Below are 57,671 nucleotides of genomic sequence, written 5' to 3' on the forward strand. Positions count from 1 at the left end.
ATCTCGGAGAGTGTGGGCAAAGACGCCAGGGGGAAGATCAGGTGTGGATGATGCAGGCATCCGCCTTTAGTTAACCATGCAGTTCATTTGTACAGCGCTCTTTTTCCGGCACCAACCAGCTTTTGCTTAGCGGCATTAGGCCTAGACCAACTCTCAAAAATCTTGTCACATTGCCCGGACGGCGGAGCGGCCCCATTGGCTGCGTTAGTTGCTTGCCTGTTACTTTCAAATAGCAGGCGGTGCTCCCGCCTTGCCACTGGGACCGCTGCGCTCGCCGGTCAAAATGACAATCTTTTCGAGAACTGGTCTAGCTAGCCTGCCGCCGCGAGCTTGGCATCGCGGTAGCTGCATTTCCCCAGACGCTGAAGCTGCTCGCAGTGCGCTTCGATGCGCATGCTCTTCAGGCTGGGCTGGAAACCCAGCCGACGGGTGATGCAGTCGTGCAGCAGGGCGGTATGGTCATCTTCAAACTCAACGACTCGATCGCAGTCCAGGCAGATCAAATGATTGTGCTGGGGTTTGTCGAGGAAATTGGGGTCGTAGTAGGTCTGGTCCCGGCCGAGGTCCACTTCACGCAGGAGGCCGCACTCGACCAGCAGTGTCAGAGTACGATAAACGGTGGCGCGTGAGACGGTGCTGTCGAGCTTGCGCGCCTTTTCCAGCAGCTCTTCTGCTTTAAAATGGTCATCGGTGGCAAATGCAGCCTCAACGATGACATCCCGCTGCTTGGTGCGGCGCAGCCCCTGGCTGGCCAGATGTTTTTCCAAGCGTTGAGTAATACGTTCGTCCATGTCTAGAGAGGGTAGCCACGGCGGTTCATCGCGCAAGGAGGGGGTTTTTTTGAAGAAGACAGAACCGTTATGGATTTTTTAGCAGCACAGAGTGGGGGAAAACCGCATAAGACGATTCTTTATTCTGATGTAATGTATTGAAAATAAAGGGTCTGAGTGGTGAGTCCGTTCAGAGAATGAAGCCCTAGTCTAAGGGGAAATTTAGAAGATAAACAAGCGCGGCTTTCGAATTAGTTTAAAATAATTATGGATTTTATTGTTAATATTGATAGAATTACTCGGACTGCCTGATTCCAAGCATGCCTTTACCATTTTCATTCTCTACTCAACGCCAAAGTTCTGAGGTCGAAAGCACCTCAGAAACTCAGGGGGCATCTGTTTCTGAGAAGGTCATGAACCACGCGCCAGGGGTGGTCAGCACGGAGCCTCTGCCCGGCACGCTGGGAAGCCCGTTTTCGCCTGCTCCATTGGATCGGGTGCCGCGTGCGGTTGCTGGAAATGGCCGCCATTCCCCGATTTCCACTCCTAATCCGTATTTCAACAGCGAGCAGGAAGCGGATCTCCAGGCGACGGTGCTGCACCCGGCCCCCTCTGCTTCCCAGCCATCTCCCAAGGGGACAGCCACGGGGCTCGATCTGCCGGCTCAGATCGAGCAGCTGCGGAACGACATTTTTGGGATCGCCATGAATGTTAGCGCGTTGAGTGACCGGCTGGAACGTCTGGAGCAACGCGTTCCTCCGGCCGGACAGTCAATGCAGGCTAGTGTCGCCACACTGCGTGGGGAGATCGAAGTCTGGCTGGAAAAACACCTCAATGCGGCCGTCGAGCATTGCATGCACCAGATCATCAGCCGCCAGAACTCTGCCAATTCCCAATCCGCCAACTGACCGCCGCATCCCAACCACCTGATCTCACTCCCATGAACTCACTGAGACTCCGCATCCTGTTCCCGCTATGGTTGTTTGGCTTTTTGCCGGCCATGGGAGCCACCCGCATGATGGGACAGCCGCTCGAATGGTTTTTCGGCATTACCGGCGTGCTCCTCGGCGGTGGTGTGTTCCTGGCGGCTTACCTGATTTCCGGCTGGCTGCTCAAGCCAACGACGGCGGTCATGAAGGGCACCACGGCGGTGCTGCGCGGCGTGCCGCCTGATGCTCAGTCCGCCGAATGGCTGCCGGCTGATTTCTGGAAACTGCGCTGCGACATCAACATGATCTTTGCCAAGCAGCGCCAGGCGCTCAATGCAGCGGAGCAGCATGCCTGCCAGACCGCCCAGCGCCTGCTCAATGCGGAGCGCCTGCTGCGCGAGGCCTTCACCGCATTGCAGGGTCTCTTTGCCGCCAGCGATGAGGGCGTGCTGGTGGTGGATGCCCAGGGCTCCATCATCGCCTCGAACGTGAAGCTCGATGATTTCCTCGGCAAGCCTGTCGAAGAAATCGCCGGACGCGATGCCTCACGCATTCTGAATGCGCTGGTCGAACGCTTCCAGGAAAAGGCCGTCATTTCAGCGTGGATCGAAAAGAGCGCCTCGTGCCTCGAAGGCCAGAACGAAACGCCGCCGCTCGTCTCCAATGACAACCGCGTTTTCTCCCTGCGCTCCAGCCCGATGCGCACGGATGCCGGCGAAGTGATCGGCCGCATCTGGATCGTCAAAGACCGCTCCGAAATGCGGGTGCTGGAAAATCAGCTGCGTGAGTCGCAGAAGATGGGCACCATCGGCCAGCTGGCAGGGGGCATCGCCCATGACTTCAACAACCTTCTGACCGCCATCCGTGGCAATCTCACGCTCGCAGAGCTGACACCTGCATCCAATCAGGCTGGTGTGCGCGACAAGCTGCAGAATGCGAACCACGCCACCACGCGTGCTGCGGAACTCGTGAAATCGCTCCTCGGCTACTCGCGCCGCAGCAGCGGAGTCACTGTGCGCAAGGCCACCAATCTCAAGCGCCTCCTGGCAGACGTGCAGAACCTCCTCAAGCACAGCGTGGACCCGCGCGTCACCATTCAGATGCGCGGCGGCATGGATGCCTCCTACGCCACCGGGGACGCCACGCAGATCGAGCAGGTCATGCTCAATCTCTGCCTCAATGCCCGTGACGCTCTGCCTGCGGACAAAGGCGTCATCGAGATCGCCGTCGAAAACGTCACCCATCGCATGCCGGGGAAACCGGGCGACGCCGATGCCGGAGACTTCGTCATGCTGGTGGTGCGTGACAATGGGCATGGCATTTCCGAAGAGCACCGTCATCGCATCTTTGAACCCTTCTTCACCACCAAGGCCGGCAGCAAAGGCACCGGGCTTGGACTTTCCACGGCACAGGACATCGTGCGTGAGCATGGCGGCTGGATCGAGTTTGACAGCGAGGTCGGGCGAGGCAGCGAGTTCCGTGTGTTCCTGCCAAGGCTGCACAATCCTGAGCAGATCGAGGAGGAGACGCCGATCGACAATGGTCCCGCCATCAATGCGCCGGTGGGTGCGCAGACCACCATTCTCGTGGTGGATGACGAAGCGCCGGTGCGCTCAATTGCCACCAACATGCTTGGCTTCCTGGGCTATCGCGTGATGGAAGCCTGCGACGGCCAGCAGGCGCTGGACATCCTGCTGCGGACCAAGGAGAAGGTGGACGCCGTCCTGCTGGACATCTACATGCCGAAACTTTCCGGCCGCGACACCTTCAAGGAGCTGCGTGCCGTGGGCAACGACGTGCCCGTGGTCGTCTGCAGCGGCTTCGTCATTGATCCGGATGAATTCACCCTCCTCAGCCAGGGCCGCACACCACCGGTGGACATCATGCTCAAGCCTTACTCGCTTGATGGATTGAGCAAGGCGCTGGCCAAAGCCGTGCAGAAACCAAAGGGCGAAGAGCGCCCGTTTGACCTGACGACCAGCCGCACGCCCCAGCAGATGCCGGTGCTGGTTTCCTGAGAGCAAGCAGAATCTGGGGAAAGAACCGTCGTTTGTCGGTCATCTTTCCCCTTTTCGATTGCCGCAAAGGAGCTAAGATGCGCGCCCCCATGATCAAAGTCGGCCTCGTCTCTCTCGGTTGCGCGAAGAATCTCATCGACTCGGAAATCATGATCGGCCACCTCCAGCAGGCTGGCATGGTCATGACGCCCGAGGCTGAGCTCGCGGATGTGCTCATCGTGAACACCTGCTCGTTCATCGACATGGCCAAGAAGGAGAGCGTGGGCGCAGTGCATGATGCCGTGGACGGCCGAGCCGGATCGAAGAAGCGTGCGCGCCAGAAGATCATCGTCGCAGGCTGCCTTTCGCAGCGCTTTTCCACGGAACTGCCCGGCCTCATGCCCGAGGTGGACGCCTTCATCGGACTGGACCAGATCACTCAGGTGGCGCCGATCATTCAGAAGCTCGTCGGCACCAAGGAGCACGAGCAGGAGAATCTGGTGACCCGCCAGCCGCAGTACATTCCGGACTATGACACGCCGCGCTTCCGCCTGACGCCGCAGCACATGGCCTACATCAAGATCGCCGAAGGCTGCAATCATCCATGCTCCTTCTGCATCATCCCGCGCATCCGTGGCCGCCACCGCAGCCGCACGCAGGAGAGCATCATCAAAGAGGCGAGGGATCTCATCGCCAGTGGCGTGAAGGAGATCAATCTCATCTCGCAGGACACGACCTACTTTGGCATGGACAAGTGGACGGAAGAGCGTCCAAAGCCACGCAGCGGCGTGGACTCCACCAAGGGCGAATCCCTTTCCTCACTCATCCGTGAGCTGAACAAGATCGAGGGCGACTTCTGGATCCGCCTGCTCTACACCCATCCCGCGCATTGGAGCGACGACCTCATCCAGGCCATCGCCGAAAGCCCCAAGGTGGCGCGGTACATTGACATGCCGCTCCAGCACATCAGCGATCGCATGTTGGGCCTCATGAAGCGCGAGACGGACGGCGCTTACATTCGGGATCTCATCAAGCGCATCCGCGCCGGCATCCCCGGCATCGCCATTCGCACCACCTTCATTGTGGGATTCCCCGGTGAGACCGAGGCGGACTTCAACGAACTGCTGCAGTTCATCCAGGACACGAAGTTTGAACGAGCCGGCGTCTTCAACTACTCCCGCGAGGAAGACACGCGCGCCGCGAAGATGGAAGACCAGATCCATCACATGACCCGCAAGGCCCGCTGGAACGAAGCCATGCGCGCGATCCAGCGCAGCATCGAAGGCTTCAACACCACGCAGGTAGGCCGCAAAATGCGTGTGCTCGTTGAGGAGCCCGGCGTGGCCCGCAGCGAAATGGACGCGCCAGACATCGACACCACCGTTTTCGTGAACAAGAAACTGCCTGTGGGCAGCTTTGCGGATGTCACGGTGAAGGAGTGGCGTGGGTATGATTTGGTGGCGGCGTGAGAATCGGATGACGGTCTAGTGATCGTCAAGGAGTGGTCAAGAGGTCAGGACCCGATTCTTGACTGCTTGACCAGCCTTGACCGTTGACCTCACTCAGCCGCCTTCGGCCTGAACTTCTCAGCTACGCGCTCCACTCCACCACGCGGTCCGCTTACCGCCTTAAAGGCTCCCGCTTCCCAGACCGTTTTTTCCGGGTAGGGATAGAGAGGAAAGTCGAGTTCGGTTTTGCCCTCCACCACGCGTTTGGCTTTGAGGGTGTGGGGAGCTTCGCCTTTCTCACGCCACGTCATCACGAGGCCGAGCATGTCGGGCAGATTATTGATGCCGGGACCGGGTCCATGGCTCATGCCGGGGACAACGTAGAATTTGCAGAACGCGGCGGCTTTTTCGAGAGAGCCGAAATGCTGGATGACGCGCTCGTAGTAGTCGAGCGTGGCGTGGTAGGGCACACATGAGTCGGCTGATCCGGAGATCATGATGAGCTTGCCACCGCGCTTTTCGAAGGCTGTGAGATCCGCGTTTTCTGCGTTGAGATAAGGACCGAGTTTCTCCGTGTAGGTGTCGATGTCCTTGCCAAAGTCGAGGCTCATGAGGTCCTTGTCTTTGCCGAAGACCCACTGAAAAAGATAGAGGTGACCGTGGGCGATTTTGAAGCTGCTGCCAAAGGGGATGCCGTCAAAGATGCGTTCGCCAGTGATGGCGTGTTTCGGACCTTCGAAGAGTTTTCGCAGAGCGGCGGCGTGATTGTCGGTAAGCGTGGGATCTTTTTTGCGTGCCAGCGCGATCACTGCCGCGATATCTTTTTCGTTGCAGCGTGGATCCGAGACGAGCTTGCCGGCGGTCTGGGGCATTTCTTGAGAGGCCATGTATTCGTTACCGGCGGCGATGATGCTTTCTTCCTGTGCAGCGGTGAAGGGGCAGTTGTGAAAGATCTGTTCGTTCCACAGGAAATAGGCGTGCAGCGGAGTTCGGCAATGAGCAGGGACATTCGCCACGATGCCATCATAGTCTTCGGGATAGCGCTGCGCCTCCTGCATGGCCTGCTGGCCGCCGGTCGAACCGCCATTGAAATAGCAAAACTCGGGAGCCTGGCCGTAATAAGCCTGGATGACCTGCTTTGAAACAGTGGTCATGAGGTGGGTGGCGCGGTAGCCAAAGTCTTTCCAGACATCCGGTTTGCCGATGCCTGAATCCGAGTTCGGCGCCGTGCCCATGTCCGTCGTGGCGACGGCATAACCGCGCGCAGTGTAGCCCACCAGACTTCCCGAACTGATGCGACCGGCTGAACCCCCATTGCCGAGTCCAATGAAGCGCTTGTTCCATTTTTCCGCTTCCGGCAGGGAGATTTCCACATTGATGTTGGAGTCCTTGCCCGGATTGAGAACGATCTTCACAACCGTGCGCGGTACTTCATTCCTGCCCGCGGCATCCTTGGCGGATGCATAATAAGAGTTCACCTCCACGACTTTCCCCGCATCAATGGGCAGCTGTTTGAGCGCCTCCGGAGAAGCGGCCAGCGCTGTGATGGATGCGATTGCCGAGAGTAAAAAGTGTCTGCCGAGATGCCAGGGAAGCCCTGCGGAATAATGTTTCATAAAGCAGGCACTAAACGGGCCTCGCAGACTGGAATTACAGCGCGTCTCGCCGCGATGCTTCTCCTGACGTCAGCGCCGGTCGGGCTTATTCGTCGATGATTTCGCCTGTTGAAGGAGGGACTGTTGAATCTCCTCATCCGTCGGAACGATCGCGGGGCGAATCGTGACGGCATCCGCGGCCGGGGCCGGAGCTTCTGCGGGAGGCGGCGGTGTTTTCTGCGGCGCTGCCACCACCGCTGGGGCGGGCGCCGCCGGTGGGGGACTGACCTTCGGCATCTCCGCCTCATGGGTCAGAGGGATCGGTGCGTTGGCGCGGAGCAATCCATGCATCGGTTTGGCCGCTGCTTTTTTGGTTCCTTTCGAGACTGGCTTGGCGCTCGGTGGTGTTGAAGCAATGGCACGGCGAACGACGACGGGTTCAGTCTCCTGGGTGGCGATGCTGCTCAGAGGGCCGACCGAAGCCACGAACTGCGGCTTCGGCAGTTCGAGCGCAGGCATCTTTTGAACAAGATGATCTTCCGGCGTCCCTTCTTTTGCAACAACAGGCGGCGGTGCAGGGACTGCGGCAACGATCGCAGCCGGAGCCGGAGGGACGACGTTCTGGGGAAGAGGAGGGGAAGGCTCGATGACCTTGGGCTGCGGAGCGGCCTCTTCGACTGCCTGCGGGCGGATGGATTCTTTCGGCGGTGAAGACACAGCCGCTGTGGGTTTTTCAGGGTGGTGAGAAGGCAGGTCGCCCAAAATCATCCAAGCGGTCACACCCAGAATGGCGAACGTCGCCGCAAGAGCCAGCCATGAAAAGCGTGGGCTCTGCGGGATCGCCTGATTAAAATCAACGGTCTTGAGGCAGTCACCGACTGGAGCGAGCAGTTCTGTTTTATTGCGTTCTGGGAGAGACGAATCAGCTGAGACCCAGTCCTCCTCAAAATCAGAGACAAAGCCGGCGCTCTCCATCTGGCTGGGATCGAGGGGTGGAGCCTCTTCATCAAATACATCACCGCTGGTTGAGACCAGGAACTGGCTGAGCTTCTCCGTGAAGTCGGCTGGAGAAGGAACCATGCTGCCACTCATCACCGCTTGCAGGCACTCGAGCAGATAACCTGCCGCCGCCTCTGGAACACTGGCGGGAAATTCTGCAATCTCCCGAATCTGCCCTTCTCCCGTCAGCAAATAAGCTGCCAGGCCGATGAAGGTGCGGTGGCGTTCATCCCGGGCGGTAAAACTATCGCCCGCTTCCGGCGGGGGACTTTTCCAGGGGCTGAGATCGATCTGCCGGGCTTTGCACAGGCTGCGCATGGTCTTGTGGAGGCGCAGCTTCACCACAAACTTCGGCCAGGCATCCAGGCGTTTTTGATGCAGCCTTTCGAGATCGCGTTGCAAAACGGGGCCGTCATAGCCCACGCAAAGGTGGATGCTGGCGGGATCCAGATCCGCCCGATGCACGCCGGTTTCCACCGCTTGCTCCAGGCCCGCCTGAATCTGGCGCAGCAGCGTCGCGACTTCTCCTGGATTGAGGGTCCCACGTCTTGCCATGAGGCCGCCGAGCGTCATGCCCGGCTCGCGCACTTCGGAGACGAACGACCAGTCCGGCCCGTTCCACAGGCTCAGCATGTTCAGGATGTTCGTCTGTCTGGCCGGATCATAGCGCCAGGCCTGGGGAGGCAGCGCCATGAAATCGGGCTCATTGACGATGCGTTCCGGTGGCAGCAGATGCAGCGTGACGGGCTGGTCAGTGGATACGACGAAGGCAGGGATGGCAAAGGGGCGGCAGCCTGCCACGGCGGGATTTTCGATCCGGAAACTTGCTCCAAACAGAGTCTTCAGCGGAATCTCTCCCAGAAGCAGTTTTTGCAGGTGTGAGAGGGGCAGTGTGGAGCTGTCTGCTCCCAGAAGCATCTTGGGATTTCGAGCCTGCACGAGATTGACGTTCAGGCAGAGCGCCTCGCGAACTTCGTCTCGCAGATTCTTGATGGAGATGGAATGAGTTTTCGGGCTGGCGAGAACTGACTTGATGATGAAGCGCAGGTTTGCAGGCAGTTCTGCAATGGCGGTGAAGGACTCGGGATTTCCCCCGGTAAAGACCTGCCCGGTCAGTAGAAGAAACAGCAGACGGCAGGCATTTTCCACAAGGCGGCCGCTGCCGTTCTCTCCGGAAAAACTGCTTCTCTTCTGGGACAGGCCGTAGTCAAAAACTCGCAGCTGCAGATGTTCATCGTCCGGAGAGGCGACGAGCACCCGATCCAACCGCATGCCGGGAACCACCCTCGCCTGATCTCCAGCTTTTCCCACGTCCTGCAGAAGCTGTTTGACGAGCGCAAGGGATGTCACGGTGGGCACTGCTCCGCGCCGCCGAACGTAATCCTGAACAAACTCTCCGTCATTGAGACTGGTGACGTAGTAGGCCATGCCATCATCGATGCCTGCTTCATGGATGGTCATGAAAGACTGCCCACGGATGCCGGCCGCCTCTCGGAGCAGTTCACAATGGATCTCCCGCATTTCTTCCGGCGCAGCCTCGGGAATCACCTCTGGCTGTGCCGCAACGTGGTTCACCGCATAGAATCTCTGCAGGCTGCTTCTCCTTGGCGCAGCGTTTCGGGCCGGCTTGCGACGATGGGAGCCGGGTTTGCGGCGCTCCTGTTTTAAGACGCTAGATTTGCGCCGTGGCAGGAGGCTCGCGGGAATGACCTTGAAAAGGCGAGAAGGCTGGTCTGCACGCTCTTCAGCTTCGGTTTCTCCGGTAAGGATATGGAGCTCCACGAGACGACTCTGACGCCGATCAAAGGCAAGCATGACCACCTCGCCCCGGGAACGGGGAAGCTTGATCGGGGAGCCATTGCGGTGGCTTGCAAAGGCCAGGGCTTCGAAAGGCTGAGTGCTGTCTGTCATGACTCAATGGGGCTATATAGAAAATGCAGTGGCCATATGAATCGGGTGGCGCGTTTTATCGAATATGATCATTGCGACTCAATACCGCAATAGAAATTATGTCTCGTTAAGGTAAATTTGATAAACGTCAGTGACTATGACTAAAGCTGATTTCGAATAAACCTAAAGCTGTTGATGGGTACGCACTGTTCGCGCCAAGTTCCCTTCCATGTCGTTTCAGGTCCGAGGACTTCGTGGGTGGAGGCATGGGGGATTGCAGCTTGCTCTAATCGAGGCTCCTTGGCATGCTTGACGCATGACTCGCACCATTCTGGCCATCGGCGCGCACTATGACGACTGTCCCTTTGGCATCCCCGGCACGCTGTTACGAGCGGTTCAAAAGCATCAGCGCGTGGTGATTCTCAGCCTCATCGGAGACTACACGAACTGGCCGCCGGTCAAGGGCCGGGAGCAGGGACTGCTGGAGCTCTCGAAGCAGCTCGCGGCGGAGCGGGGCATCGAGATGCGTTTTCTTCCTTACAAGAGCCTGGGCTTTGAACCAACGCTGGAAACCAAGCGCGCTGTGGCGGAAGTGGTGGCCGACGTAAAGCCGGACACCGCTTTCATGCTCTGGCCACGCGACCGGCATCCGGATCACGAGGCCGCCAGTGCCATCTGCCATGCCGCGCTGTACCAGCCCGCACGCTTGCTAGGACGGGACGAAGTGAAGTCTCCCTCACGCGTTTATTGGTATGACAACGGTCCCGGACACACCATCGGCTACGAGCCGGACACTTATGTGGACGTTACCGCCGAATGGCCCGCTGCCAGCGAGTGGCTGGGCCGTCTGATGGCCTACATACGCAAGGAAGAGTATGACCCCGCCAAGACGGATGCCGCCATGGAGACCAAGAGCGTGCTGTCCCGTTATCGAGGTCTGGCCTGCGGGGCGAAGTATGCAGAAGCACTCAAAAGCGTGCGCCCGGTGGTGAATGCCGAACTGTGAAAACCACTCTTTAGAGTGGTACCCCCGGTAGGATTCGAACCTACGACAAATTGATTAAGAGTCAACTGCTCTACCAACTGAGCTACGGAGGCATGTTTGAAACCAAACAGCGTTGGAGGGAGGTGAGTTTTAGTCACGTCTGCGCCGAGTGCAAGTGAGTTTTGGCATCAACTGGAAACTTTCGGGCGAAATCTGATGGAATTGCGGATGCCCTCTGCCGGGTCTGGTGGTAATTCGGCCGCATGCGCATTCTGGCTTTGACGGTGGTGTTCTCGTTTCAGGCTGCTTCAGCGGCAGATCTGCCGCTGAACGTCACTCTGGCCTGGCCGCCTGGGCCGTACACCGTTCAGCGATGGAAAGGCGACTGGCCGGGCTGTGAATTTGAAGGCGGCATCGCGCAGGGGCGCGTGACCGTGGTCGATAGCGATGCGTTTAAATGGCTGCGGGTGAATTTCGCCGTAGGGCAGATCGGGCCAGAGCAGGGTGGAGCGGGCTGGCGCATGCCGTTTGGGAAGCATGAGGCGGCGGACCTGACCTACAACCTGCGTTTCAGCCAGGACTTCGATTTCGTCAAAGGCGGCAAGCTGCCCGGACTTTGTGGCGGGCCGGACAACGTCAGCGGTGGTCGCCGCGCCAATGGCACGAACGGCTTTTCAGCACGCCTCATGTGGCGCAAGGACGGCCGCGGGGAGGCCTACGTGTACCACAAGAACCAAAAAGGGGACTATGGCGACAGCTTTGCCTTTCCGGCAGACTTCCGCTTTCCTACAGGTACGAAGGTCAAAGTCCGCATCGCTGTCACGATGAACGCCCCGGGCAAACGTGATGGCACGCTGCGGGTGTGGATCGATGAAAAGGCCGTGGTGGAACGCACGGACATGGAGTGGCGCACGGTGGGCAGCTTCGGCGTGGACGGCCTCTACTTTGAAACTTTCCATGGCGGCGGAGATGCTTCATGGGCGCCCACGCGCGCCTGCTGGGCGGAGTTCGCGGAGATGAAGGTCACGGGGCAGTGATCTTTCAAAAGCGGGTAAATTGGGGATTGACCCCGTTCCCGCCTTTCCAGACACTCCTGGCAATCCCAACCCGGAGGTCATCATGAATGAACCGCAATCCCGCCGTGCGTTCCTTGCCGATGTGAGCAAGGGAACGCTTCTCGCCACCATCGGTCCCGCGCTCGCAGCTGAGTTCGGCATCTCTTCCGCCTCCGCTGCGGAACCCTCCGCCGTCCTGAACTTTGGAGACATGGAGGCCCTCGTTTGCTTCATGCAGGAGACGCCCGTGTCGAAGCTGCAGCCTGCGCTGGCGGCAAAGCTCAGGGAAGGAGTGCCTCTAAAAAAACTCGTGGCCGCAGGCGTGCTGGCAAACGCGCGAACCTTTGGCGGCGAGGACTACATCGGCTTTCACACGCTGATGGCGCTGGGGCCCGCGCTGAAGATGTCTGGCTCCATGCCGGAAAGGCAGCAGGCGCTGCCCGTTTTCAAAGTGCTCTATCGCAACACCAATCGCATGCAGGAGAACGGCGGGCGCAGGGAGGAGGTGCTGCATCCCGTGGCTGCAGGCGCGGATCGTCCAAATTCTCAGCAGCTTCACGAGGCCGTGAAGCGCAAGGACACCGCGGGCGCGGAAGGCATCTTTGCCACCATGATGCAAAACAGCGCGGACGACGGCTTCAATGCGCTGCTCGAATGTGTGCAGGACAATCCGGAAGTGCACCGCACTGTGCTGCCGTATCGCGCCTGGGACCTGCGGGACATCGTGGGGCATGAGCACGCCACGACGCTGCTGCGCATGTCTTTGCGCTACTGCCTGAACTCGGAGAAATATCGCCGCCCTGAATGGGATGAGAACAGCAGGGCGCTGACAAAACTGATGGATGAACACAAGCTCATGGGGCGCGATCCTGGCACCCGATCGATGGAGGATCGTGCGGTGGAAAAACTCAGCATGACCATCTTTGGTGGCAGCCCGGAAGATGCCGCAGGCGCGGTGGCCGCGGCGCTGGCAGAGGGATTTGACCCGCATGAAATCGGCGAGGCGATCTCGCTGGCAGCCAATCAGATCGTGCTGCGGGATCATGGTCGCCCGCCTGACTGGGAGTCTCCCGGAAAACCGCCTGGCAGCGTGCATGGAGACTCCGTGGGTGTACATGCAAGCGACTCCGTGCATGCCTGGCGCAATCTCTCCCAAGTGAGTCGGGGACGAAATGTTTTCGCCTGCCTGATCCTGGGAGCATGGCAGGTGGCACATGATCGCGGCCTGGCGACCGTTCAGCGTTTTCTGGAGTGGGAGCCAATGCCGCTGAAGCGCCACATCAGCCAGAGCACGGATGAGGCAAAACTGCTCTCCGAATTGGATGACAGCATTCGCCAAAATCTCCAAGGCCATGCCGCAGGAGTGGTGCATCGCTGCGGCGTGGAAGGCATGGATCCGGAGATCGTATTTAAAACCTTGCTGCGTTATGCCGTCAGCGAAGACGGTGCGCTGCATGCGGAAAAGTATTTCCAAACCACCTGGGACGAGTTTCATCGCACCCGTCCCGCATTCCGCTGGCGCCATCTGACGTCTCTTGCCCGTGTGACGGCGAGTGAATTTGGACGGCCTGCTCCCGGGCAGGCAGAGGCGCGTGAACTGCTGGGCGTGTAAAAAAATTGCGCCCGGTTAAGAGAGTACGTGGCGGATGATGAATCATCATCCGCCACGGTTCCAGGGAGGAACGCTGCAAATCCTTTTTTAGAACAGGCCGAGACGAGTGTTGCTGTTCACATTCAGCGGCAGCACACGGGCATTCACGTTGGCGTTGACGCCAGCGGGACGATAGCCGGGCCTGGAGTAGTAGGAATGGTTGTGGCCATAGTGGCCGTTGTGATATCCGTTATTATACCCCGGATGGTAGTAGGGACGAGGGGCAGGACCACGATTGTAGTAGCCAGGGCGTGCTCCTGCATAGCCGCCAGCACCGACGTATGTGTCGCAGCTGGACAAGGTCATCATGAACAAACCAAGGCCGAGAAGTTGAAGTGTTGTTTTCATAAGATCAGTTCGATTCACCTAACACTTCGTTTCAATGGTGTTTCGCGGTTGTGCGGCTGGCAGAAAAACCTCGCAAAAAGGAATGACGTCTTGGTCAGACTTCTGCTCGCCACGATGCTTTGGAAGATCACTTCTCCTTGATCAACTGCACGGCGTCGGCGCCCACGATGCCATCTGTATCCTTGTTGCTGATGATGATCACCGCCGGCTTCTCCGGCGTGAAGGTGTAAGCACCAAGGCTGATGAAAAGCTTGTCGATGGGAGGTGCCTTGCGCTGATCCACGATCACAGTTCGCGTGCCCTCCGCATGCTCGATGCTCACCGGCACATTGCTCGCCCGGTTTGGAGCGGAGGCATAGGACACGCGCACCTCGTATCTGCCGGCAGCCGGGACTTTCAGGCGATAGGTGATGCTTTTGGCACCCTTTTCCGAGTTCGCGTCATGGATGCTCGCGCCATCCACCGGGCTGCCGTAGGAGCTTCCGGTCCAGTGCCCCGTCTGCTCGGCTTCCTGCTCGCTCATGACAATGCCTGGCAGCTTGGCGGAGCGAACCATGTTTGCGAGAGAGGGGAGCTCGAGCACTGCTTTTTGTTCGAGGAGTTTTTTCCGCAGTGCCGCCACATCGATGGATTGCACCGGCGTGGCGTCTTTCAGGGACATGACTGCCGCGAGACCTGAAGCCTGGCCGAGTGCCATGTACACCGGCTCCATGCGCAGCGAGCAGTAGGCGATGTGGCTGGCCGAGAGGCACACCGGCACCAGCAGGTTTTCGCATTCCGCACGTTTGGGAGTCAGACTACGATAAGGAATCTGATAGGGCAGTGCCGGAGTGTCCTGAAAGCTGCCTTCATCCCGCACGGTGCCGTCTTCCGCGAGAATGCGCTGCACGATGTGGCAGTCGATGAGGAAGCTGCCCATGCCGACCGAGTCGTCCTTGAAGATGTCCGTCTGCAAATCTTTCTGCACCATGACATACTCGCCGATCATGCGGCGGCCTTCGCGTACATAAAGGGCGTAGGGCCAGTGGTTGTTGTCTGCAAACTCGTCTTTGCACAGGCCCCATGAGTTTGTCTGGTCGCGCAAGCTCTGAGGCACGCGTTCATCATGGCCGAGAAACCACAGCATGCCCTGGATGAAATCGGTGTGGTCCCGCCAGATGCGCGCGCGCGTGGCGGCATCGCCATCAGGGTAATTGAAGTTGGCGCCGGGATAGTCGGTTGAGAAAAGCCCCTGCGCGTTGAGGTCGTATTTGCCCGCGGCCACGTTGCCAAGGTGAAACAGACGGCCAAAGCGGATGCCGGGGAAGGCTTGGATCAAACGCAGCAGCAGCTCGTATTTGGCGGGATCGTAGTTCGCGGGCTTGGGGAAGGGGATCAGGATGTCTTTGCGCTGAGTGACGCAGACGCGGAAGTTGTAGCTCTGGGTGCGTGTGTCCGCGCTGCCCGGAGCAAGCTTGGGATCCGGAAAGACGCCGAAGATCGGTCTGCCCTGGGCATCCACGCCAGAGATGCTGCTGGGCGTGCCGTGGATGTAGGCCGGCCCTTTGCCGCCGAGGCTGGGACAGTCGTTCTCCATGACTTCGACGGTGCGCGGCCGAATGGGCATGGGGTGGTAGCCCGCCAGCGGCTCGCCATACTGAGCCGTGCTCTCACGGCCGACGATGTAGCTCACCTTTGCCAGGGCCATGAGATCCCCCTCATAGGAGGCATCGATGAATGCCTTTCCAGTGTAGGTGGTGCCGTCGGCCGTCGTCAGGCTGGTGATGCGTGCGCCTTCTTTGGCGACGGATTTGAGTGTCTGTGCGGTGACTACTTTGACGCCCGCTCGCTTCAGCATGCCATTGAAGGCGGCCATGTTCGTACTCGGCGCCTCATACCACAGGCTGGGCGTCATTGTCTGACGGGCGGCTTCGGCGAAAAAGGCGCGCGGAAATCCTCCGATGGTTTCCTCCTTGCCCACATCCGTGCGGCAGAGGCCGCCGGTGACCATGCCGCCAATCCACTTCGTGGGCTCGATGACCACAACCGATGCACCTTCACGCGCTGCCACGATGCCAGCGCTCAATCCAGCCGGCGTCCCGCCATAGATGACGAGGTCGGCTTCCGCCGAATGAAGGGATGAAGTGAGTCCGAGAAGCAGCAGGAGGCGGTAAAAAGACATGGGGCGAAAAAAAGAGCAGGCGTCAGCGCCATGCATCTCTTTTCGCCCCGGCTTTTCGGTCAAAGTGCTTATTCCTTGGCAAAGGCCTCATAGGCCTCGGCCACCTTGCCTTCCTTCTCATCTCCCTTGTGGAAGTAGAAGAGGTGGCGCAGCAGGGTGTGCTCGCCTTTTTTCAGATCGTAAGTGCCATCGGGCGCTTCTTTGTCGAGCGCCTTGGTGCCGAAGGGATTGGCGGTGAAGAGGCCGTAGGTGCGCACATGCCATGGCGTGGGGAAGCGGAAGCTGGAGGGATGGTTCAGCATGGCCACGCCGAGCTTCTCACCGCCCACGGTGCCGTAGTAGTCGCACCACTTGGCGCGTTTGCCCCAGGCGTTGGCATCGGTGAGGCCTTCGCTGTTGATGATGTGGCCGCTGCCTTTTTTGTTCTTTTCAATTTCCACCGCCATCTCGGTGGGGACGCGGATGCTGAGTCCGGCGTCCTTTTTGTCTTCAAAGGTGGCCGTGCCGTCGGTGGCCAGCAGGATCTGTTTCAGCTCGATGCTGCGGGTGCCGTCGCCGGCACGGAAGATCATGGTGCGCTCTTCTTCGAGGTATTTTTTGCCGTCGTGGTCGAGGTAGTCGATGATGGAGACAAGAGTCGCGGAGTCCGCTTTGGCTTCCAAAGTTTTGAACTCACGGTGTTTCTCGCTGCCCAGGCTGGCAATGCGCGCCGCGGATTTGACGGGGTCCCCGAAGGTGCTCGCCTCAGCCCATGACTGCACGCCATTGATGCCTTCAAGCCCGAAGCAGATGCCGCGGTGGTGCGGGTGGTCATGCTGCTCGCCTTCGACGGTTTTCATCGGATAGTTGCGGGTCATCTGCTTGCCCGTGGGGCCGAAGACAGGTGCGAGGTAGGGCTTGTTTGCCTGATCCACGACGTATTCGGCGAAGACCTGCCCATCGACTTTGACGATGGCCCCGCCCGTGGCGGTTTTTTCGACTTTGAATTCGGCGGCGCTGGCAAGCGAAGCGAGGAGGAACGAGGCAAGGAGGAGTTTCATGGTGGTGGCAGTGAACGTAGGAGAAATAAGAATGCTTTCGGCGGAGATCAATCCCAGCCGCGGAAGAATTGGAGTGCGGTTTGGGTGGTGTCTGCGGCGACTTTTTCCACCGTCTCGCCACGCAGGCCGGCGATGGCGCGCGCGGTGTCTGCCACATAGGCAGGTTCGCAGCGTTTGCCACGATTTGGCACGGGCGCCAGGTAGGGAGCGTCGGTTTCGATCATGTAACCGCCCGCCGGCACCGAGCGGGCCGTTTCAGCGATGAGACCGGCGTTTTTAAAGCTGACGATGCCTGTGAATGAAATGAGGTGGCCGTGCTCCAGCAGCGGCTTCGCCTGCTCCAGAGTGCCGGTAAAGCAGTGGAACACACCGCGCAGGCGGTCACTGTACGGCAGCACCAGCGCGGTGAGATCCTCCCAGCTTTCGCGATTGTGCAGGATCACATTCAGCTTCAGCTCCGCTGCGAGATCGAGCTGTGCAGTGAGCACCCGCGCCTGATGAGAGCGCCATTCCGCGAGGGTGAAGCCCTCTGCCGGCGCGTGGAAATAGTCGAGACCGATCTCGCCGAGAGCGCACACTTTGGGATGCAGCGCTAGTTCGCGCAGTTCGCTGATCCAGCCCTCTCCGCTCACAGAGTCCACATCAGTGGGATGGATGCCCACGGCCACACGCACATCCGGTTCGTGCTCGGCGAGCGCGAGCAGTTTGCGGGCGTTTGCGAGATCCGTGGCCGGCGCCACCATGCGCGTGACGCCGGCTGCGCGTGCACGAGTCAGCACGGCGGGCAGATCGCCGTCGAACTGTTTGCTGCCGAGGTGGGTGTGTGTGTCGAAAAACATTTCCTGCGCCTTCGCATCTGGAAACCGGGTGTCAAGAGCGGCGAATTAGTCCTTTTCCCCTGCTGCGAAATCATGCTAAAGCATCGCCATGCTTTTCTCCCGATTGCTTCTGGTGCTGCTCTGCCTGCCACCGTTTTTGAGCGCTGCTCCGGAGGACTATTTCGGCATCCGTGTGATCGATGAGAACACCGGGCGCGGAGTGCCCCTGATCACGCTCAAAACCACGAACCACATTGCGCTGACGTCTGACAGCGCGGGCTGGATCGCCTTCAATGAGCCGGGGCTGATGAACCGGCCGGTGTATTTCAACATCGAAGGCCCGGGCTATGCGCTGCCAAAGGACGGCTTTGGCTTTGTGGGCGTTCGCCTCACGCCTGTGGCGGGAAAAACCGCCGAGGTAAAAGTGCTGCGCACTAATGTGGCCGAACGCATGTGCCGCCTCACGGGGCAGGGGATTTACCGGGACAGCACTCTGCTGGGCCATGAGCCGCCGTTGCCCAGCCCCAATTTGTTTGCAGATGTGATGGGACAGGACTCGGTGCAGGTGGTGTCATGGAAAGGTCGCTATTTCTGGATCTTTGGTGACACCAATCGCCCGAACTATCCGCTGGGAAATTACCACTCCACCGCCGCGTGGAGCGATGCGCCGGACAAAGGCGGTCTCGATCCCGAGCACGGCATTCACTTTGAATACATCACGGATGAAAACAACGCGGTGGCCAAAATGCTGCCCGTTGAGGAGGCCGGTGCGGTCTGGATCTTCGGCATGCACACTGTGATGGATTCGCAAAACAAGGAGCATCTCATGGCGCACTACTCACGCTGGAAGGACGTGGGCACACGTCTGGAGCACGGCCTGACAGAGCTTGATGAGTCAAGCGAGCGCTTCCGTCGTATCGCGGTGCTCGGTGATGAATTTACCTGGCAGCATCCTCAGGGCAATGCCGTGCGCGCCAAAGGGGAAGGCGGAGACTGGATTTACTTTTCCACGCCTTTCTGCCGGACTCGCGTCAAAGCGGATTATGACTCCGTCCAGAACACTTCGGCCTACGAGTCGCTGGCATGGTCCGCTGAGTATGGCGACTATGTTTGGCAGAAGGCACAGGCTCCGATGACGCAGAAAGACGAAGAAAAACTCATCGCAGAAAAAAAGATACCTCAAGAAAAGGCTCGCATGCAGGTGGTGGACGCGCAGACGGGCAAGCCGGTGCGTCTGCATGCCGGCAGCGTGCACTGGAACAAACACCGCGAGCGCTGGGTCATGATCGCGGTTCAGGAAAGCGGCGGCGTTTCCTATCTCGGCGAAGTCTGGTATGCGGAGGCAAAGCAGATTGAGGGACCGTGGCGCAAGGCGGTGAAAGTGGCCACGCATCCGAAGTACAGCTTCTACAATCCCAGCCATCACGCTTTTTTTGATCAGCTAGGCGGCCGGGTGATCTTCTTTCAGGGCACCTACACCGAAACCTTTTCCGGAAATCCCATCGCGACGCCGCGTTACGATTACAACCAGCTCATGTACCGCCTCGATCTGGATGACGAACGGCTCAAAGCCGCGCGGGTGGACTGATGGTGCGTGACGAAAAAGGCACAGCTCCAGGCCTGCATGTCGCGTGAGTATTCTGCATGCGTGGAGGCATGGGAGCATTGCAACGCATGGAGTGGCTGGCCTTCGCTGGCAGGGTGGTTCTTGCTCTGCTGTCGTCGCTTGGGCAGATCGCCGCATTGATGGGCGAACTGATGATCGGCTTGCGGAGCGGCAGGTGGCGGCTTGGGCTGGTGGCGCATCAGATCGTAACGATCGGGTATGGATCGCAGCTCGTCGTGGTGGTCACAGGAGCCTTTACGGGCGCGGTGTTCGCCTTCCAGTCCTACGCGAAGTTCAAGGAGTTTGGCATCGAATCCACGGTGGGAGCCATCGTCTCGGTGGCGCTTTGCCGTGAACTGGGGCCGGTGCTTGCAGGGCTCATGGTCTCCGGGCGTGTGGGAGCCGCGATGGCTGCGGACATCGGCACCATGAAAGTGACAGAGCAGATCGATGCCCTGCGCGTGATGGGCGTGCATCCGGTGGACTATCTGGTGCTGCCACGCTTTCTGGCCATGTGCATCTCCATGCCGCTGCTGGTGGCTGAAAGCATCGCCTTCGGGTTGATGGCGTCGTATGTGCTCATTGTTTATGGATTTGATGTGCCGGGCGGGTGGTTCTGGCAGCACACCCTGGATCACACGGAGGGCATGGATGTGGGCATTGGCATGATCAAAGGACTGGTGTTTGGCATCATCATCACGCTGGTCAGTTGTCATCAGGGACTCAAGGCGGAGAACGGTGCCGTGGGAGTCGGTCTCGGCACCACGCGTGCCGTGGTGTTCTCCTCGCTGACGATGTTGATCTCCAATTTCTTTCTGACCATCGCATTGAATTATATATCGCCCATGGGGTCGGCTCCCTAAATCTCCATGCTTGCTCTTTTTCGCGCAGCCCGATAGCCTGCGCGGAAATTCAACCAAATTCAGCGTCACCATGTCCGCAACTCTCGCAGAACTCTTCGGCACCATGATCCTGGTTCTCCTCGGCGACGGAGTCGTTGCCAATGTGCTTCTGAAACAAACCAAGGGCAACAATTCCGGCTGGATTGTAATCACTGCAGGCTGGGGCCTTGCCGTGGCCATTGCGGTCTATTGCACCAACGCCATCAGCGGCGCGCATTTGAATCCCGCCGTGACACTGGGCCTGGCGGCCATTGGCAAATTCGACTGGGCTCTCGTTCCCGGTTATATCGGCGCACAGGTGGCGGGAGGATTTCTCGGCGGCATTCTGGTCTGGCTGGCCTACCTGCCACACTGGTCTGTGACCACGGATCAAGGCGCAAAACTCGGCGTCTTCAGCACCGGGCCGGCGATCCGCCACACCGTGGGTAATTTGATCTGCGAGATCATCGGCACGGCGATGCTGATGTTTGGTTTGCTGGCCATTTTGTCTCCTGCCAATCTGGTTCCTAACTCTGGCTGGGACAAAGGTTTTGCCCCCGCCATCGTCGGCATGCTCGTAGGTTCCATCGGTCTCTCCCTCGGCGGCCCAACGGGTTACTCTCTCAATCCTGCCCGCGACCTTGGCCCACGCCTCGCCCATTTTGTTCTGCCCATCCCCGGGAAAGGCGGCTCCGACTGGGGCTATTCATGGATCCCCGTCATCGGTCCGATCATCGGCGCTGTCGTCGGGGCTATGATTTACAAGGCTGTGTGGTGATCACTTCGGCGTATGCGGCACCAGCACATCAGGTGACTCATTCGCCTGACGCGCGCGCTTGGCCATTTCTCGTGCGAACTGCTCCTGGGAGCGGACCTTCTTTGCCGCGGTGACTTGCGGAAGCTGCCACGTGCCGTCGGATTTCAGCACGCGGCCGCGGGCTGTGTCGGCGAAATGGATTTCCATGATGCGCAGCAGCCGTTTGCGCGCCTCCTTGTCTTCGACGGGCGTGAGGAGCTCCACGCGCTTCGAGAGATTGCGGTTCATGAAGTCAGCGCTGGCGATGAAGACGGCAGGCTTGCCCCCCTGGCGGAACCAGAAAATGCGGGCGTGCTCCAGATAGCGGTCGATGATGCTGACCACGCTGATGTTCTCACTGATGCCTTTGATGCCGGGACGCAGGCAGCAGATGCCGCGCACGTTGAGGCGTATCTTCACGCCCGCCTGGGACGCTTCGTACAGCGCCTCGATCATCTGGCGGTCTTCGAGGGCGTTCATCTTCAGCATGATTTCGGCGCCCTCTCCCTGGCGCGCGCGTGCGGTTTCGCTGTGAATAAGGGACACCAGGCGCTCGCGCAGGCCGTAGGGGGCCATGCTGAGCTTGGTGAAATGCACGAAGCGTGAGCGGCCGGTGACGGTGTTGAAAAACGCGGAGGCATCCGCGCCAAAATCAGCGCGGCAGGTCAGCAGGCTGATGTCCGTGTAGAGCTTCGAGGTGGCCTCGTTGTAGTTTCCGGTGCCAAAGTGCATGTAGCGCGTCATGTGCCCTGACTCGCGGCGCATCACCAGGCAGACCTTGGCATGCGTCTTCAATCCGGCGACGCCGTAGATGATCTGCGCACCCGCGTTGATGAGGTCGTTCGCACGTTCGAGGTTGCGGGCTTCATCAAATCTGGCCTTCAGCTCCACCAGCACGGTCACGTGCTTGCCAGCCTGCGCGGCACGAATGAGCGCGGAAATGATGCGGCTGTTTTTCGCCGTGCGGTAGAGGATCTGTTTGATCGCGATGACGTTCGGGTCCGCAGCAGCCTCTTCGACGAGGGCGAGAACCGGGTCGAAGCTTTCATACGGATGATGCAGCAGGATGTCGCCGCGCTTGATCGCGTCAAAAATGCTTTCGCCCGGTGTGATCGAGGTGCTGGCATGGCTGTCCCAGGGATCGACCTTGAGCTCGTCAAAACCGGAGATGCCGGCGATCTGAAAGAAGGCGCGCAGGTCGAGCTCTCCGGGAATATCATAGATCTGGGCTGTGCGTGCTCCGCAAAGATCACGGATGATGCGGGTGTGCTCGCGCGAGGCGCCTGCTTCGATTTCGATGCGGATGGCCGGGCTCTGCAGGCGCTTTTCCAGCACTTCTTCCATCTCGCTGGCCAGATCGAAGGCGCTCTCATCATCCACGGTGATGTCCGTGTTGCGGCTCACGCGGAAGCGCGCGGGGGCGGAGACCTTTTCAGCCGGAAAAAACTCACCGATGAACAGCGCCACGACGTCCTCGAGGTTCACGTAGAAGTACTGGCCGCCGTCAGGATCTGGCACCAGCACATGCCGCGGAAGGTTTGCGGGCAGCGGCAGCAGCACATGCCGCTTCTCTGCCTGTCCGGTGTCATCACTGCTCACCGTGCAGAGCAGCACGATGTTCAGCGCCGGGATGGCGGCGCGTGCTCCAGTGTCGTCCACGGCCACCGGCGAGAGCACGGGGAAGATGTGCTCGTCAAAATACTCGCGCAGCAGCGTGCGCTGCGCCGGAGTGAGCTCCGCGTTCAGCAGGCGGCGGATGCCTTTTTCATTCATCAGCGGCACAAGCTGCTGCTGCAGAATGTCATACTGCCGCGCCACAAAGGCGGCAGTCTGGTGGTGCACCTGCTCCCACTGCTGCGTGGGAGTGAGCCCGGCGTTGTCCCGCACCCGCCGCCCCTGCTCGCGCAGCAGCTGCAGTCCGCCGATGCGCACCATGAAGAATTCATCCAGGTTTGAAGCGGTGATGGCGAGAAACTTCACGCGCTCCAGCACCGGCAGGTCAGGGCGCGCCGCTTCATCCAGCACGCGCGAGTTGAAGGCCAGCCAGCTCAGCTCGCGGTTGATGAAATGCTCCTCGGTCAGGCGCAGCTTGGGCGGTGCGGTTTGGGCTTCAGGATTTGGCGAGGAGGATGTCATAACCGTAAATTTCGCGGAAGAGTCCGCACTTCAGATCGATGGCTATCTGTTCAATCGTGGTGTCATCCGCGCCCTGCGTCAGAACGGTCAGGCGCGTGCCTTCGGGGCGCAGCTGGATGGTTTTGATCCGCTGCGCATGGCTTCGGTCCAACGAGTCCGCCAGCCGCAGTAGGGCGGCAAGCTTGAGCACGATCATCCGTTCTTCCCGCGAGAGGTCGGAGAAGTAGGGGTGGTTCGGCTCCGGATCGTATCGGCGGTGGTAGCGCGCCAGCAGCGCCACCATCACACGGTCGTTCGAGCTCAGGCCGAAGATCTCCGTGTTCATCAGAATGTAGAGGCTGTGCTTGTGGTGCTCACGCGGGCTGATGAACATGCCCACCTCGTGCAGTGTGGCCGCCACGCGCAGCACGAGTTCATATTTGGCCTCCAGCCCGTGCAGATGCTGCAGCTCCCGGAAAAGCTGGCGGGAAAAATTCGCCACATGCTCCGCGTGCTTGCGGTCGGTCTTGTAGCGCAGGCCGATTTCGCCCGCCGTCTGCATGACCTCCTCCTGGAAGATCGCCGTTCGCGATCCTGACGTCATCAGATCAAGCATGAGCTCCAGCTGGAAGTCACCCTCGGGCACCCAGAGCGAATCATCGCCAAAGCGCCGTGCAAGCGCGAGATTGGTCTGCAGCGCAGGCACGATGCCCTCGCCACCGGTATAGTGCACGTGCAGCTCGCGCACCAGATCATCGGGGCTCAGGCGCGCCAGTTTGTCAGTCAGCCGGGCGAGATCATTCTCCAGCACCCGGTGTGCGCCCAGGCGCGCCTTGCCCAGCAGCGGCGCGACGCTCTGAATCTCCGCGCCGATGGCCACGTGATGGTCGATCTTCACATCCGAGTAATCCTGCGCGAGGTGGTCCACCACGCCGCGGATGTGCTCCTCCAGATGCGCCATCTGCTGGTGTGCCTCGTCTTCGTCCTGGGAGGCCACGGCTTCGCGCGCACGGAAGATGCCCAGACGGTAGTTCGTGTACACCGCGAGCCGGCCTTCCTTGAAATAAATGGCGCGCGTGTTCCCCGGGCCGATGTGGGAGACGATGGTGTTCCCCTTGGCCAGCAGCGGATTTTTCAGCAGCATGCGCTGGGCGATCTGGTAAACGAGGCGCGTCATGTTGCCGTCATCGATCAGGCTTGGCACCACGCCGCTGTGCACCTGCAGGCGGTTCAGGAAAATCTCATGGTTCACCGCCTCCGCGAGGATGTTGGAGGTGAACAGGCGCAGCTGCGCAGCGGGGATGCCGTATTCCCGAATGGTCTGCAGGAAATTGCGCAGGATGGCCGCGGCCTGGTCCACCGTGTTGCGCGAGATGCTGCGGGCACGGAAAATGTCACGAGCCACGGGCAGCGGCCGGTCCAGGCTCTCCACCCGTGTGAACTGCCCCTTGTCATCCTTGCGGCCGATGACAAGTGAAAGGGACGCCGCACCCACGTAGATGACCGCATGCTCCGGCGGCGCCTTCATGACAGCGAGTTCTGCCAAAGGCTTGAACGAGACAGGTGGGGTCACGTCACTCATGAGATGGATTCGCGATGCGGAGACATGCAGGATGGGTCATTTCGCTGCGTTCCGAAGCCACGCCACCGCACCGGCAGCCACAGCCTGGCCGCCCAGCTTGGCCAGCGAATACCGGATCCCACGGGCAAGTTCCGGAATGGCGTAGCGTTCGACCTCCTCCTTGAGCAGGTTCAGGTAAAGGTCTGGCAATTCTTCCACCAGCCCGCCGCCGAGCGTGATGCGGTCCGGAGCCAGCAGGTTGACGACGACGGCCACTCCCATGCCAAGGTAGCGGATGGAGTTGCGGAACATGATCATGGCGGCGTCCTCACCGCTGCGGAATGCATTTGCCAGCGCCTTGCTGCGGATGTTGCGCAGCGCCCCCTCCGTCTTTTTGTCGAGGTCGGGAAGCTGGCCACGGTAACAGGCCAGCCCCGCCTGGGAGGCGAGCGCGAGGCGGCTGGTGAGGTCCTCCAGGATGACGCTGCCAAACACCGGACTGCCAATATGTGTGCCGGGCAGCGTCAGATTTCCCAGCTCCATGGCGGAAATGGCGCGGCCCATGACGAGCTGGCCGTTGTAGACGAAGCCCGCACCCACACCCGTTCCGGGAAACACTCCCAGCAGCGATCTCGCGCCTTTGCCTGCGCCCAGCATGTACTCGCCATAGGTTCCGGCATCAACGTCGTTCAGCACCATGATCGGACACTTGAACTGGTTTTGCAGCAGCTTGCGCAGCGCCATGTTCGTCCATCCCAGATTCGGTGCGAATATGAGGATGCCTCTGTCAGGATTCACCAGGCCAGGGCAGCCGATGCCAATGCCCTGAATGCCTTTCGGGTCCACGCCGGCTTCTTCGATCGCCTCCTGAATCGCTTTGACGATCTTGTTGCGTCCTTTGGCCGCGCCATCGGAGCCGTTGGTCGATTTGCGTGCGGAACCCAGCACGGTGTAATTCGCATCGAGCACCGAAGCCAGCATCTTCGTGCCCCCGAGATCAAAGCCGATCCAAAAAGGCACGTTGCGGAGTTTTTTGGCAGACTTCTTGGCGGGCTTCTTGGCGGAAGATTTGGATTTCGCTTTTTTTGCAGGCATGGCGGGAGAAGATCTGCCTCAAGACACACGGGCTTTCGTATGCGGGCAAGTGACAATGTGAATTGCTGCCTTCTTACTTGGCCCAATGCCGTGCCGCAAAGTTCAGGTACTGTGTCCAGTCGAAATCGGTCACGTCATGCTTCCCGGTGCGGTTGTGGTAGCCGATGAAATCCCCCACGGGCTGGTCGATCGCCGGCGGTTCATCCACCCCGACACCTTTTTTGCCAAAAAGCGCATAGACCGGCCCGGCGTATTTGCCGGAGAGGAACTCGCCTTTTTGATCAGCCCAGTGATCCTCTGCTGCACTGGCGATGTAGGCAGGACGTGGAGCCATCAGGGCGATGAGCATGTGCGCATCCACCGGGCATGCGGCGGCATGGCCCGCATAGCTAGTGTATTTGCGGGTAAACCAGTGCGGAAACGCCTTGGTGATGATGGCGGTGGTTTCACCAAAGTCGCGCCGCATCAGCGCAGCGCCGCCCTCGCCGGAATCATTGGAAATGACGATGCCAAAGCGCGTGTCCTGCGCTCCCGCCCAGAGGGAGGTCTTGCCCAGTCGCGAATGCCCGATGACCGCGAGGTGTTGGCCATCCACCTGTGCATCCGTTTGCAGATAATCGGCGATGCGGCTGAGCCCCCAGGACCACGCGCCGATCGCCCCCCACTCGCCATCTTTCCACACAGTGTCCGCTCCATCCTTGCTCACTGCGGCGCGCAGTCCTGTCTTCCAGCCTTCGGCACTGTCCGGTTCGATGTCGCCATAGTAGGCGGTGGCCACCGCGAAACCGCGTTTGAGGATCATCTCCAGCGGCCAGCGGCTGCTCTCGGTACCGCGCGTGGCCTCGGTCGCGCGATGATCGACGATGCCCTTTTCCTTGCTGTCCCGCATCCATCGGGTGCTCAGCGGCACGTCAGCCTCGGGGCTCACGGCATGATTGCCGCCGAAGCTCAGGCCCACAAAGCAGGGGGCATTCTTGGTGCCGTTCGGGGTATAAAGCATCACATCCATGCCGGGCCATGCCGGACGGCCTGGCACCGAGATGTGGATGAACTTTCGTGTGGCGAGTCCGCCGAGAGCGTCTGCCTTCGTCGCCGTCACTTCAAACTTGGCCGCGCCCACGTCCGCGGGCGTCCTGCCATAGACGTTTTCCTCGAAAAGCTTGAAGATCTCCGGGCGGCGTTTGCTCGTCCATTCCTCGGCGGTGGTCAGTTTCAGCTCGGGCAGCGGATCGTTGCCGACTTTGGTCTCGTCATAGTTCACGCCCGGACGTGGAGTCTGAGCCAAAGCGGAGGCCGCAAAAAGGAAAAAGAGAGAGGTGCGCATGGTGGGTGGTGCTGAATGAACGCGGATGGAAAGCAGAATTGTGCGTGCCTTTGGCGGGAAGGGGATGTTTGATCCGTGCACCTATGAATGACGCCGCCGTTCCACCGCCACTGCCTCCCACCGCTCCTGCGTCTCCGCGATTTTCGCGGCTGGGTGCCGCTCTGGCGCTGTGCGTCACAGCCGCGTGCGTCGTCTTTGCAGTTAAATCGCATTCGGCGCGTCATCCAAATGAGGGCGCCGGCGGCATTCACCCAAACCGCACTCTGGAGTTGATGGCTCGTTACGTCGTGGGAGCCAAGGAAATGATCGGAAGCAATCCCGCCTTGGGTATGATGCAGGAAAACTTCGACGACGCACTGGTCCAGAACGTCAGACAGGTCTCTCGCGGTCCGGCGGACAAGTTGCGGGTGCAGATCGCGGAAGGCTGGCTGAAAGGCCGATGGCCCGCGCCAGCAGAACTGAATGCCGTGGCTGCTCAAAACGATGTGCTGCAGGCAGATGTAGCAATATTTCAGCAAATGCAGGCGGACCACGGTTCTGTGGCGGACGCGGACTGGAAAAAACTGCAGGCGCATCATGGCTGGTTCGCGGATCTGGCCCGTGCGCAGGTACTGCCAAAGACGGATGCCGCAAGGCAGGCGGTGGTGCAGCAGAGCATGCAGACGTCGCTGGTTTTGATCTCCTTCAGCATGATCGGCATGCTCCTGGCGGTGGGCGGCTTGGTGGTGATGATTCTGGCCATCATCCAATGGCGTGGCGGAAAGCTGAAACTGACGCTGTCGTTCCGCAATCGTGGGCACGGTGGGTTGCTGCTGGAGGGCTTTGCCCTTTATCTGGCGCTGTTTATGTTTGTGCCCATGCTCCTGCGGCAGATGTCCGTGGACTTGCCGCCTTGGGCATCCTACGGGCCTGCCGTTCTGAGTTTGATCCTTGGCATGGCGTGGCCGCTTTTTCGTGGAATGTCCCGTGTGGACTGGCGTGAGGCCCTGGGCCTGCACTGTGGGCAGGGCTTTTTGCGGGAGGTGGGGGCGGGCCTTCTGGGCTGGGTTGCCGCGCTGCCGTTGATGGTGGCGGGAATGATCGCCTCCTCATGGATCATGCGGCTCACGGGAGACGTCCCCACGCATCCCATTGTCGATTATTTTGCAGGTGGGGGCTGGCAAAAGCTGGCTGCGTTCGTGCTCGCTGTGGTGTGGGCGCCGGTTTCGGAGGAGATCATGTTTCGCGGGATGCTCTTTCCTGCCTTGTCATCTTGGCTGCGCTGGCTGGGCGGCATGCTGCTCGGAGCTTTTGTTTTTGCGGCCATTCATCCTCAGGGCTGGGCGGGCGTGCCACCGATCATGGCGCTGGCGGGAGGTTTTTCACTTCTGCGCATGTGGCGGCAGAGCTTGATTGCACCCATGACGGCGCACGCTTTGAACAACGGCATCATGTGCTTGGTCATGATGTTCTTGTGGCGGTAGGCCGGTTCGCGAACAGGAGCCCGGTTGATGTGTCAGGCGGACCGTTATTTGGACAAGGAGCATTGTTGTGCCGACCGTCTTCTAGACCGGTCCAGAGTTTTCAGGCAGCCTGAAGGGGCACGCGAGCGCTCTCTTTGCTGTCAGGAAGGTGCACCACCCCGACGAGGGAAGGCGGAGGGAAGGCTCTTTTCCGTGAATGCCGCGTATTGATTCGCTCGCGCACACTCCTCGGGCTCCTTTCACTCGTCTGTCTCGCTGCTGCCCCGCTCCGCAGGCCATCCATTTGATGGTTTGGGCAAGCAGTGGCATCAAGGCACAAAAAAGCCGGGCTGATTTCTCAGCCCGGCTTTGGAGTTTGCAGGGGGTTTTAGGCCCTGAGAGGATTAGTGTTCGTAACCAGCCTCGCCGTGGTCGGTGAGGTCGAGACCGATGGACTCTTCTTCTGGAGTCGGACGGAGACCCACGAGGATCTTCACCACCAGGGTGATCACCACCGTGGCCACGATGGAGAGAGCGATTGTGATGCCGCAGGCTTTGAGCTGAGCAGCGAGGACGCCGCCCTGACCGCCAGCGTCTGCGACGAGCTTGGCAAGACCGTTGTCCTTGGCAAATGTGTTCACGTCCGTGAGATTGCCGTTCACCGTGCTGTTGCAGTAGATGCCGGTCACGATGGCACCGAGGGTGCCGCCGATGCCGTGCACGCCGAAGGTGTCCAGAGCGTCGTCATACTTCAGGAGAGGCTTGAGCACCATCACACCGATGTAGGGAACGATACCGGCGAGAACGCCGATGATCATGGCAGACTTCGCTGTGACGAAGCCGGCAGCAGGAGTAATGACGACCAGGCCGGCCACAGCGCCCGAGCAGAAGCCAAGGATGGAGGGCTTGCCTTTGTGGATCTTTTCCACCAGTGCCCACACGAAGCAGGCGGTGGCGGCGGCGAGGGTGGTGGTCATGAACGCAGAAGCAGCGATGCCGTCAGCGGAGAGGGCGGAACCCGCATTGAAACCATACCAGCCGACCCAGAGCATGCCCGTGCCAACCATCACCAGCACCATGCTGTGCGGAGCCATCTTTTCCTTGCCGTAGCCTGAGCGCTTGCCCAGCAGGATGCAAAGCACCAGCGCAGACCAGCCGGAGGACATGTGAACCACCGTGCCGCCAGCGAAGTCGATGGCAGGGATCGAAGCACCGCCGTTCCAAACACCGTTCATGTAACCGTCGAAGCCCCACACCATGTGAGCCAGCGGGAAGTAAACCACGAACATCCAGAGGGTGATGAACAGCATGATCGCGGAGAATTTCATGCGCTCGGCGATGGCACCCACGATCAGGCCGGGGGTGATGATGGCGAACATCAGCTGATACATGCTGAACACGGAGAAGGAAGGCCAGGCGGTGTAGTTCGTGTTCGGCGCGCCGGTGACTCCTTCAAGGAAGAAGTACTTGAAGCTGCCAAGGTAGGGGGCCCATGTCGGGGCAACCCAGTCCTTCGCACCTTCAGGAGCGACGTGCTCACCAAAGATCAGCGAGAAGCCGACGAAGTACCACAGGATCGTCACAAGGCCCGCGCAGCCAAGGCACTGTGCAAGAACGGAAAGAACGTTCTTGGAGCGCACCAGACCACCATAGAACAGAGCCAGGCCAGGAAGAGTCATGAACAGCACCAAGGCCGCACAGACCATCATGAAGGCATTGTGGCCGGGACCGGCGAGGCCTTTCAACGAACCAGCAGGCGCCAGATTGTTAAAGTATTGCTTAATATCAGCAACGTCCGCTGCCACAGCATCAAGCGACGGAGCTGCGGCCGCCGGAGCAGCTGCTGGTTCCGGTGCCGGAGTGGGGGCTGGTGCGGGGGCAGGAGCCGGAGCAGGTGCTGCAGCCGGAGCCGGAGCTGGAGCCGCAGCAGGTGCTGGTTCTGCAGTCTGGCCTCGGGCGGCGCCGGGGTTGATTGCGATGGTGGTGAGGGCAACTACCGCAGCAATTGCCATGCTGCGCCAGGTTCGTGTGTGGTTGAGTTTCAGCATAAGTCAGGGTGTGGAATTTAACTCCAAAACAAGCTTTAGCACGGGCCGTGCCAAGTCTTCTTTTCATTTTGAACCCCCGCTTTTTTAAAACCACTGCACGAATCGGCGCCGATTTAGTCTGATATATACAAAAAAGGCGGGTGGAGAACCACCCGCCTAAGAAAAAAGAACCTTCGGTTTCAGGCTTCGCTTATTTGGCGAAGGCGCTCAGAATGATCTTTTTGTACCCTTCCGTCACCTTGGCAACGGCTTCCTTCGGACCCGTAAGCTTGACGAAGATGTTCGATTCTCCGGCTGGCACGATGGCAGCCACCAGCGTGTAGTTTTCACGCGGCGTCTTGGCGCCCATGGGTGGGCCGTCATTGTAGGTGCCGGTCGCCGTCACCAGCGTGATCTTGGTGCCGTTGGCATCAAGTTCTTCGCGCTTCGACTCAGGGGTGCCGTTGAACTGTCCCAGCCAGCGTTTCACGTTGGCCTCCACATCCCCGCCGCCGCCTGCGCCTGGAAAGCTGTAAAACACTGCTTCCAGTGGCTTTTCAGCACCTTCCACTTTAGCCGCCAGGGTGCCGGCACGGAACATGCCAGTGCTCTGCACTTCGGCCCAGGGGGACTCGAATTTGAAGTTGAGACCGTTGACGGTGAGCTTGCCTTCCTCGCCACGAACGACGGAGGTCAGTGAGATCAGGGCGATGAACGTGGAGATAAGAAGGTATTTCATGGAGTGGGTTGGTTGGGTGGAGTGAGATTACTTGGTGACGTGCATGATGCCCTTCATCAGAATCCAGTGGCCTGGGAAGGTGCACATGTAGGGGTAGTCGCCGGGTTCGGCAGGAGCGGTGAATTCAATGGTTTCGGTCTGGTTAGGCTGCACCAGCTTGGTGTTGGCGATGATGTCAGGCTTCGCAGCGTCGGGAATGTAGCTCTTGGCCATGCCCTGGGGGTCAGCCAGCATGGCGTTGGCCAGTGCGCCCACGGCTTCCAGCTTGCCGGGCTTCAGCAGGAGGAAATTGTGCGGCTGCGGCGCGATGCTGCCAGTGTTGCTCAGCGTCAGCTTGACCTTCTGCCCCGCTTGCACGCTGAGTTCGGTCTTGTCGTATCCCAGGGGATTTTTGGCGTCTGGCTTGAGTTCGATGGTGGCTACGCTGGCGTCCTGGGCAAAGCCGGAGAGAGCCAAAGATGCGAGTGTGGTGATGAGAAGGCAGGTATGCTTCATGTGTTTGTATAAGGGGTTTTTGACGGGGAGTCTTAATCGGGCCGCGTCCCCCCGGAATTTCAACTACTTTCGTGGCGCCAAAGTCTGGAATGCGGCTGGCTGGCACGAAAGTTTCTCTTCGCCCCCTGCGTAGTCCTGCCGTATTCACCTTGTATGAACGAGTTTCGCGAAACCTCCCTCGCCGCCCATTCACTCAGCCGCCGCCATGTACTGCGTGGGCTGGGTTCCCTCATTTCCCTGCCATTCCTGGAATCCTTCGGCGTGCGTGCGTTTGCCGCGACCAAACCGGCGCCCAAGCCCATGCGTGCGGCATGGATGTACATTCCCAACGGTGTGAACGTGAACGAGTGGATGTCCACCGGCGAAGGCACCGGCTATCAGCTGTCCAATTCGCTCAAGCAGATCGAAAAACACCGCGATGATTTCATGGTGGTCTCGGGCCTGAGGCAGGATTTCGCGTACAGTCATGGCAATGGTGGCGGCGACCATGCCCGTGCCACGGCCACCTTCCTCACCGGCTGCATGCCCAAGAAAACGGCGGGCGCGGACATCCACCTCGGCATTTCGGTGGACCAGATCGCCGCGCAGAAGATCGGCCATCTCACCCGGCTTCCCTCTCTGGAACTTAGCACCGACGGCCAGCGCAGCTCCGGCAAGTGTGACTCCGGCTACTCCTGCGCCTACCAGTTCAATCTGGCCTGGAAAAACGAAACCATGCCCATGGCTCCTGAAATGGATCCGCGTCTGGTCTTCGAACGCATGTTCGGCATCGGTGCCACAGCTGGCAAAGGGCCTGAGGCAGCGCGTGCCAAGCGCATGCAGAAAAGCATTCTCGACACCGTGCTGGACGAAGCGAAGAGCCTGCAAGGCAAGGTGAATGCCGGCGATCGCCGCAAGCTGGACGAATACTTCTCCTCCGTGCGGGACATCGAACTGCGCATTGAGCGGGCCGAAAAATTCGCCGCGCAGATTCCGGATGTGAAAATTCCAGATGGCATCCCGGATTCCTACGAAGAGCACATCCGCACCATGTTTGACCTCATGGTTCTTGCCTTCCAGACGGACACCACCCGTCTCTCCACCTTCATGCTCGCGCATGACGGCAGCAACCGCAGCTTCCCTGAGCTGGGTGTGCCGGATGCCCACCACTCGCTCTCACATCACCAGAACGATCCGCAGAAGCTGGAGAAGATCGCGAAGATCGACCAGTTCTACCTGCGTCAGTTCGGCTACTTCCTCGACAAGATGAAGTCGGTCAGAGAAGGGGACAGCACCCTCTTGGACAATTCCATGATCGTCTTCGGCGGCGGCATCGGCGATGGCAACCGCCACAATCATGACAACCTTCCGATCCTCCTCGCTGGACGAGCCGGCGGTACTCTGACCCCAGGCAAGCGCGTCCTCCTGCCGGGCGAAACTCCGATGACCAATCTCTACCTCTCCATGCTGGATCGTCTGGGCGTCCCTGCTGAGAAGGTGGGAGACAGCACCGGCAAACTGGAAGTGAGCTGAGACGTTTTCAGCTCAGCGCCATTTCGGTATTCCTAACGCTTCAGCGACCTGCGGGCAGGGGACGCTTGATGGTGGTCGGCAGTTCCGGCGTCGGCGTGGACTTGCGAATGCCAGGAGGTGCCATGCTGTTGTTAGGCTGACTGGTGGATTTGCCACGCACACCGTTTTTAGAAATGCCCGGTGGCATGTCGGGAGGTGGCGTGGTTTGCGCTGTGGAGAGCGATTTTGCTTTGGGTGCCGTCGCCGTCGTGGGCAGGGAATACCAGTGCATTTGCGGGACGGAGCTGAGCTCCACCCACTGCTGGGAGCCGAGCTTTTTCCACTGCAATCCCACCACCGCCCACACATGCGTCTCCCAAGGAAGCTGGACGCGCAGCTTTTCCGCGAGCTCCGAATTCTTGTCCAGGAAGGCGCATTCCTGAAAGGAGTTTGGCGGGGCTGGGCTCACTCGAAACACGTCCTTGCGCTCCAGATTGGGGACATCGTCCTTGAAGTAATGATGGCGGATGATGCCGACATGGAAGTAGCACGGCTCGCCTTCCTGATAGGTCTTGAAAAACTTCTCAAGCAGCCTGTCTTTGAACTCCACAAAGGCGACCCAGTCCACCTTGAAGCCGTCTTCTTTCTCCTCCAGCATCACTGGCACGGCGAACTCCCATGTCTTGTTCTCCAAGCTGAAGATGCAGTGCTTTCCAGAACCCAGTTCTGGATTCGGGTCCATGCGGACAAACTGGATGCGATCCACGGAAATCGGGCCATCCGGGGACAGTCCATAGTAGCGCTCCATCAGCGGTTTGATCACGTCAGCTCCCAGAGTGTGGGGCAGACGTTCCGCGAGCGATTTGGCGAAAAGAAATTTTTTGAGCGCCTCGACGGCTGGCTTGGCTCCCGCTGGCATGCTTTCATCCTCTTCTGGTGGATGCGGCTGGCTGAGACCTGCCGGGGTGGCCGTAGGACTGCCTGCGGATTCCGCAGCCATGGACGGTTTCGGAGGCACCTCAAGAAGATTGCCCGAGGTTGGGGGCGCGGGCTGGGCAGGGGGGACAACTTCCTGATTGGTGGCTCCAGGAGGAGAAGAAATACTCGCGGTGCGCATGTCACTAGACTCCGCACCCAAGGGGGGCTTGGCTTTTTGGGCCACCGTTTCCTGCGGATCAAAACCGACCAAGGCTGTGCCTGGCTTGTTATCAGGTGGCGTTCCAGCCGGCTTTTCAGCTTCTGAAATGGAGGGGGCCGATGGGGCTTGCACGGTGGCAAGGTCAGCCTGCGGCTTTGCGCCTGCCTCTCCCTTGGTGGTTTCTTCCGCCGTTTCATGCCCCGCCAGGCTGGGGAAAATGCCCGGCAGATAGTCCTTCAGAAGGTAGCCAACGAGTCCCAGAAACCCGATGAGGAAGATCGCCGCGAAGGCAAGCCGGATAAAATTCGTCCCGCGCGGTGCCCGCAGGCTTGCAATGTTTCTTGCTCCCGGAGCCATCCCAACATGAGAGGACGCGCCCAGGTCCTGTCCACGCGCTGACCCCAGGCTCAGGGGAGGAGCCCCCCCTGCCTGCAGAGGCTGGGTCATGGAAGGCATGGGCGCGGGAGAGACTTCCCTGCCGAGCAGAGACGACCCTGGCAGCGAGTTTGGCATGCCCATCATGCCGCCTCCGGCATTCCCGCCAGGCATCATGTTTGGCAGCGCAGGGCCGCCCGGAATCAGGCGTGATTGATTGGGCATTCCCGAGCCAGAAAATCCGGCCTGCGCGTCGGGGCCACCAAAGGATGGCATGGCAGCAGGCGCTGCGGGCGTGGATGACCATGGCATCTGACCGCCGGAGCCTCCGAGCGTTGAGGTGAGTGGCGGCTGCCCGGGGGCGCGCTTCGGCGGCAGTCCAGTCAGCCCGGTGCTTTGCTGCAGCACGGGATTCGGCTGCGGTGTTCCCTGCTGTGGCAACTGCATTCCGCCCATTCCCGGGATCTCACCCATCAGCGGAGAGGCTGGTGCGGGGGGCCAGAACGGCGCGGGAGCTTGAGAAACCTGTGGCGCGGGCGGCCACTGAGGCTGCTGCGGCATCTGAGGCTGCTGCGGCATCTGAGGCTGCTGCGGCACTTGGACTGCCATGGGTGCCGGAGTGGGGGAGGTCACCGTCTGCCCGCAACTTGGGCATGGACCCGTCACACCTGCCATTTGAGCAGGCACTGTCAGTGTCGTGCGGCAAAATCCGCATTGGAACTGAATCGTGTCCGGGTTCATCTCATTAGAAAATTATGGGCAATCTTATTAATTATCATTCAAGGAATGATTTTGACAAATTGAAGTTGCAAAAGTCTCCCAAATCGATCGCGCTGTGGTCCGAAATTCAAGCATATCGGATCACAGCGCCCCCGCCACCCGTAAATGCCCCCCCCAATCGTGGGATGGTTTCTGGCTCTGGCAGCATCCAGACCCTGCGCTGTCTCCGGAGCCGTAACACTTGACGAAGCCGGCGGAATAGTACACCCACCCCGCAAAGCGTAACCAAAATCACCGAAGCCCGGACGACCTCCGGCATGCCGATGCCTCCGCTTCCCGCAACCGAGGTTTTTACCATGGGGCTGAATTCATCCAGCGGCTGTCCCTTGCCGTCCCCGGCGGAAGCCTCCGGACCGAGTGCCTTTTGCAGCCAGAAAAGCCGGGTGGAAAGCTGCACCGTATAGCTGCGCAGCTGGTCATGGGCGTTGCTGCTCTGGAGGGCTTCACGCAGGCAGGCTTGGATCGTGTCACTCAAAAAGCCGGTCGAAATCTGATTGTGGATGGACCGGCTCACAAACAGCCTCGTGCGCCACGGCTCTCCCAGCGGATAGACCGCCAGGCAGGCATCGGTCTGCATCAGGCCGCCAGAGGCAAGTTTCTCCAGTTGTGCTCCTTCCGGCAGCGCCTGGTCATGCTTTAAGATCAAAACGAACAGCTTGATGCGTGCATCATGCGCATGAAACTCCAGCAGGCGCATCATGTCATGATTCTGGATCTCCGGTATGAGCTGGTTGGGGTCGATGAGGTATTCTTTCGCCAGGCTCTGGTAGCTGGCCGCCAGAAATTCAGAAGACACCTCCCGCAGAGACGCCAGTGGCGTGGGTAGTTGCACGTTGCTCGGTTCGGCCTGCGAAGGCTGGCCTAGAACGGACTGGGGTAGAAAAAAGCGCATGTCCTCGGCGCTCAATCGTGCGGAGAGCGCCCCGTCCTGACCATCAAAGAAATGATCCAGCCTTGGGCTGCTGGGCAGCGGCGTGCGGATGAGTTCGTTGATGTCAGTGGTGGACTGGCCGTTGGCGGGCAGCAGCACCTCCGGGTTGTTCATTTCCGGGAGGCTCTCGCGGAATGTCTTGAGCTCCTGCTCCGTCCAGCGTGGCAGGGGCAGGCCATGCTCCCCGGCTTTTTCAGCCGCCTGCGGAATTTCAGCATGGCTGGCGGCACACATCAGCAGGCAGCAAAGCAGCAACCGTGCCGGACCTCCTGGTGGCCTGAGTGTATCCTTGCTGGAGGAGGCCGCGCTCATGTTCTCGCAGGGAAGGACTCGGTCAGGGGGCGTGAAGCCGGGCGGTGCCCGCCGCGCAGCGGCTGCAGGCCCATGTCTGGTATGCTGTCGGCCACGGCTGCCGTTTCGGGCTTCCAATGCAGGGCTTGAGCGTGCTTTCTCAGCACTTCTCCCGCCCGAATGCACGAGGACTGGATGGCCATGCCGAAAGCTCCCTGGCTCAAATGGCCGCCGATGATTTGCATCATCTGCTGGAGGATTTTTGGTTTGAAATAGGGCTCGATCGCATACCCCAGGGAGATGCAGGCCGTTTTGGCGGAGGGATCCACCACCAGAACCAGTCCGTAGTCATTTCGGCGGCTCACAGAGTGAGTGTTGAACGCTCCCTGGTTCAGGAGCCAGAATCCCAGTTCCGCAACGCTCAAGTTATTGGGGAGTACGCCTAGGTAAACCGCAAAAAATGCCTGTGGAAAGCAGCGCTCAAAATCGTCCAAAACGACTTCCGCAAGCCGTGTGTCTTCCAGTCTCAAGCAGTGCGCCACATCAGTAATCCTTTCCAATCTAACCCATTGATTTCCAAGGATGTGATGGAGCAGCGCCGCAGAAAATCCGCAGCCAGAGCAGGAAACCTGTTCTGGGGCGACACTGGCGTGGCAGCGCGGACATTTCATTGTTATAGAATATATGGAAGATACAACAAATCAAGTTCTATTTCCTCACTCCTGACACAGAAAAAATGTTTACACCGCCTGCCGTTTGTGGTGTAACTGTAAGTTGATTCAACAAAATTAAAAAACGAACGCTGACCTCTGCTGGCTTTCCAACACCAAATTCAACGTTCAATTTTTCACACCTGATCATGAAGCTCGCCCCCACCATCGTCATCCTCGGCAGTCTGCTGACTGCCGGTTCCATCCATGCCAAATGGTCGCGCATTCCCATCATCAAGGAGAAACCAGTCAATACCATCACCGGTCCAGCCAGCAGCGCTTCGCTTGACAGTTCCTCTGGCTTTGGTCGCGCTGATTCCATTCTCTCCAGCGACATCACCGCTTCCTCCACCGTGTCTGCTGGAAAAAGCTTCGTGCTCCTGAATCTTGGCAAGCCGGTGCTCATCTCATCATCTTCTTTCGTCAATGATGGCATCGAAGGTAAGGCCACCCTCTCCGCCAGCGCGGACAAGAACGGCTGGGCAGTTCTTGAGGAAAAAGTTTTTTCCGCGGCTGATCGCAATGTGGAGTTCAAATTCGCCGGGATGCAGGCCAAGTTCGTCAAGCTCGAGCTCGCTCTGACCAAAGGCGGCATCATCCGTCATCTCCAGTTCTTTGGTGCCACCACCGACAAGGGCTACGCCGTGAAACAGTCTCCAGATGGCCAGGGCGGCAAGCCTGCCGACCTTATCAACGGCCTGGGTGGTGCACGTGTGGTTTACGCTGCTCCCAAACCCGCCAATGGTGTGGACAGCGCCATCACCTACAACAAGTTCGCTTTCCCTGAGTCTGATGAAAAGTATCGCACCATCATTTATGACTTTGGCCAGCTCCGCATTCTGAACGAATTCGCTTCTGTGCACTCTCCGCGCCCTGTCCGCTTCGAAGTGTTCGCCTTCGACAATCTGCCCGAAAAAGAAGACTGGCGCGGACGCATGGCCTTCGATCCAAATGAGTTCGGCGCCAAATCTCCCGTGGCTGTGGCTGAAGACACTCGTGGTCTTGGCTCCATCAAGGCCAAGCCCTCCAAGCCCGTCAAAACCCGCTATCTGGCGCTGCGCTGGGAGCCTGAGTTCAATCCGCCTGACTTCCAGTGCACGGGTTCCGCTGAAGGCAATGTCATCAACATCGTCACCACCAATACCGTCATCGTCACCAATGCGGACGGATCCAAGTCGGTCGTGACCGTGACCGTGGGTGATGCTCATGGCGCAGGCGCTGGCTCAAGCAACATCACACCTGAAAACGCCGCCCAGATGATTGCACAGGGCGATGCCGCTCAAAGCGACACCACGACGATTACAACCGTCAATTACGCTCCCGGCGTTGATCCGAACGCACCTGGTGCTACTCCCACCAGCACCGTTACCACCACAGGCACTTCTACAGTGACGACGACTGTCCAGTCCGATGGCACCGTGGTGACCACCAGTTCGACGAAAACGACCGATTCCAGTGGTGCTCAGACAACGACGACGGTGACTGAGACGAAAGCACCTGATGGCACCACCACCACAAATGTGACTGCGACCAATTCCAATGGCGATCCTGTCCCGGTGGTTGGAACAGAGGGGCCAAACTCTCAGAACAACAACCTCGGTGCTGGCACCTCGGGTGCTCCTACCGGCACGGGTTCCACCAGCGCCAACCAGACGAACACGATCTCCACGGCTGGCTCCTCGCCGCCGCCCTGATCGGTTTTGATTCATTCACTTCCCGCACGGGTGCAAACCTGTGCGGGATTTTTTTTGCTCCGCGCCGTGGTTGATGATCGAGCTTGATCTCTCACACCACGAATCCTCAACTCGGGTCTTCCTCCCCTCGAGAACAGCATGCCGCGCAGCACTTCGGGAGAAGTGGGATCATCCTGATCCCACACACGGTCGCCCCGCCTAGACTTCTCGAAGCAAGAGCTGCACGAAGTCCTCCGCTTCACACGTGGCTCAGACTTCTTTGGACGGCCCTCGTTATCACCCGCACTGCGGGCAGAGACCATAGAATTCCAGCTCGTGGTAGAGCTTGCGGAAGCCGGACTCCTTCTCGATCTGCTTTTCCAGGGCCTCCACTGGGCATGCAATGTCCAGGCGCTGAATGCGGCCGCACTGGGTGCAGATGAGGTAATCATCGTGGTGCCCCGCCTGCAGCAGGGTGTAGTAGGCGCTGCGGTCATGCAGCCCAAGCCGGCGGATGAGGCCCAGTTCCTCCAGCTTGACCAGCACCCGATAGACCGTGGCCTTGTCCGCGCCGCTGGTGAGGTCGGGCGACTCGGCAATGTCTGCCAGGGAAAGGGGCTGATGGGAATGGACCAGAATAGAAAGCACGTTCTCCAGCGCCTTGGTGCGCCTCAGCCCGGCCTCACGTGCGCGGCTCATCATGGAGGCGGCGAGTTCGCGCGCTGTTTCCTCATTATGATGCTGGCAGGTGGCGGAATGATGGTGGTGAAGCATGTGTCGGATTTGGCAATTTTTCAGTTCGCCGACGGGGCCTGCTTTTTCTGCTGGAACAGCCATTCATGCAAATCGGCACGTGGATATACGAGGCCCGTGATGCCATGGCCTGCTCCTTCGAGTTCGGTGTATTTCATCAGCTCGCCTCCGGCCTGCTTGACGGCGGCCACGATGGCGCGGGAGCGGTCCACGGGGACCATGTCATCCTTGTCGCCGTGGAAGACCCAGAACGGGGTGGTCTTCAAGACTTCCGCGTTTTTGACGTCGCCACCGCCGCAGAGGGGGACACAGGCGGCAAACACGCCGGGATATTTGGCGGCGATGCCGAAGGTGCCAAATCCTCCCATGGACGATCCGGTCAGATACAAGCGCGTTTCATCGATGGGCAGATGCTCGGTGAGGTCAGCAATCAGCGCCAGGAGGTTGGCGGCCACCTCGTTTTTCCAGCCGATGTCAGCAGAGGGGCACTGCGGAGCCAGCAGGAAGCAGGGCGCTTTGCCCTGGTTGTCCTCAGTGGTCCAGATCTTCGGTGCACCACCGAGCTGGGATTCATTGTCGGAGCCGCTCTGGCCCGAGCCATGCAGCCAGATGACCAGGGGGTAGCGTTTGGTGCCATCCAGTTTGGGGTTTCCCCACAGCTGGTAGTTCAGCCCCTGCTTGGACACACCTTTGACAAACTGGCCGGTGATCTTGGCTGCGTGCACTCCTTCCTTGAGTCCGCCATCGCGACGCTTCTCACGCAGCAGGCTTTGGATGTAGGTCTGGTCCTCCTTCGAGAGCTTGTCCAGCGGCACACGGTACTGGTTGAAGTCAGTGCTGCGGCGGATTTTCACCTCCTTGTCGGAAAACTCGATCAAGTTCCCCATGAACTTCGACTTGCCGTCGCTGGAAGTCCACTGGCGGGGTGGATCAGCTGCTTGGGAGCTGCCGATGAGCAGACCGAGGGCGAGGAGGCGAAGGAGCGCTTTCATGCCGCATGCTAAGCTGCTGGCGTCCAAGACGGCAAGCACTTTGCGCTGCGGCTTGCAGTGCGGCGGGTCAGGGCATGATGCGTGCGCCCGCCTTCTTCATTTCATCCACGAACTTCTTGGAAGCGTCGTCGATGGGATTCCCTTCAATGAAGATCTGGCAGTAGGGTGCCCATTCGCGCGGGCCGTCGTTGTCTTTCTTCCACATGCGGTGCAGCGGCGTCAGGTCGGTGATCTGGTTGTTTTCCAGGAAAAGAAACTGCAGCTCCGTCAGCGGCTCCAGCGGGGAGATGTCCACCACGCCGTTGCCTTTGAGCGAAAGCATGGAAAGCCACTTCATGCCGCCGATGCCCGCGAGATTGGTCACCTGGTTGCCCTCAAGGTAGAGCGTCCATACTTTCGGCAGCTTGAACAGGGCGGAGGCGTCCTTGATCTGGTTGTTGGCCAGGTAGAGGGAGGTGAGGGACTGGATGCCGCTGAGAGGCGTCACATTGCTCACCTTGTTGCCGGTGAGTTCCACGTATTGCAGCGATTTGCATTCGGCCAGCGGCGTGATGTCGCTGATCAGGTTGTTGGAGACGTCTAGGAACTGCAGCCGCTCCAGGCCCTTGATGGGCGCGAGATTGCTGATCTGGTTTTCCGGCAGGGTCAGAGAGGCCAGAGAAGTGCATTTCTCCAAGCCGGTAAGATCCTTGATGCCAGCCTTCTTGGCCTCGATGATCGCAACGGAGGCCACATCTTCCGCGGTGATGACATCCTGGGTGTCACGCTTGGCGAAAACCTGCTTCCGCACCGCAGCCTCCAGCGCTTTGTCAGGAAAAATGGCGACGGGCTTGGGGGGTGGCGGCTTTGCCGCAGCAGGAGCGGGACTGGCAGGTGCCGGAGTCGGGGCTGCCGGTTTGGCTGGAGGTGTCGCTGGCTTGGCCGGAGGTTCTCCCGGTTTGGCTGGCGCAGTTGCGGGTTTGGCTGGGGCAGGGGTTGGAGTGGTGGCCGCCGGGGCTGGCGCAGGTGTTGCGGGCTTGGTTTCGGGCTTCGCAGGGGGCGCGGCTGGCGCGGGCTTGGTCTCTGTCTTTGGGGCTGGCACCGCAGCCGCAGGTGGAGTGGCAGGTGTCCCGGCTGGTTTGGCGTCTTGCGCGTGAAGACTGAGGGCCAGCAGCGTGGGGAGGGCGAGTCGGAGTTTCATGGCTGGGGGATGTTAAGGCCATGATACGTAGAACGCAGGTTGCATGTTAATCAAAAATCGCCTCTCTCTTGCTCTTATGGTCAACGTCATTGTCATCCTCGAGATCGATCCGCAGAAGATCGATGAATTCCTTTCAGTCATTCTCGAAAACGCCGCCGCTTCCCGCCTGGAGCCTGGCTGCATCCGTTTCGAAGTCAGCCGCGACAATGAGCAGTCCAATCTCTTTGCGCTGAGCGAGAGCTATGTGGATCAGGCCGCCTTTGATCTGCACTACACCACGCCGCATGTCGCCAAATGGCGCGCCAAGGGTCCTGGCTTTGTGCTCAAGCGCTGGGCCGTCAAAGGACCGGTGCTCTAAACTGGGGCGGGAGAGTCGTTTTTAAAAAGGCGCGCTGCCTGCCTGAATTGGCGTCACAGATGCCCTGTGGATGGCTATCATCTCGGATGAAGTGCCGTGTCCTCCTGATTTGCCTGTGCCTGGGTCTGGCCCTGCTCGCCGCCTGCTCCCAAAGGACGGATCCCACCCACCCGTTCATCGCGATCGCAGACCATGATTATTTTGTGCAGTACGTAAAGCCGGTCCTTCAGGCCCGTTGCCTTTCCTGTCATCGCGGGAGCGACGCCCCGGCCGGACTTTCACTCGTCCAGCGCAGCGATCTTTACGCGCCCCGCAGGTATGGCCGGGCCTTCGTCGTGCCGGGAGATCCGCACGCCAGCAGGCTGCTGACCGCCGTGTCCTGGGGTGGCAATCATCCCGGCCAGTCCATGGGCCCCTTGCTGACAGCGGCTGAAACCGACCTGCTTTACGAATGGATCGAAGACGGCGCCCATTGGCCGGACAATCCAGACGGCTTCCTCCAGCCGCGGATCTATCTGCCGCGCAAAAAAGGACTGCTAGAGCGCTGAGCCGCCGCGATCACTTGATGCCGATCACCATCGAGTCCGGGCCTACGAGGTGCTCGACACGGCAGTTCGTAAAGCCGGCCTCCTGCATCCAGCCGATGCAATCCGCCCCGGTGTAGTCAAAGCCGCCGGGAGTTTCGATCAGCATGTTCAGGCTCATGAGCAGACCGAAGGCGTTCTCTTTGCGCGCATCGTCAATGATCGAATCATAAACCACCACGGCGCCACCCACGGGCAGTGCGGAGTAGGCTTTGTTCAGCAGCATGAGCTTCGTGTCCTGGTTCCAGTCATGCAGGATGTGGCCAAACAGCAGCACGTCTGCCTGCGGAAGTTCATCAGTGAAGAAACTGCCTCCGGCAAATTTCACGCGGCCGTCCAAGCCGTTGGCCGTGATGTATTCTTCAAAGATCGGCGCGACTTCCGGCAGATCAAAGCCGATGCCCTTCAGGTGCGGATTGGCCAGCGTGATCTGCGTGACCAGATCTCCCTGCGCCGTGCCGATGTCCGCGCAGCTCTGGTAGTTCGCCCAGGGAAACTTTTGCGCGATGGCCATGTTCGCCCCGCGGCTCACGCCAGACATGGCGCGCAGGAATTCACGCAGCTTGGCGGGGTCGGCATAGAGTGCGGTGAAAGGATCATGCCCGCCTTTGGATTCGTTTTGCGGTTCGCCAGTGCGCAGTGCTTCCGTGAGGCCGCCCCAGAAGGGGAAGAGACGGTGGTTGGCCATCTCCAAAATGCCGCCGATGTAGGACGGCTTGGCCTTGTCCAAAAACAGGTCCGTCTCCGGTGTGTTGCGGTAGGTGCCGTCCTCATCACGCTGCAAAAACTTCAGAGCCACCAGTGCATCGAGAAAATCACGCGCTCCGCGTGGATGCAATCCCATGCGCCCCCGCAGGGTGCCGAGATCTCCAGGATGCTTCGCCAGTTCGGTGAAAATTTCCATCTCCACGGCGCTGAGCAGTGTTTTGGAAGCCCAGAAGGCGAGACCGGTTTGCAGGATATGATCGGGTGCGAGATTCATGGGCAGGATTTTGAAGCAACCTCACATGGGTGCAACTGGAACACCGCATCATTCGCGCCCAAGACGTGTGTGGCTTATTTCCCCACCGCGCGCTTCAGGGCATGCTGCGCCTTGTTGAATTCAGTCACGGCAATGACACGGCTCTGGCGTGCGCGGGTGAGTTCCTCACGCGCCAGCAGGTACTCCAGCACCACGCCCACCTGGCTGGCCTGGCGTTCCTTGGCCAGCTTCGTCATTTCCTCCGCGGCACTCACGGCTTCGTCGTTGATCCGAATCCGGTCATTGGCGGACTGCGAGCGCGTGGCGGCTTCGACCACTTCACGGCCGATCTCTGCCTTAACCTGGCTGGTTTGCAGCGCGGCGCTTTCTTCGCGTGCATCCGCCACCTTTTGACGCTGACGGTCAAACAGACCGCCGGGGCCGATCTTCCAGCCGAGGCCGAGGTAGTAGTCCTGCTGGCTGCCGAAGTTTCCCCAGCGGTTTCCCACATTCGGGCCGCCACCCAGTCCGCCGGCAGTGTAACCCGCCTGCACGGACGGAATCAGCGGAGCCACGCGGGCGCGATCTTTCTCTGCATCCATGGACTTGTGGATGGCCTGCGCGGCATGCACCTCCGGACGGTTCTGCTGCGCCATCGAGATCATGGTGGCCACACCTTTGCCCACCATCATTTTGACGGGAACGAGGTCCGACTTTGCGGGGCGCAGTGCAGCTTCGGGAGTGAGTCGCAGGATTTCTGCGAGCCGGGCGGCAGCAAGATCGCGCGTTTCCTCGCCCTGTCGAATGGCGAGCTTCGCCCGGCTGATCTGCGATTTCACCCGCAGCAGGTCGGCGCGGAAGGCGGTGCCCGCCGTGACCGCTCCATCGAGCTGCTTTCCATAGTCCTCCGTAAGCTGCAGGTCATCCTCAATGATGAAGAGCATGGCCTCGGCGGCGAGGAGGTCATAATACCGTTCCACCGACTGAGTCACGATATCGATGCGTGCTTTGTCCGCCAGATGCTCCGCAGCCAGCGCACGCTGCTTGGCGGCGAGCGCCGCATAATAAATGTCCCCCGGAGACCAGTCGATCATGACCGTGGAGCCCACCGTGTACTGCTGCTTGTTCACGTTGAAAACATTACCCGCAATATCCTGCAAGCGGCCCTCATGACCTCGATACCCGGCACCGAGACTCAAGGTGGGCCAGAAGCGCTGCCAGGCCTGCTTGGACTCCGCAATCGCCTCATCATGCTTCGCGCGCGCATTCTGGATCTCGTCGTTGTTCGCCCCCGCGAGGCGCATGACGGTGCGGAGATCGACGAAGGCAGTATCGGCCCGGAGAAGCGTCGGGCTGAGGAGCAGCAGCGCCGCGCAATGACGGACGAGTGATGTGGCGAGCAATCGGAAGCTTGGATTTTTCATCTGATCAAGGGGCTGGAGTCGGTGGGAGCTGCTGGGGATCGATAGTTCGTGCAAACTGGATGAAAAAAATGATCTGCAAGGGGGCTGTGGTTATCCAGGCCACTTCTACGTTCTCCCGTTTCAGGCCAAGGAAAATAAAGAATCCGGTCAACAGCAGCAGGGCCAGCCAGCGAAGAATAGTGGACCCTTTCAAAGAGACCAATGATGATACTGGAAGCAACAGTGCCGCCAAAAAGGGCTGGCCGAACGGAGAACAAATGATGTCGGCAGGTCTTTCTGCGAAATACTGCCATAGGAAGCCACCGCCATGTCCGCCGGCAATCAGTATGCAAAACGTGCCGGCCATGATCATAACCATCATGCTCACATCCACCCTCAATCGGCTTTTTCTGTGATCAGGCTTGTTCATGAGAATGATGGGTGAACGGATGAAAGACGATCACTTCACTGTGACAGCCTGCTTGTCCGTCAACACCGTAGTGCCGGGCAGGAGAATGACGTCGTCAGCTTTGAGTTCAGGAATCTCCACATTCGCGCCGTCATTGAAGCCAGTCTTCACGGCAGTCTTCACGGCCTTGCCATCGACGTGCTTGAAGACAAACGCATTGGTCTTTTCCATCACAAGTCCCGCCACGGGGATGAGCGTGGCATTGTCATGTTTTTCCACGGCGATCTTGGCCATGGCATACATGCCGGGGCGGAGCTTGAGCTCGGTGTTTTTTAGATCGGCCTCGGCAAGCATGGTGCGGGTGGCGGGATCCAGAGCGTAGGCGATGCGAGAAACGCTGGCCTCCACCGGTGCGGGGCCGCTGGCATCAATCTGCGCCTTCACCGGTTTGCCGACCGCCACGAGGGAGCTCTCCATTTCAGTGACGGGAATCTGCAGTCGCAAGGTGCTGGCATCCACAATCTCCACGATCTTGCTGGTGTGCGCGGTGACGAGTGCGCCAGCATCCACATGACGGGCGGTGACGATGCCATCAAACGGCGCTTTGATTTCAGCAAACGCGAGCAACGTCGTGATGCGGTCCATGCCTGCCTTCGCGATCGCCAGTTTGGCCTCCGCATCTTCAACCGACTGCGGCAGCACGATGTCGGGAGATTTCGCGCGGGCCTCATGCATGCGCTTCGACTCCAAACTGGCGGCAGCAATCTCCGCTTTGCTCTTGGCGAGATCGGCCAGGAGTTCCGGCACTTCGAGCTTCGCAATGACCTGGCCTGCTTTGACCGCATCTCCTTTGTCCACGCTGATCGCGGCGACGTAGCCGGTGACCTTTGCATGCAGTACCACCTGCTGCCATGGCGCGAGTGTGGCAGGGAGAGAGACCCAGCGGTGAATGGTACCGGTAGTAGGCTTCGCAGCAGGAAGATCAAGCGCCGAAGCGGCGGATGCGAAGATGAGAAAGAGCAGGCTGCGCATGAGAAAAACGAAGGAGTGAAAGCTGGGAACTGAGAACGTTAAATTGGAATAGCCGTAGCGTGTTTGATCAGGATTCAAGTGGCTCCAACGATGCCTCTTTGGCCGTCTTCGAAGCCAGCAGCGCATACACCGCAGGCAGCACGAGCAGCGTCGCAACGGTGGCGAGCGCGAGGCCGCCGATGGTGGCGATGGCGAGCGGACTCGTCTGTGAACGCGCGAGCGCCATGGGGATCATGCCAGCGATCATGGCCAGCGTGGTCATCAGAATAGGACGCAGGCGTGAGGTGGCGCTTTCCAAAGCAGCGTCTCTCTTGCTCATTCCGCCGAGTTGCGCACGATGAGCAAAGGTGACGAGCAGGATGGCATTCGCCACGGCCACACCGACGGACATGATGGCACCCATGAAGCTTTGCAAATTGAGAGTGGTGCCGGTAAACATGAGCGCAAGCACCACGCCAAGCAGCGCGGCAGGCGTCGTAGTCAGCACGATGAGAGCCAGGCGTACGCTTTGAAAGTTCGCCACCAGCAGAAGCAGGATGGTGACAATCGCGATGAGCAGGCCGGTTTGCAATCCGCTCTGGAGCTCTTTGAGCGGCGGCACCTGGCCACGCAGCGTGACGCTGACTCCTGCGGGGGCCGGATTGTCAGCGATCACCTTTTCCACCTGCTTGGCGATGCTGCCCAGCGGCCGGTCATGCAGATTTGCCGTGATGGAGATGCTGCGCGCCATGTTGTAGCGGTCGTATTGGCCGATGACATTTCCTTCGGTGATTTTGGCGATGTTGCGCAGCGGCACGGGCGGCCGGTTCTGCGCGGTGACGGGCACGTTGCGCAGGTCTTCCAGGCTCTTCATCAGCGGCTGCGGCACCTGCACCTGGAGCGAGTAGCTGACGCCTGTCTTGGTATCCGCCCAGAAGATCGGCACGGTGAAGCGGCTGCTGGTGGTCGCGGCCACGAGGCTTCGCGTGGCATCGCTCATTTTCACGCCGAGCAGGCCCGCGCGCTCACGGTCGATATGCACATCCACGCTGGGGTAGTCAAGTGTCTGGCTGAACTGCACATCGCGCAGGTCCTTGAGTTCGGCGAGCTTGGACTTGAGAAGCTCTGCATGCACGCGGCTGGCGGCGAAGTCCTTGCCACTGATCGCCACCTCGATGGGCGTGGGGGAGCCGAGCGCCATCACGCGTGAAACGATGTCCGCAGGCTCAAACGAGAACTGCACCTGTGGAAATTCCGCTGCGAGGCGTGCGCGCAGTTTTTCGCGCAGCGGAGACACCGCCACGCCACTGCCTTCCTTGAGCTGGATCTGCAGGATGGCTTCCTCCGGCCCGCTGTTCCACTGGTGAATGAGATTCACAGGATAGTTCGGCGCATGCACGCCGATGAGGCCCATGCTGATCGCCACTTTGTCCGTGCCGCTCTCTTCCCCAATGATGGCCAGCGTGCGCAGCGCGATCTGCTCGGTGGTTTCAAGCCGTGTGGCGGTAGGAGCACGCAGGCGCAGCTGAAGCTGCCCCGCGTCGATCTGCGGAAAGATCTCAGTGCCGAGGAATGGAAGCAGCACGCTGATGGCAAAGATGGCACCCCCAAGATAGGCCGGCACAAGAATATGACGCAGCGCGATGGAGGGCTTGAAAAGTAGCGCAAGCCTCCGGCTTGCAGCCTCCACCGCAACCGGCACCGTTGCTCTTCGGTTCGTCGCCTCACGGTGCCACCAAATATTCAGGATCGGCACCAGCGTGCTGGAGAGCAAATACGAAGCGACCATGCTGAAGCCCACCGCCAGCGACAGCGGCAGGAAGAGCGCCTTGGCCGCGCCCGTCATGAATAAGCTTGGCACAAACACCGCGAGCACGCACAGCATGGAAAGCGAGCGCGGGCCGATCGTTTCCTCTGAGGCATCCAGCACCACCCGCGCCAGCGAGCGGCCGCCGCCCTGCTTCATGTGCCTGTGGATGTTCTCGATCTCCACCGTGGCTTCATCCACCAAAATGCCCACCGCCAGCGCAAGGCCTCCCAGCGTCATGAGATTGATGGTGTAACCCCCGATCCATAGCGCCAGCACCGCGGCAGCGATGGCGATGGGAATATTGAGCACCACAATGAACGCGCTGCGCAGATCCCGCAGGAAAAGGAGCACCATCAGCCCTGTGAGTGCCGCGCCGAGGACGCCCTCTTTGACGAGATCGCGGATGGCACGGATGATCCACGGACTTTGATCGAACTCGAACGTGACGTTGATGTCCTCGGGGCATGCGGCTTTGAACTTCGGCAGGTTCTGCTTCACCAGCTCCACCACGCTGAGCGTGGAGGCATCGCTGCGCTTCGTCACCGGCATGTATACCGTGCGCTTGCCGTTCACGATGGCGATGCTGTACATCATGTCGCTGCCATCGCTGACTTCGCCGAGATCGCGCACATACACCGCTCCTTGATCGGTCACCTTCACCGGCACGGCCGCGAGGTCCTGGATGTTTTTCACCACCGCATTCGTGGGCACAATCGGGAAGCTGTGCGGGAGCGAGAGATTGCCGCTCGGGCTGATGGTGTTCGCGGCCGTCATGGCCGCAACGATGTCATCCGGAGAGAGTCCATAGGCGCGCAGGCGGTCCGGCTTTACATTGATCAAAATGGTGCGCGCACTGCCGCCGAAGGGAGGCGGGGCGGAGACCCCGGGCAGCGTGGCAAAGAGCGGGCGCACCATGTTCAGCGCGGCGTCCTGCATCTGCCCCACGGTGCGCGCGGGGTTCTCCGTGGAGAAGACGAGATTTCCCACCGGCACGCTGCCGGCGTCAAATCGTGTGACGAAGGCACCCGGCGTGCCCGGCGGCATGAAGGAGCGCGCGCGATTCACATACGCAATCGTCTCCGAGAGCGCCGCGGACATGTCCGTGCCAGGATGAAACTGCAGCTTCATGATCGAAGCGCCCTGGATGTTCTTGGACTCCACATGCTCGATGCCCGCGATGTAGAGGAAGTGATACTCGTAGTAGTAGGTCAGGTAGCCCTCCATCTGCAGCGGATCCATGCCACCGTAGGGCTGCGCCACGTAGATGGTGGGGATGCCCAGTGTCGGAAAGACATCTCGCGCCATCTTTTCTTTCGCCTGCCATGCTCCAAGAAGGATCGCCACGACGATGACGATGATGGTCCATGGGTGGCGGAGAGCGAGGCGGGGCAGGGACATGATGGGTCGGGAGAACGGAGCGGGAACCGATTACGGGCACCGTAAACGACTGCCGAACAAGCTTTTTCCTCAAAAAAGCGTTTTTTTCACCACCAGCCCCAGCCGGCTTTTTCCTTTGCGACAGGCCGTGGCTCCTGCACTGCGGATGGCCAGGTCTCCGTCAGAGGAGGACGTTGTTTTCGGGCTGCAGCTTGGGAGGCAGTTTTTCTTCCCCGAGAATCTCGCGCACGTCGATCTCGATATTGCGGCAGATGGTGGAAATGGGGGTGTCGTTGATGGCGTTGTCGAACGGGTTTTCACTGAACTCGCCAGTCTGTTCCATGGTGTAAAAGATCCATGAGATGAGCACCGAAAAGGGAATGGTGAGCCAGACTCCGGGCCCGCCCACGATGGAGCTGAGGTCCTTCAGCAGACCAAACGGCAGCAGGAAGATGAAGATGTGCACAAAGATGTGGCTGAAGATGTTGTACTGGCGGAAAAGCGGGGTCGTTTTGATGCGCTCGCATCCGCCCTGGAGATTGTGGAATTCGGTGATGAGCCGCATCAGTTCGATGTGCTCGAATCCATCGATCACGCCCTCGCGTTTCAGCCGGGCCAGGTGCTCGGCATGCACCTTGAGCAGCATGCAGGCCGGGTTGTTGAGGATCTTGAGACGGTCATAGTAATGCATTTTGCCATGTTCTTCCAGGATGCGCTTGAGGCCTTTGTCGAACTCCTCCAGTTCAAGGCGCTCTCCGGCGAAAGTCTTGTGCAGGTTCTGCTTGCTGGTGGCCCAGGGGATGGTGCGGCGCAGCTGAAGGCGGAGAATATTGATGAAGGCGAGGTGGCGGTAGGCGGCCTCACGCACGTCCTTGGAGTCGGCGGGCAGACTGGCCTTCAGGTGGGCGACGAAACTGCGGGAGGCGTTGGTGATGCCACCCCATAAACGACGGGCCTCCCATAGGCGGTCATAGGCCTGGTTGTTCTTGAAGCCGACGAAAAAGGCCACGGCAGTGCCAATGGTGCCGACGGGCAGGAAGGGGATGGCGATCCAGCGCATCCCGGCGAAGCGATAAAGCAATACTGCAATAGTACTGATGAGCAGAGACTCAATGAAGTTCCGACGTGCGAAGTGCCAGAGGAGAATCAAACGAAAGTCTTTGCCGACGTACATGGAGTGCTGGTATGGTGAAGGTGAAAGTAAAAAGGGGAGGCGTCATGGAAAAGCACTCTGCATGCCATGCATGGGCTTACGTGAACGTGCCGGTCTATACGATGGCAGACGCATGCTGCGCGATCAGTTTTTTGCACCCCCGCGCAAGTGTCAGTGCTTGCCCACTTCCACGCCCAGCTCTCTGAGCTGCTTTCGCACGATCTTGAGCACCGCGCGTCCTTCCTTGGTGATGGTATAGGATCGCGGCGCCTTGGGACCGCGTGCTGCGTCCGCCTTGGAGGTGAGCCAGCCGTTTTTCTCCATGCGCTTCAGAAGCGGGTAGAGCGTACCCGGACTGACTTCATAGCCGTGGTGCGCCAGTTCCTTCAGCATCCATTGGCCGATCACCTCGCCCTCGGCGGCATGGTGCAGCACATGCACCTTCCAGAAGGAGAGGAGAATTTCACGGTTGATGAGCTTGAGGTCCACGTCAGTGAGAATGTAGTCCTCCAAAGCAGCGGGTGGTCAAGCAACGTCTCATCGAAACTGCCGGCCGCGTGCCTGAACCACGCATCCGGCACCCGTATTACCATGACAGTGCGGTGCCATCATGGTCAAAGAAGGAAGGGGGGTGGTGGCTCGACGCGCCCAGCCTCAGGCTGGCGGACAGGCGGCTCTGTCACTCCTCGTGCTCACGCTTCCATGCTTTGAGAATGGTGTCCAGCAGCCCCGGAAAACGGCTCTCCAGCTCCTTGCGCCTCACTTTGCTTGTCAGCTCCACGCCGCGGCGTTCGCTGTGGATGATCCCTGCCTCGCGTAATATGCGGTAGTGCTGGGAGCAGGTGGACTTCGGCATGGTGCACTTTAGTCGGCCGGTCGTCTCCACGCAGTTCAGCCCTTCCTCCGCTTTCCGCAGCTCCGCCACGATGCTGAGACGCACCGGGTCTGACAAGGCATGCAGGATGCCGGGCACGGAAAAACTTTCGGCTGGAGGATGGTGGAGAGGTCTGATGCATGCACGCTACATTAATTTCACTTGCAGTTCAATATTTCTATTGTTCCGTATTTGTGAACAATAGAACTAACAGATCATGCCCACTCTCTTTGACTCCCTCCAGCTCGGCCCTTTGCAGCTCCCGAACCGCATCTTCCTGGCCCCGCTCACCCGTGCCCGCGCCGGGCAGCAGCGCGTGCCAAACGCCCTCATGGCCGAGTACTACCGCCAGCGTGCCAGTGCGGGACTCATCCTCACGGAGGCCACCTCCGTCACGCCCATGGGCGTCGGTTACGCGAATACCCCCGGCATCTGGTCACAGGAGCAGGTGGCTGGCTGGCAGCTTGTCACCCAGGCCGTGCATGAGGCCGGTGGCCACATCTTCCTGCAGCTCTGGCACGTCGGTCGCATCTCAGACCCCATGTTTCTCGATGGCGCACTGCCCGTGGCCCCCAGCGCCATTGCCGCCGCAGGGCATGTGAGTCTCGTTCGTCCTGAAAAACCCTTCGTCAAACCGCGTGCTCTCGAGCTTTCCGAAATCCCCGGCATCATCGAAGCCTTCCGCAAAGGCGCTGAAAACGCCAAGCTCGCCGGCTTCGACGGTGTGGAAATCCACGGTGCCAATGGCTACCTGCTCGATCAGTTCCTGCAGTCCAAGACCAACCACCGAACGGACGAATACGGCGGTTCGGTGGAAAATCGCGCCCGCTTGATGCTTGAAGTCGCTGATGCCGTCATCTCGATCTGGGGCGCCGACCGCGTTGGCATGCACCTGGCGCCTCGCGGAGATGCCCATGACATGGGCGATGCCAATCCGCTCGAAACTTTCAGTCACGTCGCGCGCGAGCTGGGTCGACGCAAGATCGCCTTTATCGCGGCCCGTGAGCATCAGGCGCCGGACAGCATCGGCCCCGCGCTGAAAAAAGCCTTCGGCGGCGTGTATGTGGCCAATGAGAAATTCACCCTGGAGTCCGGCAATGCGATTCTTGCCGCAGGAGACGCGGACGCAGTGGCCTTCGGCGTGCCCTTCCTCGCCAATCCCGATCTGCCCAAACGCTTTGCTCAAAACGCAGCGCTCAATGCGCCTGATCCGTCCACCTTTTATGCGGACGGGGCGAAGGGTTACACCGATTACCCAGCGTTATGAAAACGCCCCCCGGCCTCCTTTACTCCGTCCTCGATCTGTCGCCCATCTTGCAGGGCGAGACTGCCGCTCAGTCCTTTCAGCATTCGCTGAATCTGGCGCGGCATGCGGAGAAGTGGGGCTACCATCGCTTCTGGGTGGCCGAGCATCACAATATCCCCGGCGTGGCCAGCGCGGCCACCTCGGTGGTCATCGGCCACATCGCCGGCGGCACCTCCACCATTCGCGTCGGCTCCGGCGGCATCATGCTGCCAAATCATGCTCCGCTGGTCATCGCGGAGCAGTTCGGCACGCTGGAGTCGCTGTATCCTGGCCGCATCGATCTCGGCCTCGGTCGCGCTCCCGGTGGAGACCATCTTACCGCTCGTGCGCTCCGTCGCGGTCTTGGCAGCAGTGGCGATACCTTTCCGGCGGATGTGCAGGAATTGATCGCCTTTCTCGGCGATCCCACCCCCGGACAACGAGTGCACGCCGTGCCGGGGCAGGGGTTAAAAGTCCCCATCTACCTGCTGGGCAGCAGCACATTCAGTGCCACCCTCGCGGCAGAGCTGGGCCTGCCTTTCGCCTTCGCTTCTCACTTCGCCCCCGAGCTGCTGCATCAGGCGCTAGACATTTACCGCAACCAGTTTCAGCCCTCCGCAGCGCTGCAGGAGCCACATGTGATGATCGGCGTCAATGTCATCGCCGCAGACACCGACGCCGAGGCAAAGCGTCTTTTCACCTCGCTCCAGCAGGTCTTCCTCAATCTCATCCGCGGCTGGCCCAAGCAGCTGCCACCTCCCGTTGACGACATCGATGCCCTCTGGAGCCCCGTTGAGGCCGCACACGTCGCCCGCATGACCCGCTGCTCCGCCGTCGGCGGACCCGACACTTTCCGCCAGCAGATCGAAGTCCTTCTCAATGACACCGGCGCGGACGAAATCATCGCCACCGCCCACATCCACGATCAGCAGGCGCGGCTGCATTCCTTCGAAATCGCCGCGGATGTTTTTAAAAGCCTGCGGGATTTCAATTCCTAGCTTCATTCACTCCTCAACAAACCACCTCACAAACTCCTATGGAATACAGACAACTCGGCGGCTCCGGCTTTAAGGTCCCCTCCCTCACCCTCGGCACCGGCACATTCGGCGGCGGCACGGAATTCTTCAAAGAATGGGGCGCGTCCGATGTCGCGGAAGCCTCCCGCCTCATCGACATCTGCCTGGAGCACGGCCTCACCATGTTCGATTCGGCAGACATCTACTCCAACGGCCTCGCTGAAGAAATTCTCGGCCAGGCCATCAAAGGCCGTCGCGATCAGGTGCTCATCTCCACCAAGGGCACCTTCCGCTTTGGCGAAGGGCCAAACAACGTCGGCTCCTCCCGCTGGCATCTCATTCGCTCTGTGGAGGGCAGCCTCAAGCGCCTCGGCACCGACTACATCGATCTCTTCCAGCTTCACGGCTTCGATGCCATGACCCCCGTGGAGGAAGTCGTCGGCACGCTGGATGATCTCGTGCGCGCTGGCAAAATCCGCTACCTCGGTGTCTCCAATTTCTCCGGCTGGCACCTCATGAAGTCACTGGCGCATGCCGACAAGTTTGGCCTCACCAAATACGTCGCCAATCAAACCTACTACTCCCTCGTCGGCCGCGAATACGAATGGGAGCTCATGCCTCTCGGTGTTGATCAAAAAGTCGGTGCCGTCGTCTGGAGTCCGCTCGGCTGGGGCCGCCTCACCGGCAAGATCCGCCGCAGCCAGCCCCGGCCGGAAAGCGGCCGCCTCTCCCAGAAGCTCAGCAGGGAAATGGGCCCGCAGGTGGAGGATGAATACCTCTTTAAAGTCGTGGACGCCTTGGACGAAGTCGCCGCCGAGACCGGCAAGACCGTCCCGCAGGTAGCGCTTAACTGGCTGCTGCAGCGCCCCACGGTTTCCTCTCTCATCATCGGTGCCCGCAATGAGGATCAGCTACGCCAAAATCTCGGCGCCGTCGGCTGGAATCTCACCGCGGATCAGGTGGCCAAGCTCGACGCCGCCAGCGCAAAGCCGAAGATCTACCCCTACTGGCACCAGAGCGGCTTCGAGGAGCGCAATCCGTTCCCGACGAAGTGACACCGCTCACTTCTTGACGCCGCGCAGGTGGGCATCAAACCACTCCGCAAACTGGGCGTAGTCCGGCTGGCGATCCGTCCAGCCATGGCCTGCGCCCGGTTTCACCACCAGTTGGGCCGTCGCACCTGCCTCCTTCGCTTTGGCCACAAAAGTCTCCGACTGCTGAATTGGCACCAAAAAATCCTGATCGCCGTGAATGATGAAAGTCGGCGGCAGTTGCGCAGTGATGTAGTAGATCGGCGAGACCTCCCTGCCCAGACGCTGCCGCCCTTTCGGCGTGTCTGACTCAGCGCCGAAGGCCCCTTTGTAATTCTTCAGCGTGCCCACTCCCACGGCATCCTCACCGGGCTTGCCATAGTTGAGGAAATCCGTGGGCGGGTACAGACATGCCACCGCCTGGATCGCACTGCTCTCACGATCCACCGCGTCCTTCGCCTTCGGATCTCCAGGACCGCCGTGCACCGCCATCGTTAGAGAGAGATGCCCGCCCGCACTGCCGCCGCTGATTCCCAGCTTGTCCGGATTCACCTTCCACTGGGCGGCATTGTGCCGGATGAACCGCACGGCGCGGTGAATATCCTGCGTGATCTCAGGAATGATGAACTTCGGCTGGCACGCGTGCCGCACAGAAAAGACCGTGTACCCACGCTCAAGAAATGGCGCGTAAAAAGGCGGTGTGTTGGGTGAGTAGCCCGAAACCCAGCCGCCGCTCACCATGTACACAATGCCAAAGCCATTCGGCTTTTCCGGCGTGATGACATCCAGCGTCAGCGCGAATCCAAATTTGCGGCCATAGACCACATCGTTTTGCCGTGTGTGTGCCGGGATGATCACCGCTGGCGCCTTGGTCTCTGCATGCAGAGCGTGGCTGCTGAGAAGAAGCAGGAAGGAAAAAAGACGAAGGGCGGATTTCATGGTGCATCACATACGCACCGCTGCCGCCGGTGCTCGCATGGCGCCCCTCAGTTCTCCGCTGGTCAGCAGATTTTACCAGAAACATCACCCTCGTCTGCACGTCAATCATGCCACCACCATGAAGCCAGCCCTTGTTTTGCTCCTATCCGCCACCTGTGCCTTTGCCGGCGTGAAGATGCCCGCGGTCATCTCAGACCATATGGTGCTGCAGGCGGACACTCCCGTGGCCATCTGGGGCTGGGCGGACACAGGCGAGGAGGTGCAGGTGGAGTTCGCCGGTCAGAAAAAAGCCACCAAGACTGCTGCCGACGGAAAATGGTGGGTGAAGCTCGACAAGCTCCAGGCCAGCGCTCAGCCACAGACGCTGACGGTTTCGGGCACAAACACCCTCACCATCAGAGATGTCCTTGTGGGTGAGGTCTGGCTCGCCTCCGGCCAGTCAAACATGGAGATGCGCATCAAGGACAAGATGCACGGCCTCGTGGACAATGCGGACGCGGAGATGGCTGCGGCCAAGCATCCGGAAATTCGCGTCTTCGTGCATGATGAACCCTATGAGATCTACCAGTTGCCCGTGCCTGCGGACGAACCCGCCCAGGATCGCCCGGGCTCCTGGCGCGTGTGCTCGCCGGAAACCGTGGGCGATTTCTCAGCCATGGGCTACTTCTTCGCTCGCGATCTCCTTGCCGAGCTCAAGCAACCCGTCGGTATTCTCACCTCCGCAGTCGGCGGTACTCCCATCGAGGCCTGGACCAGCGCCTCAGCCCAGCAGGCTGTGCCAGAGCTAAAGCCCTTGCTTGAAGACTGGCAGCAGCGCCTCACCGGCTTTGATCCCGAGGCCGCTCAGAAGAAGTTTCTCGAAGACAAAGCCGCATGGCTGAAAGTACGGGCTGCTGCTTTGAAAGCGAAGCAGCCCGCCCCGAAAGCCCCGCTGCCATATAAAAACTTGGCCGTCATGAAACCCGGTGGCCTGTTCAATGGCATGATCGCGTCTCTCGTACCCTACACCATTCGCGGCGTCATCTGGTATCAGGGAGAGCGCAATGCCGCCGGCCCCTTCAGCCCCCTGTATGGCACCCAGCTTCGCACGCTCATTGCAGACTGGCGCGCGCGCTGGGGCGATGAGTTCCACTTCGCCTATGTCCAGCTTCCCGCGGTCAAAGGCGTGCAAAAGCTCCCCTCCGAGCCCAAAGGCTGGGGCGTCGCCGTGCGCGATGGCCAGCGCCGCACGCTCAGCGTTCCGCACACCAGCATGGCCATCACCATGGACCTGCACGGAGAGCTTAACGGCCACCCCACCAACAAGTCAGAGTACGCCAAACGCCTCTCCACCATCGTGCTGCATGACGTGTATCAAAAAGCCAGTCTTCTGCCCACTG

The 57,671-nt window shown here is 59.9% G+C and carries 47 protein-coding genes and 1 tRNA gene (1 of these 48 running past the window's edge); 18 read left to right on the plus strand and 30 right to left on the minus strand.

Annotated elements, in window-relative coordinates; translation table 11 throughout:
* Positions 1-311: 311 nt before the first annotated feature.
* Positions 312-791, minus strand: coding sequence for a Fur family transcriptional regulator (locus tag ACILSR_RS27210; protein WP_395737906.1), 480 nt, complete (start codon positions 789-791; stop codon positions 312-314).
* 392 nt (positions 792-1,183) lie between these two features.
* Between ACILSR_RS27210 and ACILSR_RS27215 the strand changes: the two genes are divergently transcribed.
* From ACILSR_RS27215 to rimO, 3 genes are all read left to right on the plus strand, one after another.
* The gene (locus tag ACILSR_RS27215; RefSeq protein WP_395752971.1) at positions 1,184-1,678 is read left to right on the plus strand and encodes a hypothetical protein; all 495 of its coding nucleotides are present in this window, start codon (positions 1,184-1,186) and stop codon (positions 1,676-1,678) included.
* A 32-nt stretch (positions 1,679-1,710) separates the two neighbouring features.
* On the plus strand, positions 1,711-3,717 hold the full coding sequence (locus ACILSR_RS27220) for an ATP-binding protein (protein ID WP_395752972.1): 2,007 nt from the start codon (positions 1,711-1,713) through the stop codon (positions 3,715-3,717).
* An 89-nt stretch (positions 3,718-3,806) separates the two neighbouring features.
* Positions 3,807-5,165, plus strand: coding sequence for a 30S ribosomal protein S12 methylthiotransferase RimO (rimO, locus tag ACILSR_RS27225; RefSeq protein ID WP_395752973.1), 1,359 nt, complete (start codon positions 3,807-3,809; stop codon positions 5,163-5,165).
* Positions 5,166-5,254: 89 nt separating this feature from the next.
* Here rimO and ACILSR_RS27230 read toward each other — a convergent pair whose 3' ends face one another.
* Positions 5,255-6,760: a tannase/feruloyl esterase family alpha/beta hydrolase gene (locus ACILSR_RS27230; RefSeq protein ID WP_395752974.1), complete on the minus strand. Its 1,506-nt coding sequence runs from the start codon at positions 6,758-6,760 to the stop codon at positions 5,255-5,257.
* A gap of 69 nt (positions 6,761-6,829) precedes the next feature.
* Positions 6,830-9,649: a hypothetical protein gene (locus ACILSR_RS27235; RefSeq protein WP_395752975.1), complete on the minus strand. Its 2,820-nt coding sequence runs from the start codon at positions 9,647-9,649 to the stop codon at positions 6,830-6,832.
* A gap of 295 nt (positions 9,650-9,944) precedes the next feature.
* Here ACILSR_RS27235 and ACILSR_RS27240 point away from each other — a divergent pair, with 295 nt between their 5' ends.
* On the plus strand, positions 9,945-10,634 hold the full coding sequence (locus tag ACILSR_RS27240; RefSeq protein WP_395752976.1) for a PIG-L deacetylase family protein: 690 nt from the start codon (positions 9,945-9,947) through the stop codon (positions 10,632-10,634).
* A 16-nt stretch (positions 10,635-10,650) separates the two neighbouring features.
* On the opposite strand, the gene ACILSR_RS27245 is transcribed toward ACILSR_RS27240, so the two are convergent.
* Positions 10,651-10,726: transfer RNA gene (locus tag ACILSR_RS27245), tRNA-Lys, on the minus strand.
* A 150-nt stretch (positions 10,727-10,876) separates the two neighbouring features.
* Between ACILSR_RS27245 and ACILSR_RS27250 the strand changes: the two genes are divergently transcribed.
* Both ACILSR_RS27250 and ACILSR_RS27255 read left to right on the plus strand, forming a co-directional pair.
* On the plus strand, positions 10,877-11,650 hold the full coding sequence (locus tag ACILSR_RS27250; protein WP_395752977.1) for a polysaccharide lyase: 774 nt from the start codon (positions 10,877-10,879) through the stop codon (positions 11,648-11,650).
* Between the two features lie 82 nt (positions 11,651-11,732).
* Entirely contained in the window at positions 11,733-13,280 is a 1,548-nt protein-coding gene (locus ACILSR_RS27255) for a hypothetical protein (protein ID WP_395752978.1), read from the plus strand.
* An 87-nt stretch (positions 13,281-13,367) separates the two neighbouring features.
* On the opposite strand, the gene ACILSR_RS27260 is transcribed toward ACILSR_RS27255, so the two are convergent.
* The 4 genes from ACILSR_RS27260 to ACILSR_RS27275 all read right to left on the minus strand — a co-directional run bounded on the left by ACILSR_RS27260 (position 13,368) and on the right by ACILSR_RS27275 (position 17,707).
* Entirely contained in the window at positions 13,368-13,667 is a 300-nt protein-coding gene (locus ACILSR_RS27260; RefSeq protein WP_395752979.1) for a hypothetical protein, read from the minus strand.
* Positions 13,668-13,794: 127 nt separating this feature from the next.
* Positions 13,795-15,828 (minus strand): FAD-dependent oxidoreductase, encoded by a 2,034-nt coding sequence (locus tag ACILSR_RS27265; RefSeq protein ID WP_395752980.1) that lies wholly within the window; start codon positions 15,826-15,828, stop codon positions 13,795-13,797.
* A 68-nt stretch (positions 15,829-15,896) separates the two neighbouring features.
* Positions 15,897-16,868: a PmoA family protein gene (locus tag ACILSR_RS27270; RefSeq protein WP_395752981.1), complete on the minus strand. Its 972-nt coding sequence runs from the start codon at positions 16,866-16,868 to the stop codon at positions 15,897-15,899.
* Between the two features lie 47 nt (positions 16,869-16,915).
* Positions 16,916-17,707, minus strand: coding sequence for a TatD family hydrolase (locus tag ACILSR_RS27275; RefSeq protein WP_395752982.1), 792 nt, complete (start codon positions 17,705-17,707; stop codon positions 16,916-16,918).
* Between the two features lie 88 nt (positions 17,708-17,795).
* On the opposite strand from ACILSR_RS27275, the gene ACILSR_RS27280 reads away from it, so the two are divergent.
* From ACILSR_RS27280 to ACILSR_RS27290, 3 genes are all read left to right on the plus strand, one after another.
* Positions 17,796-19,274: a hypothetical protein gene (locus ACILSR_RS27280; protein ID WP_395752983.1), complete on the plus strand. Its 1,479-nt coding sequence runs from the start codon at positions 17,796-17,798 to the stop codon at positions 19,272-19,274.
* A 68-nt stretch (positions 19,275-19,342) separates the two neighbouring features.
* Positions 19,343-20,155, plus strand: a complete 813-nt coding sequence (locus ACILSR_RS27285) for an MlaE family ABC transporter permease (RefSeq protein WP_395752984.1) — start codon at positions 19,343-19,345, stop codon at positions 20,153-20,155.
* A 70-nt stretch (positions 20,156-20,225) separates the two neighbouring features.
* Positions 20,226-20,951, plus strand: coding sequence for an MIP/aquaporin family protein (locus ACILSR_RS27290; protein ID WP_395752985.1), 726 nt, complete (start codon positions 20,226-20,228; stop codon positions 20,949-20,951).
* On the opposite strand, the gene ppk1 is transcribed toward ACILSR_RS27290, so the two are convergent.
* The 4 genes from ppk1 to ACILSR_RS27310 form a co-directional block, all read right to left on the minus strand.
* A complete protein-coding gene (ppk1, locus tag ACILSR_RS27295) occupies positions 20,952-23,105 on the minus strand; it encodes a polyphosphate kinase 1 (protein ID WP_395752986.1) in 2,154 nt (717 codons plus the stop codon).
* Positions 23,080-24,666, minus strand: coding sequence for a hypothetical protein (locus ACILSR_RS27300; protein WP_395752987.1), 1,587 nt, complete (start codon positions 24,664-24,666; stop codon positions 23,080-23,082). Before ACILSR_RS27300 ends, ppk1 begins: the two co-directional genes overlap by 26 nt.
* 36 nt (positions 24,667-24,702) lie before the next feature.
* Positions 24,703-25,740 carry an ROK family protein gene (locus ACILSR_RS27305; RefSeq protein ID WP_395752988.1) on the minus strand — a complete coding sequence of 346 codons (1,038 nt, stop codon included), beginning with the start codon at positions 25,738-25,740 and terminating at the stop codon, positions 24,703-24,705.
* A 73-nt stretch (positions 25,741-25,813) separates the two neighbouring features.
* Positions 25,814-27,064, minus strand: a complete 1,251-nt coding sequence (locus ACILSR_RS27310; protein ID WP_395752989.1) for an acetylxylan esterase — start codon at positions 27,062-27,064, stop codon at positions 25,814-25,816.
* A gap of 83 nt (positions 27,065-27,147) precedes the next feature.
* Between ACILSR_RS27310 and ACILSR_RS27315 the strand changes: the two genes are divergently transcribed.
* On the plus strand, positions 27,148-28,527 hold the full coding sequence (locus ACILSR_RS27315) for a lysostaphin resistance A-like protein (protein ID WP_395752990.1): 1,380 nt from the start codon (positions 27,148-27,150) through the stop codon (positions 28,525-28,527).
* A gap of 383 nt (positions 28,528-28,910) precedes the next feature.
* Here ACILSR_RS27315 and ACILSR_RS27320 read toward each other — a convergent pair whose 3' ends face one another.
* The 3 genes from ACILSR_RS27320 to ACILSR_RS27330 all read right to left on the minus strand — a co-directional run bounded on the left by ACILSR_RS27320 (position 28,911) and on the right by ACILSR_RS27330 (position 31,767).
* Positions 28,911-30,554 carry an ammonium transporter gene (locus ACILSR_RS27320; RefSeq protein WP_395752991.1) on the minus strand — a complete coding sequence of 548 codons (1,644 nt, stop codon included), beginning with the start codon at positions 30,552-30,554 and terminating at the stop codon, positions 28,911-28,913.
* Between the two features lie 190 nt (positions 30,555-30,744).
* Entirely contained in the window at positions 30,745-31,272 is a 528-nt protein-coding gene (locus ACILSR_RS27325) for a hypothetical protein (protein WP_395752992.1), read from the minus strand.
* A 27-nt stretch (positions 31,273-31,299) separates the two neighbouring features.
* Positions 31,300-31,767, minus strand: a complete 468-nt coding sequence (locus ACILSR_RS27330; RefSeq protein ID WP_395752993.1) for a plastocyanin/azurin family copper-binding protein — start codon at positions 31,765-31,767, stop codon at positions 31,300-31,302.
* A gap of 153 nt (positions 31,768-31,920) precedes the next feature.
* Between ACILSR_RS27330 and ACILSR_RS27335 the strand changes: the two genes are divergently transcribed.
* Positions 31,921-33,279 carry a DUF1552 domain-containing protein gene (locus ACILSR_RS27335; protein WP_395752994.1) on the plus strand — a complete coding sequence of 453 codons (1,359 nt, stop codon included), beginning with the start codon at positions 31,921-31,923 and terminating at the stop codon, positions 33,277-33,279.
* A 40-nt stretch (positions 33,280-33,319) separates the two neighbouring features.
* On the opposite strand, the gene ACILSR_RS27340 is transcribed toward ACILSR_RS27335, so the two are convergent.
* The 3 genes from ACILSR_RS27340 to ACILSR_RS27350 all read right to left on the minus strand — a co-directional run bounded on the left by ACILSR_RS27340 (position 33,320) and on the right by ACILSR_RS27350 (position 37,138).
* Complete coding sequence (locus tag ACILSR_RS27340) at positions 33,320-35,380, minus strand: hypothetical protein (protein WP_395752995.1); 2,061 nt, start codon at positions 35,378-35,380, stop codon at positions 33,320-33,322.
* A gap of 238 nt (positions 35,381-35,618) precedes the next feature.
* Entirely contained in the window at positions 35,619-36,794 is a 1,176-nt protein-coding gene (locus ACILSR_RS27345) for a hypothetical protein (protein WP_395752996.1), read from the minus strand.
* Positions 36,791-37,138 (minus strand): hypothetical protein, encoded by a 348-nt coding sequence (locus ACILSR_RS27350; RefSeq protein ID WP_395752997.1) that lies wholly within the window; start codon positions 37,136-37,138, stop codon positions 36,791-36,793. The genes ACILSR_RS27345 and ACILSR_RS27350 overlap by 4 nt, the downstream gene beginning before the upstream one ends.
* A gap of 494 nt (positions 37,139-37,632) precedes the next feature.
* Between ACILSR_RS27350 and ACILSR_RS27355 the strand changes: the two genes are divergently transcribed.
* A complete protein-coding gene (locus tag ACILSR_RS27355) occupies positions 37,633-39,177 on the plus strand; it encodes a hypothetical protein (RefSeq protein ID WP_395752998.1) in 1,545 nt (514 codons plus the stop codon).
* A 276-nt stretch (positions 39,178-39,453) separates the two neighbouring features.
* Here ACILSR_RS27355 and ACILSR_RS27360 read toward each other — a convergent pair whose 3' ends face one another.
* The 3 genes from ACILSR_RS27360 to ACILSR_RS27370 all read right to left on the minus strand — a co-directional run bounded on the left by ACILSR_RS27360 (position 39,454) and on the right by ACILSR_RS27370 (position 42,081).
* A complete protein-coding gene (locus ACILSR_RS27360; RefSeq protein WP_395752999.1) occupies positions 39,454-39,930 on the minus strand; it encodes a Fur family transcriptional regulator in 477 nt (158 codons plus the stop codon).
* Positions 39,931-39,950: 20 nt separating this feature from the next.
* On the minus strand, positions 39,951-40,901 hold the full coding sequence (locus ACILSR_RS27365) for a prolyl oligopeptidase family serine peptidase (protein ID WP_395753000.1): 951 nt from the start codon (positions 40,899-40,901) through the stop codon (positions 39,951-39,953).
* A 67-nt stretch (positions 40,902-40,968) separates the two neighbouring features.
* A complete protein-coding gene (locus tag ACILSR_RS27370; protein WP_395753001.1) occupies positions 40,969-42,081 on the minus strand; it encodes a leucine-rich repeat domain-containing protein in 1,113 nt (370 codons plus the stop codon).
* 43 nt (positions 42,082-42,124) lie between these two features.
* Between ACILSR_RS27370 and ACILSR_RS27375 the strand changes: the two genes are divergently transcribed.
* Together ACILSR_RS27375 and ACILSR_RS27380 are read left to right on the plus strand one after the other, a co-directional pair.
* Positions 42,125-42,439 carry a putative quinol monooxygenase gene (locus ACILSR_RS27375; protein WP_395753002.1) on the plus strand — a complete coding sequence of 105 codons (315 nt, stop codon included), beginning with the start codon at positions 42,125-42,127 and terminating at the stop codon, positions 42,437-42,439.
* An 86-nt stretch (positions 42,440-42,525) separates the two neighbouring features.
* Positions 42,526-42,987, plus strand: a complete 462-nt coding sequence (locus ACILSR_RS27380) for a c-type cytochrome domain-containing protein (RefSeq protein ID WP_395753003.1) — start codon at positions 42,526-42,528, stop codon at positions 42,985-42,987.
* Between the two features lie 10 nt (positions 42,988-42,997).
* Here ACILSR_RS27380 and ACILSR_RS27385 read toward each other — a convergent pair whose 3' ends face one another.
* From ACILSR_RS27385 to ACILSR_RS27420, 8 genes are all read right to left on the minus strand, one after another.
* Positions 42,998-44,005: a methyltransferase gene (locus ACILSR_RS27385; RefSeq protein WP_395753004.1), complete on the minus strand. Its 1,008-nt coding sequence runs from the start codon at positions 44,003-44,005 to the stop codon at positions 42,998-43,000.
* 74 nt (positions 44,006-44,079) lie between these two features.
* On the minus strand, positions 44,080-45,408 hold the full coding sequence (locus ACILSR_RS27390) for a TolC family protein (protein WP_395753005.1): 1,329 nt from the start codon (positions 45,406-45,408) through the stop codon (positions 44,080-44,082).
* Between the two features lie 4 nt (positions 45,409-45,412).
* Positions 45,413-45,817: a hypothetical protein gene (locus ACILSR_RS27395; RefSeq protein WP_395753006.1), complete on the minus strand. Its 405-nt coding sequence runs from the start codon at positions 45,815-45,817 to the stop codon at positions 45,413-45,415.
* 30 nt (positions 45,818-45,847) lie between these two features.
* Positions 45,848-46,828, minus strand: coding sequence for an efflux RND transporter periplasmic adaptor subunit (locus ACILSR_RS27400; protein WP_395753007.1), 981 nt, complete (start codon positions 46,826-46,828; stop codon positions 45,848-45,850).
* A gap of 67 nt (positions 46,829-46,895) precedes the next feature.
* A complete protein-coding gene (locus ACILSR_RS27405; RefSeq protein ID WP_395753008.1) occupies positions 46,896-50,015 on the minus strand; it encodes an efflux RND transporter permease subunit in 3,120 nt (1,039 codons plus the stop codon).
* Positions 50,016-50,175: 160 nt separating this feature from the next.
* Entirely contained in the window at positions 50,176-51,168 is a 993-nt protein-coding gene (locus tag ACILSR_RS27410; protein WP_395753009.1) for a bestrophin family protein, read from the minus strand.
* 150 nt (positions 51,169-51,318) lie between these two features.
* Positions 51,319-51,636, minus strand: coding sequence for a PadR family transcriptional regulator (locus ACILSR_RS27415; protein WP_395753010.1), 318 nt, complete (start codon positions 51,634-51,636; stop codon positions 51,319-51,321).
* A gap of 190 nt (positions 51,637-51,826) precedes the next feature.
* Entirely contained in the window at positions 51,827-52,120 is a 294-nt protein-coding gene (locus ACILSR_RS27420; RefSeq protein ID WP_395753011.1) for an ArsR/SmtB family transcription factor, read from the minus strand.
* A gap of 118 nt (positions 52,121-52,238) precedes the next feature.
* Here ACILSR_RS27420 and ACILSR_RS27425 point away from each other — a divergent pair, with 118 nt between their 5' ends.
* The 3 genes from ACILSR_RS27425 to ACILSR_RS27435 are packed head-to-tail and all read left to right on the plus strand — an operon-like array spanning position 52,239 to position 55,377.
* Positions 52,239-53,288 carry an alkene reductase gene (locus tag ACILSR_RS27425; RefSeq protein WP_395753012.1) on the plus strand — a complete coding sequence of 350 codons (1,050 nt, stop codon included), beginning with the start codon at positions 52,239-52,241 and terminating at the stop codon, positions 53,286-53,288.
* Entirely contained in the window at positions 53,285-54,304 is a 1,020-nt protein-coding gene (locus ACILSR_RS27430; RefSeq protein WP_395753013.1) for an LLM class flavin-dependent oxidoreductase, read from the plus strand. The genes ACILSR_RS27425 and ACILSR_RS27430 overlap by 4 nt, the downstream gene beginning before the upstream one ends.
* Before the next feature lie 38 nt (positions 54,305-54,342).
* Entirely contained in the window at positions 54,343-55,377 is a 1,035-nt protein-coding gene (locus tag ACILSR_RS27435) for an aldo/keto reductase (RefSeq protein WP_395753014.1), read from the plus strand.
* A 6-nt stretch (positions 55,378-55,383) separates the two neighbouring features.
* Here ACILSR_RS27435 and ACILSR_RS27440 read toward each other — a convergent pair whose 3' ends face one another.
* Positions 55,384-56,292, minus strand: coding sequence for an alpha/beta hydrolase (locus ACILSR_RS27440; RefSeq protein ID WP_395753015.1), 909 nt, complete (start codon positions 56,290-56,292; stop codon positions 55,384-55,386).
* Between the two features lie 118 nt (positions 56,293-56,410).
* On the opposite strand from ACILSR_RS27440, the gene ACILSR_RS27445 reads away from it, so the two are divergent.
* Positions 56,411-57,671, plus strand: the 5' portion of a protein-coding gene (locus ACILSR_RS27445; protein ID WP_395753016.1) for a sialate O-acetylesterase. The gene runs 293 nt beyond the window's last position; 1,261 of the gene's 1,554 nt are visible here — the first part of the coding sequence; its start codon is at positions 56,411-56,413; its stop codon lies beyond the right edge, outside the window.

Origin of the sequence: Prosthecobacter sp., assembly GCF_044222565.1 — a bacterium.
Classification (GTDB): Bacteria; Verrucomicrobiota; Verrucomicrobiia; order Verrucomicrobiales; family Verrucomicrobiaceae; genus Prosthecobacter.

Coding starts and splice junctions, on each gene's coding strand:
- ACILSR_RS27430 (WP_395753013.1), top strand. CDS start 53,285: ATGAAAACGCCCCCCGGCCTCCTTTACTCCGTCCTCGATCTGTCGCCC.
- ACILSR_RS27275 (WP_395752982.1), bottom strand. CDS start 17,707: ATGTTTTTCGACACACACACCCACCTCGGCAGCAAACAGTTCGACGGC.
- ACILSR_RS27320 (WP_395752991.1), bottom strand. CDS start 30,554: ATGCTGAAACTCAACCACACACGAACCTGGCGCAGCATGGCAATTGCT.
- ACILSR_RS27290 (WP_395752985.1), top strand. CDS start 20,226: ATGTCCGCAACTCTCGCAGAACTCTTCGGCACCATGATCCTGGTTCTC.
- ACILSR_RS27210 (WP_395737906.1), bottom strand. CDS start 791: ATGGACGAACGTATTACTCAACGCTTGGAAAAACATCTGGCCAGCCAG.
- ACILSR_RS27370 (WP_395753001.1), bottom strand. CDS start 42,081: ATGAAACTCCGACTCGCCCTCCCCACGCTGCTGGCCCTCAGTCTTCAC.
- ACILSR_RS27310 (WP_395752989.1), bottom strand. CDS start 27,064: ATGCGCACCTCTCTCTTTTTCCTTTTTGCGGCCTCCGCTTTGGCTCAG.
- ACILSR_RS27390 (WP_395753005.1), bottom strand. CDS start 45,408: ATGAAAAATCCAAGCTTCCGATTGCTCGCCACATCACTCGTCCGTCAT.
- ACILSR_RS27380 (WP_395753003.1), top strand. CDS start 42,526: ATGAAGTGCCGTGTCCTCCTGATTTGCCTGTGCCTGGGTCTGGCCCTG.
- ACILSR_RS27300 (WP_395752987.1), bottom strand. CDS start 24,666: ATGAGTGACGTGACCCCACCTGTCTCGTTCAAGCCTTTGGCAGAACTC.
- ACILSR_RS27315 (WP_395752990.1), top strand. CDS start 27,148: ATGAATGACGCCGCCGTTCCACCGCCACTGCCTCCCACCGCTCCTGCG.
- ACILSR_RS27220 (WP_395752972.1), top strand. CDS start 1,711: ATGAACTCACTGAGACTCCGCATCCTGTTCCCGCTATGGTTGTTTGGC.
- ACILSR_RS27325 (WP_395752992.1), bottom strand. CDS start 31,272: ATGAAATACCTTCTTATCTCCACGTTCATCGCCCTGATCTCACTGACC.
- ACILSR_RS27405 (WP_395753008.1), bottom strand. CDS start 50,015: ATGTCCCTGCCCCGCCTCGCTCTCCGCCACCCATGGACCATCATCGTC.
- ACILSR_RS27395 (WP_395753006.1), bottom strand. CDS start 45,817: ATGAACAAGCCTGATCACAGAAAAAGCCGATTGAGGGTGGATGTGAGC.
- ACILSR_RS27425 (WP_395753012.1), top strand. CDS start 52,239: ATGCCCACTCTCTTTGACTCCCTCCAGCTCGGCCCTTTGCAGCTCCCG.
- ACILSR_RS27235 (WP_395752975.1), bottom strand. CDS start 9,649: ATGACAGACAGCACTCAGCCTTTCGAAGCCCTGGCCTTTGCAAGCCAC.
- ACILSR_RS27340 (WP_395752995.1), bottom strand. CDS start 35,380: ATGGCAGTCCAAGTGCCGCAGCAGCCTCAGATGCCGCAGCAGCCTCAG.
- ACILSR_RS27335 (WP_395752994.1), top strand. CDS start 31,921: ATGAACGAGTTTCGCGAAACCTCCCTCGCCGCCCATTCACTCAGCCGC.
- ACILSR_RS27400 (WP_395753007.1), bottom strand. CDS start 46,828: ATGCGCAGCCTGCTCTTTCTCATCTTCGCATCCGCCGCTTCGGCGCTT.
- ACILSR_RS27215 (WP_395752971.1), top strand. CDS start 1,184: ATGAACCACGCGCCAGGGGTGGTCAGCACGGAGCCTCTGCCCGGCACG.
- ACILSR_RS27435 (WP_395753014.1), top strand. CDS start 54,343: ATGGAATACAGACAACTCGGCGGCTCCGGCTTTAAGGTCCCCTCCCTC.
- ACILSR_RS27270 (WP_395752981.1), bottom strand. CDS start 16,868: ATGAAACTCCTCCTTGCCTCGTTCCTCCTCGCTTCGCTTGCCAGCGCC.
- ACILSR_RS27285 (WP_395752984.1), top strand. CDS start 19,343: ATGGGAGCATTGCAACGCATGGAGTGGCTGGCCTTCGCTGGCAGGGTG.
- ACILSR_RS27355 (WP_395752998.1), top strand. CDS start 37,633: ATGAAGCTCGCCCCCACCATCGTCATCCTCGGCAGTCTGCTGACTGCC.
- ACILSR_RS27385 (WP_395753004.1), bottom strand. CDS start 44,005: ATGAATCTCGCACCCGATCATATCCTGCAAACCGGTCTCGCCTTCTGG.
- ACILSR_RS27255 (WP_395752978.1), top strand. CDS start 11,733: ATGAATGAACCGCAATCCCGCCGTGCGTTCCTTGCCGATGTGAGCAAG.
- ppk1 (WP_395752986.1), bottom strand. CDS start 23,105: ATGACATCCTCCTCGCCAAATCCTGAAGCCCAAACCGCACCGCCCAAG.
- ACILSR_RS27410 (WP_395753009.1), bottom strand. CDS start 51,168: ATGTACGTCGGCAAAGACTTTCGTTTGATTCTCCTCTGGCACTTCGCA.
- ACILSR_RS27345 (WP_395752996.1), bottom strand. CDS start 36,794: ATGAGCGCGGCCTCCTCCAGCAAGGATACACTCAGGCCACCAGGAGGT.
- ACILSR_RS27260 (WP_395752979.1), bottom strand. CDS start 13,667: ATGAAAACAACACTTCAACTTCTCGGCCTTGGTTTGTTCATGATGACC.
- ACILSR_RS27230 (WP_395752974.1), bottom strand. CDS start 6,760: ATGAAACATTATTCCGCAGGGCTTCCCTGGCATCTCGGCAGACACTTT.
- ACILSR_RS27280 (WP_395752983.1), top strand. CDS start 17,796: ATGCTTTTCTCCCGATTGCTTCTGGTGCTGCTCTGCCTGCCACCGTTT.
- rimO (WP_395752973.1), top strand. CDS start 3,807: ATGATCAAAGTCGGCCTCGTCTCTCTCGGTTGCGCGAAGAATCTCATC.
- ACILSR_RS27360 (WP_395752999.1), bottom strand. CDS start 39,930: ATGCTTCACCACCATCATTCCGCCACCTGCCAGCATCATAATGAGGAA.
- ACILSR_RS27305 (WP_395752988.1), bottom strand. CDS start 25,740: ATGCCTGCAAAAAAAGCGAAATCCAAATCTTCCGCCAAGAAGCCCGCC.
- ACILSR_RS27375 (WP_395753002.1), top strand. CDS start 42,125: ATGTTAATCAAAAATCGCCTCTCTCTTGCTCTTATGGTCAACGTCATT.
- ACILSR_RS27330 (WP_395752993.1), bottom strand. CDS start 31,767: ATGAAGCATACCTGCCTTCTCATCACCACACTCGCATCTTTGGCTCTC.
- ACILSR_RS27440 (WP_395753015.1), bottom strand. CDS start 56,292: ATGAAATCCGCCCTTCGTCTTTTTTCCTTCCTGCTTCTTCTCAGCAGC.
- ACILSR_RS27265 (WP_395752980.1), bottom strand. CDS start 15,828: ATGTCTTTTTACCGCCTCCTGCTGCTTCTCGGACTCACTTCATCCCTT.
- ACILSR_RS27250 (WP_395752977.1), top strand. CDS start 10,877: ATGCGCATTCTGGCTTTGACGGTGGTGTTCTCGTTTCAGGCTGCTTCA.
- ACILSR_RS27365 (WP_395753000.1), bottom strand. CDS start 40,901: ATGAAAGCGCTCCTTCGCCTCCTCGCCCTCGGTCTGCTCATCGGCAGC.
- ACILSR_RS27240 (WP_395752976.1), top strand. CDS start 9,945: ATGACTCGCACCATTCTGGCCATCGGCGCGCACTATGACGACTGTCCC.